The sequence below is a fragment of the Paenibacillus sp. P2(2022) genome (assembly GCF_029522175.1).
GTDB classification, from domain to species: Bacteria; Bacillota; Bacilli; order Paenibacillales; family Paenibacillaceae; genus Paenibacillus; species Paenibacillus polymyxa.
Genome location: NZ_JAKWFI010000006.1, coordinates 1 through 57,671, shown reverse-complemented (window position 1 = coordinate 57,671; position 57,671 = coordinate 1). Strand labels below are relative to the sequence as shown.

General features: G+C 45.4%; 60 protein-coding genes and 1 rRNA gene (1 of these 61 running past the window's edge). 46 read left to right on the top strand and 15 right to left on the bottom strand.

All coding sequences use genetic code 11. The features are described from left to right. Together MMB75_RS18955 and MMB75_RS18950 are read right to left on the bottom strand one after the other, a co-directional pair. On the bottom strand, positions 1-335 hold the 5' end (the start) of the coding sequence (locus tag MMB75_RS18955) for an MFS transporter (protein WP_017425969.1). Its footprint begins 898 nt before the window's first position; 335 of the gene's 1,233 nt are visible here — the first part of the coding sequence; the start codon lies at positions 333-335; its stop codon lies beyond the left edge, outside the window. 89 nt (positions 336-424) lie between these two features. Then, positions 425-979 carry a MarR family winged helix-turn-helix transcriptional regulator gene (locus tag MMB75_RS18950; RefSeq protein WP_031462238.1) on the bottom strand — a complete coding sequence of 185 codons (555 nt, stop codon included), beginning with the start codon at positions 977-979 and terminating at the stop codon, positions 425-427. A 359-nt stretch (positions 980-1,338) separates the two neighbouring features. Between MMB75_RS18950 and MMB75_RS18945 the strand changes: the two genes are divergently transcribed. The 4 genes from MMB75_RS18945 to MMB75_RS18935 all read left to right on the top strand — a co-directional run bounded on the left by MMB75_RS18945 (position 1,339) and on the right by MMB75_RS18935 (position 5,050). Then, the gene (locus MMB75_RS18945) at positions 1,339-2,685 is read left to right on the top strand and encodes a cytochrome ubiquinol oxidase subunit I (protein WP_016820302.1); all 1,347 of its coding nucleotides are present in this window, start codon (positions 1,339-1,341) and stop codon (positions 2,683-2,685) included. Further along, positions 2,682-3,713 carry a cytochrome d ubiquinol oxidase subunit II gene (locus MMB75_RS18940; protein WP_016820301.1) on the top strand — a complete coding sequence of 344 codons (1,032 nt, stop codon included), beginning with the start codon at positions 2,682-2,684 and terminating at the stop codon, positions 3,711-3,713. Before MMB75_RS18945 ends, MMB75_RS18940 begins: the two co-directional genes overlap by 4 nt. Before the next feature lie 6 nt (positions 3,714-3,719). After that, complete coding sequence (cydS, locus tag MMB75_RS26265; RefSeq protein WP_014278118.1) at positions 3,720-3,830, top strand: cytochrome bd oxidase small subunit CydS family protein; 111 nt, start codon at positions 3,720-3,722, stop codon at positions 3,828-3,830. Positions 3,831-4,039: 209 nt separating this feature from the next. Then, complete coding sequence (locus tag MMB75_RS18935) at positions 4,040-5,050, top strand: MBL fold metallo-hydrolase (protein WP_016820300.1); 1,011 nt, start codon at positions 4,040-4,042, stop codon at positions 5,048-5,050. Between the two features lie 92 nt (positions 5,051-5,142). Here the strand turns inward: MMB75_RS18935 and isdG are convergent, their stop codons facing one another. Genes isdG through MMB75_RS18915 form a run of 4 tightly spaced genes read right to left on the bottom strand, consistent with a single transcriptional unit; the run spans position 5,143 to position 8,268 of the window. Next, the gene (gene isdG, locus MMB75_RS18930; RefSeq protein WP_016820299.1) at positions 5,143-5,493 is read right to left on the bottom strand and encodes a heme oxygenase; all 351 of its coding nucleotides are present in this window, start codon (positions 5,491-5,493) and stop codon (positions 5,143-5,145) included. Position 5,494: 1 nt separating this feature from the next. Next, positions 5,495-6,286: an ABC transporter ATP-binding protein gene (locus MMB75_RS18925; RefSeq protein WP_016820298.1), complete on the bottom strand. Its 792-nt coding sequence runs from the start codon at positions 6,284-6,286 to the stop codon at positions 5,495-5,497. Beyond that, the gene (locus MMB75_RS18920) at positions 6,283-7,281 is read right to left on the bottom strand and encodes a FecCD family ABC transporter permease (protein WP_025365838.1); all 999 of its coding nucleotides are present in this window, start codon (positions 7,279-7,281) and stop codon (positions 6,283-6,285) included. The genes MMB75_RS18925 and MMB75_RS18920 overlap by 4 nt, the downstream gene beginning before the upstream one ends. 9 nt (positions 7,282-7,290) lie before the next feature. After that, positions 7,291-8,268 (bottom strand): ABC transporter substrate-binding protein, encoded by a 978-nt coding sequence (locus MMB75_RS18915; protein WP_016820296.1) that lies wholly within the window; start codon positions 8,266-8,268, stop codon positions 7,291-7,293. Between the two features lie 399 nt (positions 8,269-8,667). Here MMB75_RS18915 and isdC point away from each other — a divergent pair, with 399 nt between their 5' ends. From isdC to MMB75_RS18875, 8 genes are all read left to right on the top strand, one after another. Then, on the top strand, positions 8,668-9,183 hold the full coding sequence (gene isdC, locus MMB75_RS18910; RefSeq protein ID WP_016820295.1) for a heme uptake protein IsdC: 516 nt from the start codon (positions 8,668-8,670) through the stop codon (positions 9,181-9,183). 72 nt (positions 9,184-9,255) lie between these two features. After that, complete coding sequence (locus MMB75_RS18905; protein ID WP_016820294.1) at positions 9,256-9,723, top strand: NEAT domain-containing protein; 468 nt, start codon at positions 9,256-9,258, stop codon at positions 9,721-9,723. A 31-nt stretch (positions 9,724-9,754) separates the two neighbouring features. After that, positions 9,755-10,252: an NEAT domain-containing protein gene (locus tag MMB75_RS18900; RefSeq protein ID WP_016820293.1), complete on the top strand. Its 498-nt coding sequence runs from the start codon at positions 9,755-9,757 to the stop codon at positions 10,250-10,252. Between the two features lie 99 nt (positions 10,253-10,351). Further along, entirely contained in the window at positions 10,352-14,719 is a 4,368-nt protein-coding gene (locus MMB75_RS18895) for an NEAT domain-containing protein (RefSeq protein WP_029514357.1), read from the top strand. A 181-nt stretch (positions 14,720-14,900) separates the two neighbouring features. Continuing rightward, positions 14,901-15,860, top strand: coding sequence for a heme ABC transporter substrate-binding protein IsdE (gene isdE / locus MMB75_RS18890; RefSeq protein WP_039276222.1), 960 nt, complete (start codon positions 14,901-14,903; stop codon positions 15,858-15,860). Between the two features lie 14 nt (positions 15,861-15,874). Continuing rightward, positions 15,875-16,858, top strand: coding sequence for a FecCD family ABC transporter permease (locus MMB75_RS18885; RefSeq protein ID WP_016820291.1), 984 nt, complete (start codon positions 15,875-15,877; stop codon positions 16,856-16,858). Then, entirely contained in the window at positions 16,848-17,681 is an 834-nt protein-coding gene (locus MMB75_RS18880; RefSeq protein WP_016820290.1) for an ABC transporter ATP-binding protein, read from the top strand. Before MMB75_RS18885 ends, MMB75_RS18880 begins: the two co-directional genes overlap by 11 nt. A gap of 214 nt (positions 17,682-17,895) precedes the next feature. Next, positions 17,896-19,524 (top strand): ABC-F family ATP-binding cassette domain-containing protein, encoded by a 1,629-nt coding sequence (locus MMB75_RS18875; RefSeq protein ID WP_016820289.1) that lies wholly within the window; start codon positions 17,896-17,898, stop codon positions 19,522-19,524. 181 nt (positions 19,525-19,705) lie between these two features. Here MMB75_RS18875 and MMB75_RS18870 read toward each other — a convergent pair whose 3' ends face one another. Next, positions 19,706-19,891 carry a hypothetical protein gene (locus MMB75_RS18870; protein ID WP_016820288.1) on the bottom strand — a complete coding sequence of 62 codons (186 nt, stop codon included), beginning with the start codon at positions 19,889-19,891 and terminating at the stop codon, positions 19,706-19,708. Between the two features lie 509 nt (positions 19,892-20,400). Here MMB75_RS18870 and MMB75_RS18865 point away from each other — a divergent pair. Further along, the gene (locus MMB75_RS18865; RefSeq protein WP_045245019.1) at positions 20,401-21,270 is read left to right on the top strand and encodes a cation diffusion facilitator family transporter; all 870 of its coding nucleotides are present in this window, start codon (positions 20,401-20,403) and stop codon (positions 21,268-21,270) included. A 188-nt stretch (positions 21,271-21,458) separates the two neighbouring features. Continuing rightward, positions 21,459-22,646, top strand: a complete 1,188-nt coding sequence (locus MMB75_RS18860) for a C40 family peptidase (RefSeq protein WP_025365829.1) — start codon at positions 21,459-21,461, stop codon at positions 22,644-22,646. Positions 22,647-22,775: 129 nt separating this feature from the next. On the opposite strand, the gene MMB75_RS18855 is transcribed toward MMB75_RS18860, so the two are convergent. Then, a complete protein-coding gene (locus MMB75_RS18855; protein WP_013373051.1) occupies positions 22,776-22,943 on the bottom strand; it encodes a DUF1328 domain-containing protein in 168 nt (55 codons plus the stop codon). Between the two features lie 261 nt (positions 22,944-23,204). Between MMB75_RS18855 and MMB75_RS18850 the strand changes: the two genes are divergently transcribed. The 11 genes from MMB75_RS18850 to MMB75_RS18800 all read left to right on the top strand — a co-directional run bounded on the left by MMB75_RS18850 (position 23,205) and on the right by MMB75_RS18800 (position 35,247). After that, on the top strand, positions 23,205-23,726 hold the full coding sequence (locus MMB75_RS18850; RefSeq protein ID WP_016820285.1) for a DUF948 domain-containing protein: 522 nt from the start codon (positions 23,205-23,207) through the stop codon (positions 23,724-23,726). Positions 23,727-23,776: 50 nt separating this feature from the next. After that, positions 23,777-24,295: a hypothetical protein gene (locus tag MMB75_RS18845; protein ID WP_016820284.1), complete on the top strand. Its 519-nt coding sequence runs from the start codon at positions 23,777-23,779 to the stop codon at positions 24,293-24,295. A 96-nt stretch (positions 24,296-24,391) separates the two neighbouring features. Then, on the top strand, positions 24,392-24,733 hold the full coding sequence (locus tag MMB75_RS18840) for a YflT domain-containing protein (protein WP_013373048.1): 342 nt from the start codon (positions 24,392-24,394) through the stop codon (positions 24,731-24,733). A gap of 234 nt (positions 24,734-24,967) precedes the next feature. Continuing rightward, positions 24,968-26,149 (top strand): PP2C family protein-serine/threonine phosphatase, encoded by a 1,182-nt coding sequence (locus MMB75_RS18835; RefSeq protein ID WP_016820282.1) that lies wholly within the window; start codon positions 24,968-24,970, stop codon positions 26,147-26,149. Then, positions 26,133-29,849 carry a response regulator gene (locus MMB75_RS18830; protein WP_045245020.1) on the top strand — a complete coding sequence of 1,239 codons (3,717 nt, stop codon included), beginning with the start codon at positions 26,133-26,135 and terminating at the stop codon, positions 29,847-29,849. The genes MMB75_RS18835 and MMB75_RS18830 overlap by 17 nt, the downstream gene beginning before the upstream one ends. Before the next feature lie 80 nt (positions 29,850-29,929). Continuing rightward, positions 29,930-30,799, top strand: a complete 870-nt coding sequence (locus MMB75_RS18825; RefSeq protein ID WP_016820280.1) for a CheR family methyltransferase — start codon at positions 29,930-29,932, stop codon at positions 30,797-30,799. Positions 30,800-30,818: 19 nt separating this feature from the next. Beyond that, on the top strand, positions 30,819-32,489 hold the full coding sequence (locus MMB75_RS18820) for a response regulator (protein ID WP_025365827.1): 1,671 nt from the start codon (positions 30,819-30,821) through the stop codon (positions 32,487-32,489). Between the two features lie 100 nt (positions 32,490-32,589). Then, complete coding sequence (locus MMB75_RS18815) at positions 32,590-32,928, top strand: STAS domain-containing protein (RefSeq protein ID WP_013373043.1); 339 nt, start codon at positions 32,590-32,592, stop codon at positions 32,926-32,928. A gap of 18 nt (positions 32,929-32,946) precedes the next feature. Beyond that, on the top strand, positions 32,947-33,399 hold the full coding sequence (gene rsbW, locus MMB75_RS18810; RefSeq protein WP_016820278.1) for an anti-sigma B factor RsbW: 453 nt from the start codon (positions 32,947-32,949) through the stop codon (positions 33,397-33,399). Then, complete coding sequence (locus MMB75_RS18805) at positions 33,396-34,169, top strand: sigma-70 family RNA polymerase sigma factor (RefSeq protein ID WP_013373041.1); 774 nt, start codon at positions 33,396-33,398, stop codon at positions 34,167-34,169. Before rsbW ends, MMB75_RS18805 begins: the two co-directional genes overlap by 4 nt. A gap of 118 nt (positions 34,170-34,287) precedes the next feature. Then, positions 34,288-35,247, top strand: coding sequence for a magnesium transporter CorA family protein (locus tag MMB75_RS18800; RefSeq protein ID WP_016820277.1), 960 nt, complete (start codon positions 34,288-34,290; stop codon positions 35,245-35,247). 114 nt (positions 35,248-35,361) lie between these two features. Here the strand turns inward: MMB75_RS18800 and MMB75_RS18795 are convergent, their stop codons facing one another. The 4 genes from MMB75_RS18795 to MMB75_RS18780 all read right to left on the bottom strand — a co-directional run bounded on the left by MMB75_RS18795 (position 35,362) and on the right by MMB75_RS18780 (position 37,482). Beyond that, positions 35,362-35,832, bottom strand: coding sequence for a DUF5665 domain-containing protein (locus MMB75_RS18795; RefSeq protein ID WP_019688599.1), 471 nt, complete (start codon positions 35,830-35,832; stop codon positions 35,362-35,364). Between the two features lie 95 nt (positions 35,833-35,927). Beyond that, the gene (locus MMB75_RS18790) at positions 35,928-36,329 is read right to left on the bottom strand and encodes a YtxH domain-containing protein (protein WP_016820275.1); all 402 of its coding nucleotides are present in this window, start codon (positions 36,327-36,329) and stop codon (positions 35,928-35,930) included. Positions 36,330-36,371: 42 nt separating this feature from the next. After that, on the bottom strand, positions 36,372-36,629 hold the full coding sequence (locus MMB75_RS18785; protein WP_016820274.1) for a GlsB/YeaQ/YmgE family stress response membrane protein: 258 nt from the start codon (positions 36,627-36,629) through the stop codon (positions 36,372-36,374). A gap of 139 nt (positions 36,630-36,768) precedes the next feature. Beyond that, a complete protein-coding gene (locus MMB75_RS18780) occupies positions 36,769-37,482 on the bottom strand; it encodes a phosphatase PAP2 family protein (RefSeq protein ID WP_045245021.1) in 714 nt (237 codons plus the stop codon). 231 nt (positions 37,483-37,713) lie between these two features. Here MMB75_RS18780 and MMB75_RS18775 point away from each other — a divergent pair, with 231 nt between their 5' ends. Next, positions 37,714-38,433, top strand: coding sequence for a pirin family protein (locus MMB75_RS18775; protein WP_031462229.1), 720 nt, complete (start codon positions 37,714-37,716; stop codon positions 38,431-38,433). Positions 38,434-38,591: 158 nt separating this feature from the next. On the opposite strand, the gene MMB75_RS18770 is transcribed toward MMB75_RS18775, so the two are convergent. After that, a complete protein-coding gene (locus tag MMB75_RS18770; protein WP_013373034.1) occupies positions 38,592-38,819 on the bottom strand; it encodes a DUF1128 domain-containing protein in 228 nt (75 codons plus the stop codon). 120 nt (positions 38,820-38,939) lie between these two features. Between MMB75_RS18770 and yyaC the strand changes: the two genes are divergently transcribed. Beyond that, positions 38,940-39,530, top strand: a complete 591-nt coding sequence (gene yyaC / locus MMB75_RS18765) for a spore protease YyaC (protein ID WP_031462228.1) — start codon at positions 38,940-38,942, stop codon at positions 39,528-39,530. 88 nt (positions 39,531-39,618) lie between these two features. Next, a complete protein-coding gene (locus MMB75_RS18760) occupies positions 39,619-40,413 on the top strand; it encodes an alpha/beta fold hydrolase (RefSeq protein ID WP_017425945.1) in 795 nt (264 codons plus the stop codon). 100 nt (positions 40,414-40,513) lie between these two features. Here the strand turns inward: MMB75_RS18760 and MMB75_RS18755 are convergent, their stop codons facing one another. After that, complete coding sequence (locus MMB75_RS18755; protein WP_016820269.1) at positions 40,514-41,080, bottom strand: pyridoxamine 5'-phosphate oxidase family protein; 567 nt, start codon at positions 41,078-41,080, stop codon at positions 40,514-40,516. Between the two features lie 393 nt (positions 41,081-41,473). Between MMB75_RS18755 and MMB75_RS18750 the strand changes: the two genes are divergently transcribed. Then, positions 41,474-42,130: a DUF6483 family protein gene (locus tag MMB75_RS18750; RefSeq protein ID WP_019688594.1), complete on the top strand. Its 657-nt coding sequence runs from the start codon at positions 41,474-41,476 to the stop codon at positions 42,128-42,130. Next, the gene (locus MMB75_RS18745; protein WP_019688593.1) at positions 42,117-43,331 is read left to right on the top strand and encodes a class I SAM-dependent methyltransferase; all 1,215 of its coding nucleotides are present in this window, start codon (positions 42,117-42,119) and stop codon (positions 43,329-43,331) included. Before MMB75_RS18750 ends, MMB75_RS18745 begins: the two co-directional genes overlap by 14 nt. 80 nt (positions 43,332-43,411) lie before the next feature. Here the strand turns inward: MMB75_RS18745 and MMB75_RS18740 are convergent, their stop codons facing one another. Further along, complete coding sequence (locus MMB75_RS18740) at positions 43,412-43,735, bottom strand: hypothetical protein (RefSeq protein ID WP_017425943.1); 324 nt, start codon at positions 43,733-43,735, stop codon at positions 43,412-43,414. 145 nt (positions 43,736-43,880) lie between these two features. Between MMB75_RS18740 and uptA the strand changes: the two genes are divergently transcribed. From uptA to MMB75_RS18660, 16 genes are all read left to right on the top strand, one after another. Then, the gene (uptA, locus tag MMB75_RS18735) at positions 43,881-44,495 is read left to right on the top strand and encodes an undecaprenyl phosphate transporter UptA (RefSeq protein WP_013373027.1); all 615 of its coding nucleotides are present in this window, start codon (positions 43,881-43,883) and stop codon (positions 44,493-44,495) included. A 1-nt stretch (position 44,496) separates the two neighbouring features. Continuing rightward, the gene (locus tag MMB75_RS18730; protein WP_016820264.1) at positions 44,497-45,066 is read left to right on the top strand and encodes a thioredoxin family protein; all 570 of its coding nucleotides are present in this window, start codon (positions 44,497-44,499) and stop codon (positions 45,064-45,066) included. Positions 45,067-45,069: 3 nt separating this feature from the next. Beyond that, entirely contained in the window at positions 45,070-45,699 is a 630-nt protein-coding gene (locus tag MMB75_RS18725; RefSeq protein WP_045245023.1) for an MBL fold metallo-hydrolase, read from the top strand. A 244-nt stretch (positions 45,700-45,943) separates the two neighbouring features. Continuing rightward, positions 45,944-46,153, top strand: coding sequence for a hypothetical protein (locus MMB75_RS18720; RefSeq protein WP_045245024.1), 210 nt, complete (start codon positions 45,944-45,946; stop codon positions 46,151-46,153). Positions 46,154-46,233: 80 nt separating this feature from the next. Further along, on the top strand, positions 46,234-46,620 hold the full coding sequence (locus MMB75_RS18715; RefSeq protein ID WP_016324719.1) for a hypothetical protein: 387 nt from the start codon (positions 46,234-46,236) through the stop codon (positions 46,618-46,620). Positions 46,621-46,913: 293 nt separating this feature from the next. After that, positions 46,914-47,201: an Asp-tRNA(Asn)/Glu-tRNA(Gln) amidotransferase subunit GatC gene (gene gatC, locus MMB75_RS18710; RefSeq protein ID WP_016820261.1), complete on the top strand. Its 288-nt coding sequence runs from the start codon at positions 46,914-46,916 to the stop codon at positions 47,199-47,201. 27 nt (positions 47,202-47,228) lie between these two features. Beyond that, positions 47,229-48,686: an Asp-tRNA(Asn)/Glu-tRNA(Gln) amidotransferase subunit GatA gene (gatA, locus tag MMB75_RS18705; RefSeq protein WP_039276213.1), complete on the top strand. Its 1,458-nt coding sequence runs from the start codon at positions 47,229-47,231 to the stop codon at positions 48,684-48,686. A 26-nt stretch (positions 48,687-48,712) separates the two neighbouring features. Next, positions 48,713-50,158 carry an Asp-tRNA(Asn)/Glu-tRNA(Gln) amidotransferase subunit GatB gene (gene gatB / locus MMB75_RS18700; RefSeq protein WP_016820259.1) on the top strand — a complete coding sequence of 482 codons (1,446 nt, stop codon included), beginning with the start codon at positions 48,713-48,715 and terminating at the stop codon, positions 50,156-50,158. Between the two features lie 134 nt (positions 50,159-50,292). Then, positions 50,293-50,754, top strand: coding sequence for a GNAT family N-acetyltransferase (locus tag MMB75_RS18695; protein WP_017425940.1), 462 nt, complete (start codon positions 50,293-50,295; stop codon positions 50,752-50,754). A gap of 59 nt (positions 50,755-50,813) precedes the next feature. After that, a complete protein-coding gene (locus MMB75_RS18690) occupies positions 50,814-51,527 on the top strand; it encodes an MgtC/SapB family protein (RefSeq protein WP_016820257.1) in 714 nt (237 codons plus the stop codon). Between the two features lie 83 nt (positions 51,528-51,610). Beyond that, positions 51,611-52,255 carry a hypothetical protein gene (locus tag MMB75_RS18685; RefSeq protein ID WP_025365819.1) on the top strand — a complete coding sequence of 215 codons (645 nt, stop codon included), beginning with the start codon at positions 51,611-51,613 and terminating at the stop codon, positions 52,253-52,255. A 7-nt stretch (positions 52,256-52,262) separates the two neighbouring features. Beyond that, positions 52,263-53,666, top strand: coding sequence for a DUF4097 family beta strand repeat-containing protein (locus tag MMB75_RS18680; RefSeq protein ID WP_031462223.1), 1,404 nt, complete (start codon positions 52,263-52,265; stop codon positions 53,664-53,666). 108 nt (positions 53,667-53,774) lie between these two features. Beyond that, positions 53,775-54,206 (top strand): Fur family transcriptional regulator, encoded by a 432-nt coding sequence (locus tag MMB75_RS18675; RefSeq protein WP_013373015.1) that lies wholly within the window; start codon positions 53,775-53,777, stop codon positions 54,204-54,206. A 186-nt stretch (positions 54,207-54,392) separates the two neighbouring features. Next, a complete protein-coding gene (locus MMB75_RS18670; RefSeq protein ID WP_045245025.1) occupies positions 54,393-56,111 on the top strand; it encodes a glycosyl hydrolase family 18 protein in 1,719 nt (572 codons plus the stop codon). A gap of 56 nt (positions 56,112-56,167) precedes the next feature. Further along, on the top strand, positions 56,168-57,103 hold the full coding sequence (locus tag MMB75_RS18665) for a nucleotidyltransferase-like protein (protein WP_016820253.1): 936 nt from the start codon (positions 56,168-56,170) through the stop codon (positions 57,101-57,103). 454 nt (positions 57,104-57,557) lie between these two features. Continuing rightward, positions 57,558-57,671 (top strand): 16S ribosomal RNA (locus MMB75_RS18660); the annotation flags it as partial.

Genomic DNA, 57,671 nt, shown 5'->3' with positions numbered 1-57,671 from the left:
ACAGAATACTGACTGGTTAAGCTGAGGGATAACGAAAGGATCGTCAATGCGAGCAATCCAGCGACGATAATCTGCTTGCGTCCAAAGCGATCAGACAATCCTCCATAAATAAGACATCCCGCTGCAAAGCCTAAGGAAAAGATACTTCCCGGCAGAGCTGCTTCAGCTAGCGTTTTTCCAAATACTTTAGCAAAGAGAGGGACCAAAGGGATCGTCACATACAGGCTGGACATGACGACAACCGCTGACCAGCATAGGATTACAGTCATCCATGCATAAGGGAGAGCAACATTTTCCTTCTGGATAAGGGTATCTTTTGTTCGTAGTTTACTCATCAATAGAACACTCCTTCATCATCAAATAAGTAATTTGAAATACAAACAATTAAATATATTAGATAACCTAATTATATGTTCAAAAAAAATTACCTGCCCACCCCCAGTTTGTCTTCCATATGATGATGGATTTTTTCTATAATCCGTGAAAAAACGATCTGCTCCTCGGGCTCCAAAATACTCGCTAGGGAAGCACAGGAAGACCAAAATACAGGGAGCACTTGCTGTACAAGGTGAGAACCCGCTTCTGTAATGCGTACATGAATTTTGCGCCGATCTGTAGAACTATGTTCTCTGATAATCCAGCCTCGTTGCTCTGTCCAATCCAGGAGGGATGTTACAGATGCACGTCGGATGCCTAGACGGTCAGCAATCATAGAGGGGCTCATCTGAGACTGGGATTGGTGCAATCTCAATAGCAACAATAAATCTAGCTTACTCTCTGTCAGGCCGTAAGCAGCTAGATCCAAATCTACCGCGTCGAGCACATTATCACCTGTCCATAGCAAGAAGAGACCAATACGGGCAAGTCGCCGGTCTGTTTCTGCAAGGGCAGTTTGATCCATTAACTCTAGATAAGGTTCTGGGCCCAGACGAGGAAGAGATTGCTGGATGAAGTCCCGCTTACTTTGTTTTGGCGGCATAAGTTCACTCTTTTCATATAATTAGGTTATCTAACTATATATCAATATAACGTATTGTCATGAATAAAACAATATCTAGAAAGAAATACTGCTACATTCAATACAGAAGCAGGGTTAAAAATCAGCTGAATGAACCAAACTGTAAATAGGTTACCAAAATGCGCCAAAAGATAAGTGAAGGAGGCGTTCCTATGTTCCGCAAGCAGGAAAGAACGCTCATTATTGTATGTATAGTAATTGCGGCCATTATGCTATATGCCGTAATTAAAAGCATAGCTCGCTTGACTCCCTAGTTGGTAATCAAGAGTGAATTCGAAGTTTTCCCTATTAAAAATGTGAAATGAAGGAGTGAAACCCATTTGTCTTCACTGGACCCTGTATTGCTAAGCCGGATGCTGACCGGAATTACCCTGTTTGTTCATATCGTATTTGCATCCATCGGCGTTGGCGTACCCTTAATGATTGCACTTGCAGAATGGCGCGGGCTGCGAACTGGTGATCCGCATTATACACTGCTGGCACGGCGGTGGGCTCGGGGGTTTGTCATTACTGTCGCCGTGGGCGTCGTGACAGGCACCTCCATTGGTCTACAGCTCAGTTTGCTGTGGCCTACCTTTATGCGGGTGGCTGGACAAGCGATTGCGCTACCCCTGTTTTTAGAGACGTTTGCTTTCTTTATCGAAGCAATATTCCTAGGCATCTATTTGTATACCTGGGATCGGTTTAAAAGTAAATATTTTCACTTGATGCTGCTCATCCCGGTAGCGATTGCCTCGTCTGCCTCAGCGGTTTTTATTACGACTGTGAACTCGTTCATGAACCAACCTCAAGGCTTTACACTCAAAAATGGAGTCATGACCAATATTCATCCCATCGAGGCTATGCTAAACCCGGCCACGCCGACCAAAGTGTCCCATGTACTGGCTTCCTCGTATACATTGAGCGCAGGGGTGCTGATGGGGTTGGCTGCTTACAGCATGCTGCGGGGGCGTAATCACCCTTATTTTAAAAAGGCGCTGAAGCTGACGGCCACCTGTACCATTGTATTTGCCATCAGCACAGTGCTGATTGGAGACGCATCCGGCAAATTTCTGGCCAAATATCAGCCGGAGAAGCTGGCTGCCGCCGAATGGCATTTTGATACGATGACGCACGCCCCCTTTGTATATGGCGGCTTTATGGACGAAAACGGTGAAATCAAATATGCCCTGAAAGTGCCTTATGCACTTAGTATCCTGGCAGGTAATTTGCCTAGTACGGAGGTTAAGGGGTTAAATGACTATCCGGTGGAGGAGCGTCCGCCGCTGTCTATTCATTATATGTTTGACCTCAAGATCACCACTGGAGTGCTGATTCTCGTCATCCCACTGCTGTATCTGATCCGTAAGCGTTTGCCAGGTCGCAAACCCTACCCCAAATGGCTGCTGCTAGCGCTCATTCTGGTCGGACCGATGGCGATGGTAGCTATTGAGCTGGGCTGGATGTTTGCAGAGGTCGGCAGACAGCCGTGGATTTTACGCGGATATATGAAGGTGTCCGAAGCAGCAACCACTTCTACAAGTGTTGGGTGGATGCTGGTGTTGTTTGTTATTTTGTATCTGGTGCTGTGCTTCTCGGCCATCAAGGTACTCAGCAAGCTATTCCGTAATAAGGATGCCGTGGAAGAGATAAGACAGCTGGGCCTGGAAGGGGCTGAAGGCAAGTGAGCTATGAAATTGTAGGTATCGCTATATTGTGGACCTTCCTGTTTGGATATTTGCTTGTGGCGTCCATTGATTTTGGTGCAGGCTTTTTCAGCTTTTACAGCGTGCTGACAGGCCACCAGAATAAAATCCACAATATCATTCAACGATATCTGTCTCCGGTATGGGAGGTAACGAACGTATTTCTCATCTTTTTTGTGGTGGGATTAAACGGGTTCTTCCCGGATGCGGCTTATTACTATGGTACGGCGTTACTCGTTCCCGGCAGTATTGCGATTGTGCTGCTCGCGATCCGGGGAGTATATTATGCTTACAATACCTATGGGCATTCGGGTAAAAATAATATCGTCTACATGGCATTGTACGGTGCGACTGGGCTGCTGATTCCCGCAGCACTGTCGACGGTCCTCGCTATTTCAGAAGGTGGCATTATTGTAGAGAACAGCACAGGTGTTCATCTGCAATGGGGCCAGCTATTAAGCAACCCTTACACGTGGGCAGTTATTATTCTGGCGCTGGTGAGTGTATTGTATATATCGGCGATGTTTTTGTCCTTTTATGCCAAAAGGGCAGGGGACAAGATAGCTTTTGAAATCGTACGAGGGTACGCGTTACTCTGGAGTGCTCCTACGATTTTGGCGAGTTTGTTCGCATTTTTCCAGATTAACAAACAAAATCCAGACCATTTTGCCAATATGCTTAGTATGGCCTGGATGTTTGTCGCATCCTTCATATGCTTTGTGGGAGCAGTGTATCTGGTCTGGCAGCGGCGGCATTTGGGTATCTCCTTCATCCTGGTGATGCTGCAATTTGCATTTGCCTGGTATGGCTATGGCCGCTCACATCTTCCGTATGTTCTGTATCCCTACATTAATGTATATAACAGCTTTACGAACTCTACGATGGCGTATGCATTGATTACGGCGTTTGTTGCGGGTCTGCTGGTGCTGATTCCTTCGCTGATCCTGATATTGAGATTGTTTCTGTTCGATGCAAAGTATGTACGAGGACAAGCGGGAAAGAAGGGGTGAGTTAGAGTGGTTGCTTTCGAGCATTTTACGATCATGTATGAGTCGCCGATCATTATCGTGGTGGCGATTGTGTTTTTGTTTATTTATTCGGCACGCTTTAAAAATCCACAGGACTGACAATAACATGTGGAGCAGGCCTTCTGATAGATCCGGGAGGTCTGTTTTTGCTGTATTATCGCAGAATTTCCTTTACAGATGTGATTGAATTATACTTTACATAGTTCAGGATGTTGCATCATTTCATGATCACATTTGAGTGACAATATATAGTTAAATTGAACCGTTGTGTTTTTTGGAGAACGGGTCTGTCAGGGAGGGGCTGCATCATGCCTAAAGTGCGTTTTAACAATATGGATCATGTAAATACCGATAAAACCATCAAGCAATTCAGACAATGGCGGCAGGAGCGACGCAGCAAAATAAAGGATTACACGTTCGTTGTGCCCAACCATCTCCCGGAGCTGGAGTTTCTGCATAGTAATCGGGAAATGGCGACGGCGACCTGGGTGGGCCATTCCACCTTTTTCATTCAGTACCTTGGGCTGAATATGGTCACCGATCCGGTGTGGGCAGAGCGTATGGCTTTTGATAAAAGATTGGCTCCGCCCGGCATTCGCATTCAGGATGTGCCACCGCTGGATATCATTCTGCTGTCACATTCGCATTATGATCATTTACATTTGGCATCGTTGCGGAAGTTATATCGTGCAGATACATTGATGCTCGTCCCCTCGGGGTTAAAGTCGAAAATGATCCGCAGAGGCTTTCGCAACTGCCATGAGCTGCAATGGTGGGAGCATTTTACGGTAGGTGGAGTGCGGATTACATTTGTTCCGGCACAGCACTGGACACGGCGTACGCCGTTTGATACCAATACTTCACATTGGGGTGGATACGTTTTGCAAAGTGAGCAGCAGGTGATCGGTTCTGCCACGTCTGTTGCAGGCTCAGATGCTCACGCAGAATCAGATTCAGCGGAGGCACCTACGTTGTATTTTGTGGGAGACACGGGATATTTCCGTGGGTTTAAGGAGATTGGCGAGCGCTTTGCTATTGATCTGACCTTTATGCCGATTGGTGCGTATGAACCGGAATGGTTCATGACCTCACAGCATGTGACACCGGAGGAGGCGTTGCAGGGCTTTGTGGATTGCGGCGCAGATCAGATGATCCCGATGCACTATGGAGCCTTTAAGCTGGCGGACGATACGCCGAGAGAGGCGCTGGATCGTCTTGAAGTGGAGCGAGAGCGCTTGGGGATTGCAAAGGAACGCATCCATGTACTGGGGCACGGAGAGACGCTGAAAATTGGGCGCCGTTGCTCAACTAGAATCTGAAGGGTTCAGTAACGTATATAAAATAAGCGACTCGGTGGACAATGAATTTGCCTGCCGAGCCGCTTTTTCTAGTTTTAGGCTACCGTCCAGAATTAAACGGCTTCGATATCACTCGCCAAAGAGGAATCATTGTTCGAGATGGGATGACGAACGATTTTAACCTCATAAAATGTAATTTTGTTTTCAATAATATAGTCTGGAATTTGACGGTGGTTGTGGGATTCGCGGAACGCTTCACTTTTCGTCCAGCCTTGGAAGTTCTCTTTTTCCTGCCAGCGTGTGCTAATCGTTACTTCCTCATAATCCTTCGTGTTTTCCGTCAGCAGCACTTCCAGACCGAGGAAGCCTTCCATTTTTTCAACCTGTCCTTCTTTGTTAAATCTTTCGATGAGCAGGTGGGCATTGCCCGGTGTAATTTTAGATGTATTTGTAACGATAACCATATTAAATTCCTCCTGAATGATGTGGTATGGTCGGTATAATAACCGGATAGCCATCCTCAAATTTGATGGTAGCGTTCATTTCATAAATGTCGCGAAGAAAAGCAGACGTCAAAATCTGACGGGGTTCGCCAGCGACGGCGATTCGTCCCTTTTTAAGCGCAATCATATGATGACAATAGGCCGCAGCTTGCTGCAAATCATGCAGTACCATAACAATCGTCAAGCCGGACTCGTGATTGATACGCCGCAGCATATCCATAACTTCAAATTGATGGGCGATATCCAGAAAAGTGGTTGGTTCATCGAGTAAAAGAATACCCGTTTGTTGGGCCAAGGCCATTGCAATTCGCGCTTTTTGTTGTTCACCTCCCGATAGAGTATGGAACATCCGATCTGCATAGGGCTTGATGCCTGTGATTCCCATGACATGGTCGATAATATGCTGGTCTTGCCTGGTAGGACTTGTCCTCAAACCCTTGGTATGAGGGGATCTTCCGTAAGCGACCAGCTCACGGACTGTTAATAACGGCAGCATGTCCTTCATTTGCGGCAGCATGGTAATCGTCTGGGCAAAATCACGCCGTTTATATTCCTCTACGGGCCTGCCCAGTACGGAAACCTTGCCCTGATCCTGCTTGAGCAGCCGGGTCAAAATCCGCAAAAGCGTAGACTTGCCTGAGCCGTTGGGACCGACAATGGCAGTGAGTTGTCCGGCGGGCAAGGTAATGTTCACATCGTCCAGCTGGAAATACCCGCGTTGTAAGGAAAGATGCTTACCCTGAATGGCTGTCATCCGAAATTCCCCCGTTTCTTGAGCAGGATTAAGAAGAACGGTGCCCCAATGACGGCCAGCAAAATACCGACAGGCAGCTCAATCGGATCAAACCAAGAGCGTGCCACTGTATCGGCTAGGACAACCAGTGTCCCACCGCCCACAATGGAAAGGGGGAGGAGGAAACGATAATCTTCCCCGATGAGCAGCCTTATAACATGGGGAACGACCAGTCCTACGAACCCGATCAGCCCGGCTACACTGACCGCCGTGCCGGCGAGCAGGGCAGAGAGCAAGATAATGAGCATCCGTTGAAGCTCTACCCGCTGGCCCAGCAGCTGTGCTGAATCATCACCCAATAGCAACAAATTCGCAGGCTTAATGGCAAACAAAGAGGCGATTAAGCCAATGATAGCGTAAGGAGCCATGAACTCCAGATGATGCCAGCTTCGTCCATTTAACCCGCCGGATAGCCAAGGAAGTACAGCCTGTACGCGGTCGCTGTACATGACCATTACTCCGTTGGTGAGCGCGCCCAGCAACGCGTTGATTGCAACACCAGCCAGTACAATTTTGACAGGGGAAGCCCCTCGGTCCCAAGCCAGCAGGTAAATGACGATCGCACTCAGAAAGGCTCCCAAAAAGGCGGTTACCGGAAGAAGGTAACTAAGCTGTGGAAGCATCACCATCGTAATGACGGCTGCAAGCCCACCTCCAGCCGATACACCAATAATGCCTGGGTCAGCCAATGGATTTTTCATGACGCCTTGAAGAAGTGCTCCTGAAGCTGCGAGACAAGCGCCTACCAGTAAACCCACCAACACTCTGGGTAGTCGGAGATCCATTAGGATCGTGCGATATGTGGATTCATCATTATGTAGCAAAACCTGATTGATTTCTTGAAGTGGAATCGACACCGAACCGTAGGCCAGACCGTACACAGAGACAGCTAGCAGTAAGATCGGAAGGGTAATCCAGGCGATGGTGCGTCTTCTGGTGCGCTGTAGTTTGTTCATCGTCATCGCCTATTTCGCCGGATACAGCTTTTGGTGCATCAAATCCAGCGCTTTAGTGATCCGTGTCCCCGGATTCGTCCCGAACAAATCTGAAGGTAAAACTTCGACCTGATTGTTTTGGACTGCCCTGATTCCGTTCCAAGCTGCATTTTCCTGCATTTCCTTTATAAATGCGGCTTTAACCTCTTCCGTATTACCATGGGTCATGATGAAAATGTAATCAGGGTCAGCTTGTACGATGCGTTCTGTGTTCAACTGCGCATATTGCGGGAAATTTTGCAGGCCCGGAAAATCAGCGGCGATATTGGAGCCACCTGCAACTTCCAAAATATTTCCGCCTAGAGAATTCGGCAGCGCCGCCATGTACGTGGCCGGGGCTCCGTAAACCAGCAACACCTTCGGTTTGGAGGTAGAGGCTGTTTCTTTTTGCAGCTTGACTACCTGTTGGTCAATTTGTTGGTTCAGCTTTACGGCCCCGGCCTGCTTTTGCAGTAATTGTCCGAACAGCGTAATTTGTGACTGGATATCCTGAACTGAATTGGCCCCAGTCAGCAGTAGTTGTGAACCGACTCCTTCAATAGCTGGAATGTCTTTTTCATTCATAGGATAATTGCCTAGCACGACATCCGGTTTGAGCATCGTGATTTTCTCTAGATCCACTTCATGGGTGGAGCCTATTTGCTGAACGTTTTCAGCAGCAGGTACGACGGAAGGTCCATTGGAGTTGGGTCTGCCCACGGCTGTCCCGCCTAATGCGTAAATAATATCCAGATCGCCATTGCTGAGCGCAACGATATGTTGAGGGATCTTTTGAAACGCCAACGTCCGTTTTGAAAAGTCAGTAACTTGAATCGTCGCGCCGCTTGTTGTGCTTGAAGCGGTAGATACGGAAGCGCTGGCTGGTTTCTGATCTGCGGAGGTACCATTACTACATCCGGTAACTGCCAATAAAAGCGCTGCGGACGACCACAACACATAAGATTTCATGTTATTCCTCCTGCAATTTTCAAGTTAAACAATAATGATAATCATTTTCATTTATGTATAAGAGAATGATAATGAATATCACTGAGTATTGTCAATTGAAAAAAGCAATTTTTTAAATAAATTTTGAACTAAAAACAAAAGAGAGTCATTCGAATTATAGAAGAAGGAACTACAAATTTTTATTAAAAAATAGCATATATCAAGGGATTACGTACACACAAATACATATTGACATTTTCGAAAAGTGTAAGATATATTGGTGATGGGTTTACTTGATTTTGCGAAATTATGGAATAGAGAGGTGGGGAGACAAGCTCGAAAAGAGCTATTTTTTTTAAATTATCAATTGAGAATGATAATCAATTAGTTATATTCTCGTGGGGAGGGACTGCTGTCAAAATGAAGAAGGGGTATTCTGCAATTATTGCTGTGTTTCTGCTGGTGAGTGTGCTGAGCTTTTGGCCAACTTCGTCATCTGTAGGAGCCGCTGCGGCTTCTCCGAAATTGGCGGATGGTACATACACGCTCAAATACAATATTCTCAAGGCAGAAAATGATTCGGTATCCATGGCTAATGATTATTTTGAAAAACCAGCTAAGTTGTATGTAAAGAAGGGTCAAATGACCATGCAAATTAAGCTGAATCATAGCGAATGGACAACCGGGTTTAAAGTGGATTACAAAGGTAAAATCATCGATACCAAGGTCATCCAAAAGGATGCCAAAGCCGATACTCGCACCGTGCAATTTCCCATTGTGAGTGTCAACAGCCCGTTGATCTCTAAAATCCATGTTACTGTCCCTGCTTACAATTACGATCATGACTATACGATCCGCTTCGCTTTTGATTCCAAAAGCATCAAAAAAGTTGCAGCCGTCCAGTCAGCGAAATCAGCCAAATCTTCCAAAAAGTAAATTGAAGCCATCTTTATCGTTCATAAAATCAACATAAATTCAAGCATAAAAAATTGAGGAGTGTGTGTAGATATGAATATGGTAATGAATCGCTTTGAGCAATTTTCTTTCAAGAAGGCATTCGTAGCACTGATCATGACAGCACTTGTTTTTGCACTGATGGCTCCACTTTCTGCTAAAGCATCAGCAGCCGACGGCACGTATAACGTAGATTATACCGTTCTGAAGGATCAAACCAATGAAACTTCTCGATTGGACAGCTATCTGACGAAGCCTGCTCAGGTTACGGTAGCTAATGGCAAAAATGTTGTTCGTCTGACTGTGAAAAGCAGCAATCTGATTACGGCGTTCAAAGTAGAGCAAAATGGCGTATTGCAAGATGCGACTGTAGTAAGCACAAATACGGCAAACAACACTCGTGTCGTGGAATTCGAAGTGGCTGACCTGAATGCCAAAGTAAATGCTTACGCTGAAATTACCATCTCAGTGATTGGCTACACAGGCAAGTACGATGTACAACTGCAATTCGACGAAATCTAATCCAAAATAAAACGTAAAAGGAGATTAAAACATGAACATGATTATGAATCGTATGGAGAAATTGTCTCTAAAAAAAGTAATGCTCACTGTATTGATGGCTGCGCTTGTTTTTGTGGTACTAGCCCCATTCTCAGCTAATCAAGCGAACGCGGCTTTGCCTAATGGAACGTATCAATTGCCTTATACCGTTTATAAAGATGGAACCACTGAGCCTTCTTACATGGATACCAATGGTTATGTAAAAAAACCAGCCACACTGATTGTTACGAATGGTCAATACAAAGTGCGAGTAGCTATTACTAAAAGTGCTTGGGTTACTGAATTCAAAACGCAACAAAACGGCCAGTATGTGAATGCGACTGTGGTAAGTACATCAGGTGATACAAGAATAGTAGAGTTTCCTGTAAGTAATTTTGCTCAAAAATTAAACGTTAAGTTGCATGTAAGTGTACCAAAAGAATACACTGGCGGCATTCCTTACGATCACGACTATGTTGTTCAATTCCAATTCGACGACAGTGATATCTAAGGGTTTCTTTTTGAGATAATGATTTTGAACTGAATGCTCATTTGGAGCTTAGTTCCAAAGCTCCAAATGAGTATATTTTAAGTAGGGGGATACATCACCTTGAAAAGCCGATTGAACAAATATATTACGACATTCGCTGCTATTCTAATGTTGTTTTCTTTATTTTCACCATACGCAGGAGCAACACCCGAGGATGAATCCACTTCGTCGAATTTGCCCGACTCAAGCACTACAGTGACTAGTGCTACGTATGCTACTTATGAGTATCCGGTAGAACTGCCCGGTCCATATGTTGAGCCTACGAATGCTATAACAACAACTGAAGCGACTTATGCAGATGGAGAATACCTGATTGATTATAAGCCTTTGCGCAAGACAGTCAGTGGAAGCACCAAGGATTCGAGTTTTAAAACAAATTATACCTACCCTGGAGATTTGATTATTAAAGATGGAAAATACCATTTTTCATTTAAATTTGCAGAGGCTCAAGGGCTTTCGAAATTTCTAGTTGAACAAAACGGGGAAACGGTTCCCGCCAAAATAGAAGTAGATTCCGGAAAAGCTTCGGGAACGGTAAGCTTCGATGTTTATGATTTTCATCAAAATGTAAATACGGAGTTTGGATTTAACAGCAGTTCTCCATGGTATGTAGATACCGATCCGGACCGTTCAGTGAAGGAATGGATTGAGTTTGATCCTTCCAGTTTGAGACTTAAAAACTCAACCGAGAATCCAACGGTTCCACCAGTGACACCGCCGGTAACGCCTCCTGGCACAGGAGAAAAATTAACTGATTTGGACTTTACCCTCTTGAAAGATGGAACAGAGGAAAAGTCCATGATGGATGGGTATACGGAGAAGCCAGGCTCGCTAATTGAGCGTGGAGGCAAACAATATGCCCAGTTTACGTTAAAGAATAGTAAGCAAATTGATGGCTTTAAGGTAGAGCAAAATGGAGTGTTAACTGACACCTCTATTGTAAGTGAAGACCAGAATGCGAATACACGAGTTATCGAGTTTGAAGTAAAAGAACTACCAGCCAAGCTGAATGCATGGGTGAGCATCAACTGGCCTGAGTTGGGCTACGTGCATACTTATAATGTAGATCTGCAGTTGGCTTCTGTACCTGTACCAACAACTTTGGCGGATGGAACGTATGCTATTAACTTTAATACCTTGCATGCAACCAAAGATCAGCCATCAACCATGGCCCAATATCTGTTGTCTCCAGCGACTTTAACGGTAGCAAAAGGACAAAAGGAAGTTTCCTTCACCATTAAAGACAGCACTACCGTAACAGAGTTCAAGACAGAACAAAACGGGACATTAACGGATGCAGACATTGTAAGCGAGGACAAGACAGCCAACACGCGTGTTGTGAAATTCAAGGTTGCTGATTTGGACGCAATTTTGAATGCACAGGTCCATGTGAGCACGACTTATCCAGGTGGGGTTTATGAGATGGACCATAAACTTCGTCTTCAGTTCGATAAAAATAGTATCACAGAAAATGGAAGCTCTCCAGAAACGACATCCAATCTGGACTTCACTCTTTTGAAGGATGGAACGAATGAAGTTTCTATGATGGATGGGTATACGGGGAAACCAGGCACCTTGATTGAACGTAATGGCAAGAAGTATCTTCGTTTCACCTTGAAAAACAGTAAACAAATTGATGGTTTTAAGGTAGAACAAAACGGAGTATTAACTAATGTTGCTACAGTAAGTGAAGACAAAACTGCGAATACACGAGTTATCGAATTCGAGGTTAAAGAAATACCTGCTAAGTTAAGCGCATGGGTAAGTATCAACTGGCCTGAACTGGGCTACGTGCATACCTATAATGTAGATCTTCAATTGGCTTCTGCACCTACATCACCTAGCTTGGCAGATGGAACGTATGCTATTAACTTTAATACCCTGCATGCAACCAAAGATCAGCCATCCGCAATGGCGCAATATCTGTTATCTCCAGCGACTTTAACGGTAGCAAAAGGACAAAAAGAGGTTTCCTTTACCATTAAAGACAGCACTACCGTAACAGAGTTCAAGACAGAACAAAACGGGACATTAACGGATGCAAATATTGTAAGCGAGGACAAGACAGCCAATACACGTGTTGTTAAATTCAAAGTAGCCGATTTGGACGCGATTTTGAATGCACAGGTCCATGTAAGCACGACCTACCCAGGTGGGGTTTATGAGATGGATCATAAGCTTCGACTTCAATTTGACAAAAACAGCATTACGAATGCTCCAACCCCGGTTGATCCTGGGACGCCAGGTACACCAGGCACGCCTGGAAAGAATTTAGCTGATGGAACGTATTCAATCAATTTCGATGCGTTGCATGCAACCAAAGATCAAAAATCGGCCATGGCGCAATATTTATTGTCTCCGGCTACGCTGACGGTATCGAAGGGCAAGTATGAAGCCTCCTTTACGATTAAAGACAGCACCACCGTGACAGAGTTCAAAACAGAACAAAACGGGACGTTGACAGATGCAGATATCGTTAGTGAGGATAAGAATGCGAATACACGTGTTGTGAAATTCAAGGTGGCCGATTTGGACGCTATTCTGAATGCACAGGTGCATGTGAGCACGACCTATCCAGGTGGGGTTTATGAGATGGATCATAAGCTTCGTCTTCAATTTGATCGCAGCAGCATTACAGCTAAAGGACCGGATAACGGAACCACAACTCCAGTGGAAAATGGCAGATACAGCATTGATTTCTCCGTACTCAAAAACGGAAGCAATGAAATATCTGTGATGGATGGATATATGCAAAAGCCAGCCACACTGTTAAAACAGTCTGGTAAAAATATCATTCAAATTAAAATGGACAAGAGCAGTTGGATTAAAACGTTTAAAGTAAATGGTTCTGAAGCTCAGGTGGTTGAACAATCCACCTCTGCAGACACAAGAACAGTACAATTTGAAGTACCTAATCTGTCAGATAAAGTTACAGTGAACACGCATGTCATCGTACCTGGATTAGATTTGGGTGGCATCCCTTATGACCACGTATATGATGTGCAGTTCCAATTCGAGCCTGCTACCATTCGTAGCTTTGTTGAGCCTACCTCTTCAGGTGCGGCTGATCCTATCGTTAAATTGGATTTTGACAAGCTTGCCAATGGGAAATATGCATTGAAATTCACCATTGTGCTGCCAGATGGCATCACAGGATCTGAATCTCCGGCTCAACGCTTCATCACTAATGAACCAGCGCAATTGGTCGTGGAAGGCGACAAACGGTTTGTAGGTCTGAAGCTGCAAAACAGCAATGAAGTTAAGGCGCTGCGCATTTGGGATAACGCAAGTGGAGGTTATCAGGATGCAGAAGTGACCCGGGAAGATGCAGCAAGTAATACGAAGGACGTTCGTTTCAGTGTAAGTGACTTTAAGAACAACGTAAAAGGTCAACTGGTTGTCTACGAAGCTCCTAAAGTGGCAAGTAGCGCTCCGATGGTTTTCAAGGCGGAGGATCGAGTAGAAAAGGTATATGATTTTGAATTTAAATTCGATACCAGTAATGTATCTTATCACAACGAAACAAAAGCAGACGAAGTAGAACAGGGGAAAAATAACTTAGCCGATGGAGAGTACACGGCGAACTTCCGTGTGCTTGCAAACGGAACGGACAAGGATTCTTTGGTGGCTCCATTTGTACAGAGTCTGGCCAAGTTGATTGTGAAAAATGGTAAGGTTCAGGCTCATGTAACCGTAACAGACAATCAGGCTTTGAAATTATTCCAAACGGACTTTGAGGGCCGCTACGCGAATCCGACGATTGTGGGTACCGACACAAAAGGTGATACACACACAATTGCCTTCGAAGTACCCGATCTGGATAAAAAGCTGAGTGTGTACACACAGGTATATCTGCCTGAGAAATACATTTTTAATGAGAAATTCGGCGGACAGATTCAATTTGACCGTGCATCGCTCAAAGGTGAGGGAGTTAATGCAGCTACAACTGCAACCGCTACTGAATCGGCAGCAGCTTCTACGGACAAAGCAACAGAAACGACCACCTCGGTAGCTGAAGCAAAACCAGCAGTTGAGCAACCAGTTCAACCTGCTTCCGAGAAGCAATACACGATCAATTACAACGTATTTAAAGACAAAACGAATGAAGCGTCCGTTATGGATGGTTATCTCGATAAGCCAGCCACATTGATTGAAAAGGGAGACAAGCGCTATATCCAAATCACTTTGAAAAACAGCTCTTGGATGCCGACTCTACAAGTGGAGCAAAACGGTACCCTAAAAGATGTGGAAGTGATCTCGACATCCGGTGATACACGTATCGTTCAATTTGAGGTAGGGGACTTGTCTCAGAAAATCAGTGCTTACACACACGTTATTGTGCCTGGTTTGGTCCTTGGCGGAGTACCGTATGATCACTGGTATACGGTTCAGTTCCAATTTGATGAAGCAAGCCTAAAGGTGAAATAATCTCAGGTTATGACATCAATGAAGCCTAAATAACAGCAAAGTTTGTATGCGAGCAAGTCTTGGTGCCCCGGCATCAAGACTTGTCAGCATTTACATACCCGAGGAATTTGCAAAAATCTACCCGAAAAAATTGGGACTCACGCTGTTGCTCTATATTTTGAATTGAGGTGATTGGATTTTCATGAAACAGTATGCAGCTTTGGCTCAAAGGAAAGCGTTTGGTTTCTATATGTTAATCGGCATCATGATCTTGTTGCTGGCCGGATGTTCCGGGGGAGCACAGAACGGACAGAACCATAGCGATGGTTCGACTTCAACAGCAGCGTCAGTTGCAAGCGGAAAGTCGTCTGATGATAAAACAGCAACTCCACGTATAGTGGCGACTACAGTAGCCATTTCTGAAATTACGGATGCGCTGGGCTTGGATTTGGCTGGCAAGCCGACAAGCACCAAAGTATTGCCTGATCGTTACAAGGATGTCCCTGATGTGGGAAATCCGATGAGTCCTGATATGGAAAAAGTAATGTCCTTGAAACCTACAGATGTGCTTTCGGTGACCACACTCAAATATGATTTGGAGCCTAAGTTTAAGGACCTAAACATTAATGCTGAGTTTTTGAATTTTGAAAGCCTTGCGAATATGCAAAAGGAAATTCAAAAGCTGGGAGACCGATTTGATAAAGCTGAAAAGGCGAAAGAGATTAATGGGGCCTTGGATGCCAAAGTTACTGAGATTCAGCAAAAAATTAAAGGCAAGAAGTCTCCTAAAGTACTAATTCTACTGGGTGTTCCGGGAAGCTATCTGGTGGCTACCGAACATTCCTATATTGGGGATCTGGTTAAAATTGCAGGCGGGACAAATGTGGTTCAAGGTGAGAAGGTGGAGTTCATAGCCCACAATACCGAAGCCTTGCAGCAATCCAATCCTGATATCATTTTGCGCGCTGCACACGGGATGCCGGATGAGGTCGTAAAAATGTTCGATGAAGAGTTCAAAACTAACGATATCTGGAAGCATTTCAACGCTGTGAAAAAAGGGCATGTTTATGATTTGCCTGAACCGTTGTTTGGCACCACAGGGAATTTAGCGGCAAGCTCTGCGCTGGATGAGCTGATGAAAATGCTGTATCCTTCGAATTAAAGGAAGCTGATGACATGTCCAAAAAATTATGGAGCCTTATTGTTGTAATTGTCTTACTCGTCGGTGTCATGCTGTACTCAGCGATGACAGGCAGCCTCAAGGTGAATTTGAGTCAGTTGGTGGCCGGATTGTGGACAGGCACAGATGATCAGGTGAATGTGGTCAAGGATCTTAGACTACCGAGAATTATCGTAGCTGTGATGGCGGGTGCAGCCCTTGCAGTGGCGGGCGTTTTGCTGCAAGCCGTCATGAAAAACCCGCTGGCAGATTCCGGGGTGATCGGCATTTCTTCGGGAGCGGCCTTGGTCTCGCTGATCGCGGTGACCCTCTTTCCGGCGCTTTATTTCTGGATGCCGTTCTTTTCATTTATCGGCGGTGCGTTGGCCTGCCTAATGGTCTACGGATTTTCATGGAAATCTGGCTTGCATCCCATTCGACTTATTCTGATTGGGGTGGCAGTAAACGCCATCTTTTCCGGCCTAGGTCAGTCGTTTAACTATCGGGGCAGTTATGCGGTCACCAGCATTAACCAGGTCACCACCTCAACCTTGTCTATGAAAAAATGGGTAGATGTCGAGGTGATTGTGACTTATGGCGGAATTGGTTTAATTTTGGCCATGCTTGTCTTCTCTTGGTGTAATTTCTTGTCCCTTCAAGATAAAACGGCTAAAAATTTGGGCCTTAACGTGACACGTGCACGACTTTTAATTTCTGTGATAGCAGTGCTGCTTGCAGCAACGGCTACAGCTATAGCAGGAGTAATTGCTTTTATCGGCCTGCTCGTTCCGCATTGTGCCCGCTATCTGGTTGGCTCGGATCATAAGTGGCTGATTCCGTTTTCTGCCTTATGCGGCGGTTTGCTGCTGTTGCTTGCGGATACGCTGGGGCGAACGGTGCTTGCTCCCAATGAAATTCCGGCCTCTATTATTATGGCAGTCATTGGCGGACCATTCCTGATATTCCTGATCAGAAAGGCGGATCGCACCTATGGACATTAAAAATATAACCTTCTCCTATGATCGGAAAACAGATCGTCTACATGCGATCAATGCTGTTATTGAACGGGGACGAATTACTACGATTATTGGGCCCAATGGATGCGGCAAATCGACACTGCTCAGTGTGATGTCCAACAATGCCGTTCCTCGCAAGGGCCAGGTGGTTCTGGATGGCAAGGAGATAGCCCACTACAAGCCCAAGGAACTGGCCCGTCAATTGGCGGTAGTTCATCAGCAGAACGAAGCGCCCTCTGACCTGACAGTAGAAAAACTCGTCAGCTTCGGAAGACTGCCTCATAAGAGCATGTTCACATCCAGCCGGGACGAGGACGAGGAAGCAGTCGAATGGGCTATAGCCTGCACCAATCTGGAGGGACGCAGGACACATACACTGGATCAGCTCTCAGGAGGAGAACGGCAGCGTGTGTGGATTGCAATGGCCTTGGCACAGCGAACGCCGATTTTATTTTTAGATGAGCCGACCACCTATCTGGATATGTATTACCAGCTTGAGATTTTGGAGCTTATTCGGCAGCTCAATCAGGAGCACGGACTGACCATCGTGATGGTGCTGCATGATATTAATCAGGCTATTCGGTATAGTGATGTGATGATCGCTATGAAAGAAGGACGCATAATAGCGAATGGTTCGCCTATAGAGGTCGTTACATCCGAACTGATTCAGGCAGTCTATGGTGTGAAGGTAGTCATAAGACAGGACGAGGAGGCGGGCATGTATCTTATTCCGATTGGCGTCGGAGATTCCGAACATTTACACGCACAGAGAGAGTGTAAGGTATCTGTCCTTGAGTTATCTCATTGAATTTAAAAGATAAAAATGGTTCTGATCCAGGTGTTTGTCAGGTGACAATCGTGAGGACAGAAGCATTTTTTTATTTTATTTATAAGATATTGGATGAGATTCAGGGGCAGTTCTGCTTAGACTACGGTTCGAATCCGATCTTTTGTGTGTTATACTATTGCCGTCGGTAATTTTGTGTTTAGCACTTTACTAATGATAAGGATGGTATGCTTATATGATCAGTACAAGCGGCGTAACGCTTCGTTATGGTAAACGCCCACTTTTTGAAGACGTAAATATCAAATTTACTCCTGGGAACTGCTATGGCCTGATTGGGGCGAATGGCGCGGGTAAATCCACCTTTTTGAAAATTCTTTCCGGTGAAATTGAAGCCAATTCAGGTGAGGTTCACATGACACCGGGCGAACGGATGGCTGTCCTCAAGCAGAACCATTATGAATACGATGAATTTCCGGTTCTGGAAACCGTTATTATGGGTCATACGCGTTTGTATGAAATCATGAAGGAAAAGGATGCACTGTACGCCAAAGCGGAGTTTTCCGAAGCAGACGGTTTACGTGCTGGTGAATTGGAAGGCGAATTTGCAGAGCTGAACGGTTGGGATGCCGAGCCGGATGCGGCTGCATTGTTGATAGGTCTGGGGATTCCGCGTGATCTTCATGACAAAAAAATGGCTGAAATGAGCGGCAATGACAAAGTGCGCGTTCTGTTGGCACAAGCGTTGTTTGGTCGTCCGAACAATTTGCTGCTTGATGAGCCTACCAACCATTTGGATCTCGAATCCATTCAGTGGCTGGAGAACTTCCTGATGGACTATGAAGGCACTGTCATTGTTGTATCCCATGATCGTCACTTTCTGAACAAGGTATGTACGCATATTGCGGATATTGATTTTGGTAAAATCCAGATGTATGTCGGCAACTATGACTTCTGGTACGAGTCCAGCCAGCTTGCACTTACACTGGCTCGCGATGCGAACAAGAAAAAGGAAGAAAAAATCAAAGAACTGCAAGCCTTTATTCAGCGCTTTTCTGCGAATGCTTCCAAGTCCAAACAGGCAACTTCGCGTAAAAAGCAACTGGATAAAATTACGCTGGACGACATCCGTCCATCGAACCGTAAATATCCGTTCATTAACTTCAAGCCTGAGCGTGAAGCGGGCAAACAATTGCTGACTGTAGATAGTCTCAGTAAAACCGTGGAAGGTGAGCAAGTACTGAACGAGTTCAGTCTGGTCGTGAACAAAGGCGATAAAATTGCGTTTGTAGGTCCGAACGGTCTCCCTAAAACAACGCTCTTCCAGATCTTGATGAACGAACTGGAAGCGGATAATGGTGAATTTTCCTGGGGGATTACAACGAGCCAAGCGTATTTCCCGAAAGATAACTCCACTTATTTTGAAGGTGTGGATCTGAATCTGGTGGACTGGTTGCGTCAATATTCCAAGGATCAGGATGAAACGTTCCTACGCGGCTTCTTGGGACGTATGCTTTTCTCAGGCGAAGAAGCGCTTAAGAAAGCAAGTGTGCTGTCTGGGGGAGAAAAGGTTCGCTGTATGCTGGCAAAAATGATGCTGAACGGTGCTAACGTACTGCTTCTGGAAGAACCGACCAACCACTTGGACTTGGAATCTATCACAGCGCTGAACAATGGTCTGATCGATTTTGACGGGACTATTTTGTTCACTTCTCATGACCATCAGTTCATTCAAACCATCGCGAATCGCATCGTGGAAATTACACCAAACGGCGTAATCGACCGTACGATGAGCTATGATGAATACTTGGAAAATGAAGAAATCGCTCAATTGCGTGAACGCATGTATCCGGTAGAAATCGGCTAACATCCGAACTGCTAATTTCAGCAAATAGATAAACGAAAGAGGAGCTCCATCAGGCCATTGCCTTGGCCGGGAGACTCCTCTTTTTTCGTTTTGTGCCATGACCCTTAGCTTGCTTGGTTCCGAGAGTGAGTCAAGATAGATCCCGCCTGATCTCGGTCCCCTATATAGCCTAGAGGGTGTCTTATGATCCGCCTGTACGACGGCGTTGGTTGTTCGGCTTCTTCGTATTTTGGCTTTTCAGTGTTTTGGTGGAACCGCCTTGAAAGCCGCCCTGCTGTGAAGCGCCGGACTGCTGTTTTTTTTGTGCCAGCTTTTCGCGAATGGCATCTGCGAGATTAATTTTACGTGGTTCCTTAGCATCGCTCATGAATAAATTCCTCCTGTTGCCGCCAGATTCATGTCAATCATGCTGGATTGAAGAAAAACGCGGCTGTGTCCTCATTTTATACGTTTTTAAAAGAAGGGACAAGGGCAACAATGATAACACATCGCTGGAGTGAGGCAAGAGGAGAAATGTCTGTTTTTTGCATGAAGGAAAAATTGTTTTGTGTAACCTACAGGGATGGGGCCTGGCAATACTTTTTCATTGTTCCTACAGCGATGTAGAGTGGAAAGACTGTTTCTCTAGACCCACACAAAGTTCGTCTGTTATCCTAAAAATAACAGTTAACCACAGGCAAATTGTTATTTTTAAGGCAGCTGTGCTGCTTGTTTGAGGGGTAGTGTAAGGGCAGCTATGCTGCTTGTTTGAGGGGTAGTGTAAGGGCAGTTGTGCTGCTTGTTTAAGAGGGAGTGTAAGGGCAGCTATGCTGCTATTTTTATTTCTGGGCAGATCTTTACGCTGCGAACTATCTATTTGAAGGAGTGTCCTCCGTTGTGGTAAATGTCTATGATGAAATACGAAAAGGTGAGCGAGGGGCGTGGGTAAGCATTGCTGCTTATCTTTTGCTGTCCGCTTTTAAGCTGATTAGCGGATATATATTTGCCTCTAGCGCGTTGCTGGCTGATGGATTCAACAATGTCACCGATATTGTGGTGTCGGTTGCTGTATTAATTGGTCTGAGAATTTCGCAAAAACCACCAGATTCCGACCATGCCTATGGACATTTTCGGGCCGAAACGATTGCGGCGCTGCTGGCGTCCTTTATTATGGCTGTCGTTGGTTTGCAGGTGCTGATTGATGGAATCGGAAGCATTTTCAAGGGAGAAAAGCAAATACCGGATATTACCTCTGCGGGTGTGGCTGTGATTTGCGCAGTGATTATGTTCGGGGTGTACCTGTACAATAACAGGCTCGCTCGGCAAATCAACAACAAGGCGTTGCTGGCTGCGGCCAAGGATAATCTATCAGATGCACTCGTCAGTGTTGGAGCAGCAGTGGGCATTATTGGCGCACAGTTCGGGCTGCCGTGGTTGGATACTGTGGCGGCGATCGTGGTAGGATTCATTATTTGTAAAACGGCGTGGGAGATTTTTAGGGATTCCACACATAGCTTGACTGATGGATTTGATGAGCAAGAACTGAACGACTTACGGAGTACGATTGCTCTTATACCTGGAGTAGAGGGAATTCGAGACGTTAAAGCACGGGTACACGGTAACCATGCGCTGGTGGATGTGGTCATTGAGGTGAATCCGCAACTCAGTCTGATCGAAGGACATCGGATCAGCGATCGGATTGAGGAACGTTTACAAGAGGTTCATAATACAATGCACGTTCATGTCCATGTAGAACCTAAATTATAGATTAATTATTAAATAATTAGTATTAAAAGTGACTTTAGACCTATATCAAAAAAGGTGTACACGCTATCTTTTGTGACGTTTGGATTATATCTCTCTTCCTGCTGCTTTTACTATAATGAAGGCATGTCCGGCTATATTCGTCGGAATTATGCTCTTCAAATTCGTAAAAACAGCCAGGAGGTGCAACATTGAGAAGACGCGTGATGGGAATGCTCATGACGTCAGCCGCGCTGTTGGCAGCAATTCATGTGGCGCCGGGTCAGGTTGACGCAGCGGCATCGACAGCATCCACAGGACAGAAGGCGGTTATTCAGGCGGCTGTAAAGCTTAGATCCGATCCTTCGACTACGGGCGATGTAGTCAGCTTTATGAAGCAGGGAGAGGCCGTAACAGTATTGGAGAAAACGAATAGCTATTGGTATAAGATCAAGACCTCTGATGGAGTAACCGGCTACACAAGCAGCTCCGACAAGTACATAAAAGTTGGCGCTACCAGCGTCGCTGCTGCTGTCACCCCGTCTGCCAGCCGTAAAACGGAAGCCTCAGAGTCAGCTAAAACTGTTTCAGCTTCAGTTAAAAATGTTTCAACTAAAGAGGCTCCGGCTTCAGTGAATAGTTCTGCCGGTCAAACGAAAGCTACGATTCAAACGTCCGTTCGTTTGCGGGCGGAGGCATCCACTTCTTCCGAGGTTCTGGGCTATATGAATACAGGGGATGTCGTTACGATTACCGATTCCAGTAACGCGTATTGGTTTAAGATCACCACTGCTGATGGTACAGTAGGCTATGTCAGCTCATCTCCACAATATATTCGTATTGGTGAGGGGGTTGTTGTGCAGCAGCCTGTGGCATCTTCGGCTGCACCCGCTTCAGATACTACTGCTCTACCTGCGGTAGCGTCTCCTGCTTCGACGGTTAGCTTGCCTTCTGGTGATGCAGCGGCTGCAATCGAACAGGTTATTGACACAGGTATGACTTACCTTGGAACACCTTATGAATATGGTTCTGATCGCAACAGTACGGCTACTTTTGATTGCTCGGCATTTACTCGCCAAATTTTCCGTCAGGCTGTAGGGATCCAGCTCCCGGCAGATTCTCGTTCACAGGGTGAGTGGATCAAGCAGAACAGTCAGCCGAATACAGATATGACTACACTGAAGCGTGGCGATCTGCTCTTTTTTACAAATTATAATGCATCTTCCGGGGCGTACACGTCCTTGGATAATTCCTCCCAAACGATTACGCATGTAGCTGTATACTTGGGAGACAACAAGCTTCTCCATACGTTTTCTGTAGCGGCCGGTGGTGTAAAAGTTACGGATTTCAGCAAGCCTTGGCAGGATCGTTTCCTGTTTGGGGGCAGCGTGATCCAATAAAAACGCCGTTCACTGTTAAAAGCTGCATCAAAAAAGGATGTTCCACATCTCTGTTGACCAGGGTGGGAACATCCTTTTTTGATAAGCATATGATACATATCACGTTTGGGTGTAGCTATCATCCAACGTCTATGAAGCTCGTTTTCTTCCGGTAAAAAGTGAAATAACGAATAAGACCAAAAATAGCACAAATAACATTTTGGCTATTGTAGCTGCTACGGAGACGACGATACCAAAAAAACCTAAAATCCCGGCGATCACAGCAAAAACTAAGAATAAAGCCGACCATTTCAGCATGTTCTGTATCCTCCTTTGATTGTATATAATGTGGCATACTCGCGCCCCGATAGAGCGTGGTAGCAGAGGATGGTGACTTCTACAGATTAAGTGTGGCTGTGCCATCATTATACGTTGTTTTAAACGGTGCGAGGGCCCGTGAATCATAACCTTTGGAGCACAAGAAGATACCAGTCTGGACGTTGTTTCGTGTCCGAATGTAGAGGGTAACTATGCAGTAATCATAAACATCATCGTGAAAGACGAAAGAGAGGTTACGCTATGTTAACACAGGTCAGCATTTTTATTATTGCTATCGCATTTGCCGTACTCGTTATTTACCTTATTAAGACATTGAAAGCAGCTCAAGGTTCTCTAGATAAGGTAACTCAAACCTTGCAGGAAGTACAAAAGACAGTCGATGAACTAAGTTATGAAGTAAAACAAACGGTTCGACATGCAAATGACATCACCGCAGACGTTGATCATAAATTGAAGCAAGTGGAACCTGTGATGGAGTCGGTTAAAAACCTGGGGGAGGTACTCAGCGAAGTGACGCTGGCCGCCAAACAGGCTTCAACAGCGTTAATGACACGCCTTCAGAAGTCACGTAGCACTGCGAGCAGCACTTCCGGAACGGAGAAGGCGATCAAGTCAACGGGATCGAACAGACCTTTGACTGCAACAGAGCGGACGGTTCAGAGCTACAATGCCACTTATGGGGAACCTGCGGGCAAGCCGGCTAAGAACTGGCTGGGTTATGTAGACATCGCTGCTGGGGTGTGGCAGAAAATGCGTCAGTAGTATAGTGCTGAACCGTAAACTATAGGAAATTCATTGAAAGGGTGAGAATTATGATGAAGACATTATTACTAGCCGCTGGTTTGCTCACTCCCTTTTCCGGACAGGATACGGTTCAGCAAACCGTCTCCCCGCAGACAGCGGGGCATATGGTAAGGGCTGTTCAGACGATAACTGATCCACATGCTGTGCCAACTGATTTTCATACCTTAAATGGCATATCTCTGGATGATACTCGTGCGGATGTATTGAAAAAACTGGGCAAGCCACTTCGAATTAAGAAGGATAAGCTGCTGCTTTCTACAGAATATCAATACCCGGATGTCACCGTAGGTATGCGTGAGGACGTCGTCTCCTATGTGCATGTAGATCCTGCTGCCGGTCGAATCAAAGTGAATGATAAGTGGCTGCCACTGCAACGGAAAACGCTGGATCAAGAGCTAGGCGGCTCGCAATTTACGGCAGAAGACGGAGAGGTGTATGTGCGCGGGCAGCGGGCGATCAAAGTATTTACGGATAAGACGTCTGACAAGCCAAAGTATGTTGAGTTTTTTGATGAAACGGAGTGGTAATCGATTTTTTCGAGGCGTGACATCATATGGAAGTTTCAAATGGATGAATGAAGTGTAATAGTCAGAGAAGTCAATCCTTAAAGGAGCGTGAGAAACATGAATCAGACCAATCATAAATCTTATGCCAAGGTGGTAGAGAACGGTGTACAAGCCGTTGAAGCTGTGAATGAGTTGCGTAACACGGGCTATCGTTATGAGGATGTGTTCGTGCTCGCTCATGATCAGGATCGGACGGATCGTATCGCAGATACGGTAGCTGCCAAGGAAATCGGGATTAAAGAAGAGGGCGTTTTTGACTCCTTAGCGAATTTGTTCCGTTCTCGTGGCGATGAGCTTCGTGCTAAAATCACTTCCTTAGGTTTTACCGATACGGAAGCAGATTTTTATGAAAAAGAATTGGATCAGGGTAAAGTGCTGGTTATTGCGAAAAAAGCGTGATTTTCCAGCTCATCATAGGATTAAGCAAACTTAGATTTGAAAAAGAGGATGTTGGCCGCAGCCCAAGTGTTTCGCGGGTCCTCCAAAAACATAGATAAGGAATGGGGTTTTAGCCTCATTCCTTATCTATGTTTTTGGAATGCCTGCTTACGGAAACGCTATTTCTAATTAACAAGGGTGTTGCCCCATAAGCAGGTATAGTATAATACATGGGTTACAGATAAGGAGAGAGCAATGAGAATTCTAATTGTTGATGATAATCCAACGAATGTCATTATTATTCGTGAAATACTAAAAAAAGAAAATTATCGCGATGTGATCTCTGCCAGCTCGGCCGCAGAAATGCTGGAGCATCTGGGAATCGGCGACCGTACCATTAGTCTTCGCCCCCGTCCTTCGGATATTGATTTGGTGCTGCTCGATATGATGATGCCTGAAATGGATGGCATTGAAGCTTGCAGTATTGTACAGGAATATGAACATTTAAAAGATATTCCGATTATTATGGTCACCGCTGTAGGCGATTCTAAAAAATTGGCCGAAGCTCTGGATGTGGGAGCCGTCGATTATGTCACAAAGCCGATCAACAAGGTAGAGCTAATGGCGCGAATTCGATCTGCCTTGCGTCTTAAGCAGGAAAAAGACTGGCATAAGGACCGGGATCAGCGAATTCAGGATGAATTGAAACTGGCTGCGATGGTACAGCAGGCGGTGCTAAGTCCTGCCATTCAGGACCCTATGCTGCAAGCGAATGCACTGTACCAGCCTTCCTTTGAACTGGCGGGAGATTTATATTCATGGTATCCGCTAGGAGAAGGGAGATATGCCATCATTTTGCTCGATATGATGGGGCATGGCATTTCTTCTTCTTTGTTTTGCATGTTCATTGCGTCTGTACTCAAGGATACGGTGACCACGTATGTGGAGCCGGAGAAGGTCATACAAGAGCTGAATCGTCGTTTTAATCAACTGGACCTGGGCAAGCAGCTGGTACAGTATTATTTTACGGCGATTTATATGGTGATTGATACTCGTTCACGGCGAATTGACTATGTAAATGCAGGGCATCCTCCCGGCTTGCTGTTCAATCAGGACGGTAGCATAACCAAATTAGACCGTGCGTGTAGTCCGGTCGGATTGTTTGATAAAATTGATGCAGAGATGCACACGATTTATTACGAAGGAACTGGGCATATCGCTTTGTATACAGATGGCTTGCTGGAGACGGTAGAAGGTGAATATGAGGAACAATTGGAGTATCTGACTGCCTGTCTGCGCAAGTATGAGGAATGGAATGAAGAAGCGATGCTGGATGCGTTTTTTCGTAACGAGGGGCCGCAGGATCGCGATGATGATAAGTGCCTGATCTGGATTTCATTGAAAGAGGGAGAGAGCTTGCATGAAAATCAGAAATAAACTGCTGATTGGCTTTGGATCGCTTATGGCGATCCTCCTTGTGCTGACGCTAATCAGCTATGACCGGATGGGGAGCTTGAATGAACAGCTGAACCAGGTTTACCAAGAACGATATGTGAAGGTCCGGAAAACAACGGCTATACGCGGACAGGTGAACGATATGGCTAAAGTCATGGCCAACTTGATCTTGAATCCAGGCTCCTCTGTCAGCGAGGCCAAGCGCGAGATGGATGATATTTCTGCTACTGGAACAAAAGTGCTGGCTAGTCTGCAAACGGATTCCGGTACGAGTGAAGAGCAACAGCAGATTGACCGGGTGGCTGTCGCCTGGAAAGATTATCTAAACTATGAAGAGAGACTCGTTTCCTTATTGGAGCAAGATCGTATTGAGGAAGCTAATGCTTTCCGTAATAGCACGGGTCTGCCTGCTCAAGAGGAGGCAATGGACAGCATTAATACCCTAGCTGTTTTCCAAGACCGGGAAATTGATAACGATATGAAGCAGGCCAATCAGGCTTATGAGGAATCTGTGCAGATTACCACAATCCTGATGGCGGCCGGTCTGATGATGGGCTTACTGGTTATTTTGTGGGTGCTTCCTAGCATTGCCAAAGGTCTAAATACCGTTAACCTCATGATGAACGGTTTTGGCAAGGGAAAGTACAGGGCTATCAGCCGCATGAGTGTGGCCTCCAAAGATGAAATCGGAGAGGTTGCTCGTGTGTTTCAACAATTGGCTGGAGACCTGGATGAAAAAAGGAAATTCGAGCATTCCGTCCTTCAAACGCAGAAGGACCAAACTTGGCTTAATGCCAATACTGCTCGATTGACTGAGCTGTTTCGCGGTGTGAATTCACTGGAGCAGGTTGCTCAGATGTTCATTAGTGAGTTTACACCCATTTTGGGGGGCAGCTATGGAGCCATCTACCTGCAAGGAAAAGAGGTAGAAGACAACCGGTTCAAGTTATACGGCTCCTATGCAAAGGTGACTGGCGAAGGCTCGATCAGAGACGCTATCCAGGTGGGCGAAGGTTTGCTTGGACAGTGTGTTCTGGATCGTAAGCCAATCTTGATCACAGAGGCACCTGAAGGATACTTGTCCATTGGCTCCGCCTTAGGAGAAAGTAAGCCAGTTGGAATTATGATTTTCCCTATTATGTTCGATGATGAATGCATTGGTGCCGTGGAAATAGCGTCACTGGATCGCTTCAGTGATCTGGAAACGAAGCTGTTTGCTCAGTTAGTGGAGAGTTTGGGAATCATTTTGAACAATATCAAGGGACGGATGCGGGTTGAGCAACTATTGCGCGAATCACAAGCACTTACCGAGGAATTGCAATGCCAGTCCGAAGAGTTGCAAACTCAGCAAGAAGAGCTCAAGCGTTCTAACGAGAATTTGGAGCAGCAAACAGAGGAGCTTAAGCGTTCCGAGGAATTATTACAGCGTCAACAGGAAGAATTGGAGCATTTTAATACTGAACTGATTGCTAAAACGAGAGCACTGGAAGAACAGGTTCGAGAAGTGGAAGAAAAGAACGATGAGATCGAACGTGCACGAGCCCAGTTGGAGCAACAGGCGATGCAGCTTGGGATCACAAGCAAATACAAATCCGAGTTTTTGGCCAATATGTCGCATGAATTGCGTACTCCGCTAAATAGCTTGCTTATTCTTTCTCAGCTGCTGTCTGAGAACAAGGAAGGCAATCTCAAGCCCAAACAAGTTGAATATGCACAAACCATTTATATGTCGGGCGCGGATTTGTTGAAAATGATTGATGAAATTCTGGATTTATCCAAAGTGGATGCTGGAAAAATGGATATTAACCATGAAACGGTCCATTTGAAGGAACTGGAGCTGTTTGTAGAACAGAATTTTGCTCCAGTCGCAGCCAAACGAGAGCTTCAACTGCATACCGAAATCGAAGAGAATTTGCCAGATGCTATTATAAGTGACGGTTATCGTCTCAAACAAATTTTACGTAACTTACTGTCCAATGCGTTCAAGTTCACCACGGAAGGTTCTATAAGTTTCAAGGTATCTCGGGTAAATGGAGAGCAGCTTCCGGGTATGCTAAATCCACGAAAATCCTATCTGGCTCTATCTGTGCGTGATACCGGCATCGGGATTGCTTCAGATAAGACAGATCTGATCTTCGAAGCCTTCCAGCAGGTAGACGGTACGACTAGCCGAAAATACGGGGGAACAGGGCTGGGGCTGTCGATCAGCCGTGAGCTTTCCAAATTGTTGGGCGGTGCCATTACAGTCGAATCCGAGCAGGGACAGGGCAGTTGCTTTACACTGTATTTGCCGGAACAAACGCCTACCGAAAAGAATAAGGATTCTCATTCGAGAGAGGCGCTTAACAGTGCAGATGTGCCTCCGGCTTTTGAAGGCGCCGCTGCTTCAGCGGAAGCAGATCTTCCAATGATTATGCCAGCTGAACGCTTACCTGTGTATCAGATACCTGCGAAGAGCGGAGCGGAGGACATACATCCGGGTGACGACCGAAACGAGATTACCCCGCAGGATAAAGTGCTGCTGATTATTGAGGATGATATTAATTTTGCTAATATTTTGTACGACATGGCCCGTAGTCGGGGCTTTAAGGCGTTGATTGCTCTCAAAGGAGACGATGGGCTGAACATGGCTCATACCTATTTGCCCGACGCTATTATATTAGATATTCAGTTACCTGTGATGGATGGCTGGTCCATTTTGGGCGAGCTGAAAGGCAATTCGTCGACACGTCATATTCCAGTACATGTTATCTCAGTCATAGATGATGTGAAGCAGGGCTTGATGATGGGCGCAATTGCTTATCTCAAAAAGCCTTCCTCGAAGGAGAGTCTGGATAAGGCATTTTCACATATAAAGTCGTATACGGACCAAATGGTAAAACGCCTCCTTGTAGTCGAGGATGACGATAATCAACGCAAATCCATTATTGAGCTCATCGACCATGATGATGTGGCCATTACAGCGGTATCGACTGGTAAAGAAGCACTAAACGAGCTGGCCACCCAGCGGTATGACTGCATGGTACTGGACCTGATGTTGAGTGACATGACAGGCTTTGAATTGCTCGACCGCATTCGGGAAAATGAGCAGCTCACCGATCTGCCGATCATTATTTATACAGGCAAAGATCTGGATAGTAAGGAAGAAACACAACTTCGAAAATATGCAGAGTCCATTATTATTAAGGATGTCAAATCACCGGAACGACTTTTGGATGAGACTACGTTGTTCCTGCATCGGGTGGAGGCAAATCTTCCTGAGGACAAACGTAAAATTCTGCAGAAGCTTTATAACAAGGAAGAGCTGTTTGAAGGCAAAAAAATATTGTTGGTAGACGATGATATTCGTAATGTATTTGCTCTGTCCAGTGTGCTGGAAAGCTATCGTATGGAGGTTACCTTTGCTGAAAATGGAAGGGAAGCACTGGAACTGCTCGAACAGACACCTGATTTTGATCTGGTGCTGATGGATATGATGATGCCGGAAATGGATGGATATGAAGCGATGCGACGTATCCGGTTAATGCCACAATTCGAGAAGCTGCCTATTATTGCCCTGACAGCCAAGGCGATGAAAGATGATCGTTCCAAGTGTATTGAGGCAGGCGCTTCCGATTATGTAAAAAAACCGATTCAAACCGAACAGCTTTTATCATTAATGCGAGTGTGGTTGTATTCGTAACCCAAAAAAATGGGTAATATAAAACGACACATGATTGAGAGCGGTGCAGGCAAAACCTATTTAGGAATTGGAGAGAGATTATGACATCGAAGGATATGGCGGATAATGCTGCTAATGAAGTGAAATCGAATGACAATGAGCGGGAAATGATTGAGATTGAGCTGTTGCTGGAAGGTATACATCGGCTGTACGGCTACGATTTTCGTAATTACGCTCTGCCTTCGATCAAGCGGCGTATTTATTATCATGCGCAGTCCGAGAATGTAAGTACGATATCAGGACTTCAGGAGAAGGTGCTGCATGATCGCAGTGCCTTCGATAGACTGGTACAGAGTCTTTCTATTCCGGTGACCGAGATGTTTCGCGATCCGGAGCTGTTTCTAATTTTTAGGCAAAAAATTATTCCTATTTTACGAACGTATCCGTATATCCGAATCTGGCATGCAGGTTGCTCCACAGGTGAGGAAGTATACTCTATGGCAATCTTGCTGCATGAGGAAGGCTTATATGATAAGGCCCGTATTTATGCGACGGATATGAATAACCTGTCTTTACAGCAAGCGAAAGAAGGCGTATATGGGATCGACCGAATGAAGCTGTATACCAAAAATTATTTGGAATCTGGGGGCACACAATCGTTCTCTGAATATTATACAGCCAAGTATGATTCGGTGATGTTTCATCCCTTTTTACGAAAAAATATCATTTTTGCTGAGCACAATTTAGCGACAGACCGGTCTTTTAACGAGTTCAATGTGATTTTTTGCCGGAATGTTATGATCTACTTCAACGATGAACTTCGCAACCATGTACATGGGTTGTTTTATGATAGCTTGAGTCATTTTGGTGTGTTGGTGCTTGGGGCCAAGGAATCCATACATTTCACCGATTATAGTGATTCCTACGAGCCGCTGGACCGGGTAGAGAAAATATACCGGAAGATTAAATAGAGATGCTTAGGAGGATTCCATGGGGCTTCATGAACCGATTCATATATTGCTGGTAGATGACAGACCTGAGAACCTGCTCGCTCTTGAGGCAGTGCTGGAGAGTGAACAATATAATCTGGTAAAGGCCACATCAGGGGAAGAAGCGTTGCGATGTCTATTAAAAGACGAATTTGCACTTGTTGTCCTCGATGTGCAAATGCCGGGTATGGATGGAATTGAGACCGCAAAGCTAATCAAGGCCAGAGAGAAGACGAAGGATATTCCGATTATCTTCATTTCAGCTAACAGCAAGGAAGCGGAGCATTTGTTTGCGGGATATTCAGCGGGCGGTATTGATTATATGGTGAAGCCGTTCATCCCTCAAATTCTCAAGTCCAAAATTGAAGGCTTCGTACAAATGTATCTGACAAACAAGCGCTTGAAAACACAGTCCATGCTGCTTCATCAGAAGACGCAGGAGCTGGAAAAGATGAACAGCGAACTGATTGCCGCCAAGGAGGCGGCAGAGATTGCTGCCAATGCCAAAACTGAATTTTTGGCAATGATGAGCCATGAGATTCGCACACCTATGAACGGTGTCATTGGTATGATTGATCTGCTGATGGAGACAGAGCTGCAAAACGATCAACAGGAATATGCCGATATCATCCGCCGCAGTGCAGACGCGCTGGTCGCGGTCATTAATGATATTCTGGACTTTACCAAGCTGGAGTCAGGCAAGATGGAGGTTGAGGAATATCCATTTGATTTGGTTTCCTGTATCAAGGAAGTTTTCAGCCTGTTTACGGTAGAAGTGAACCGCAAGAATTTGGAGCTGGTTTATTTTCTCGATGAACAGTTGCCTCCCGTGTTATATGGAGATATGGGCAGATTGCGTCAAGTACTGATTAACTTGGTGTCCAATGCCGTCAAATTTACAGACCAGGGCGGGGTATATGTCTTCGCATCGGTTAAAGAGCGTAGCGACAATGGGCTTACGGTTGAGTTTTCTGTAAAGGATACAGGGATTGGTATTGATCCTGCCAAGGTTGGAAGGCTATTTCACCCTTTTTCCCAACTGGATTCTTCAATGACACGCAAATATGGTGGAACAGGTCTAGGACTCGCTATTTGCAAAACCTTAGTGAATATGATGGGCGGAGATATCCGTGTGGATACGAGTGGAGAACAGGGTGTGACGTTTCATTTTACAATGAAGCTTGGCTTTGCCAAGGAAAATGAACTGGAGGGGGAGTCCAGCCACGATTGGGAAATTCCACAACAGGAGCCCCCAACCCGTAGACCTGTACTGGTTGTGGATGACCATCCCATCAACCAGAAGCTGATGGTCAATATACTGGATAAGCTTGGCTTGGCTTCAGACGTGGCAGCAGATGGGCAACAGGCGCTTGATATGGTCACTGCGAATCAGGATTACGACTATATCTTTATGGACTTGCAGATGCCTGTAATGGACGGCCTGGAGTGTACGGGTAGAGTACGTGAACAGTTGGCGGGGAGATCTCAACCTGCGATTATCGCTATGACGGCTAACGTCATGGAGGGAATTCAGCCCCGATGTATTGAGGCTGGAATGAACGATTACATTAGTAAGCCCGTTAAAATCAGCAGTGTAAAACAGGCGTTGCTCCGGCATTCTCCAGACCATTTTCCAATGCAGCCAGGTAAAGATCGAATCAATGAAGCTTAGCTGGTGTTATTTGACAGGTGTATAAAAAGTTATAACGTGATTCAAACGCTCGTATATTGGGTTAGTATGTAGGGAAATCTTTTTTTGGGAGAGTAGGCCTATGAATACAAATAAAAATGAGAAGTTCAATGCGATCACAGAAACAGCTGATGGTGTAAATACCGTTTATCTGAGTGGAGAATTAGACCTTTCGGTAGCACCTGATTTCCGTCTGGTCATGGAGCCTTTAGTGGGGGAATCCAGCCAGGATTTGATTGTTAACTTGAGAGACCTTAAATACATTGACAGCACAGGCATTGGTATTTTGCTATCCATTTTAAAAGCAAGGCATGGGATGGAGTCCCGGTTTACGGTTCAAGAGGTACCGCCTCAGATTCAAAAACTGTTTGATATGACCGGTATTGCCAAATTCTTTGCCCCCCAGGAGAATTCCCAATAGGAAAGGAAAGAAAAAGAAATGAATGCTCAAATTCAAAAAGTAGTTCTTAATTTGCCGGCCACAGCTGACTTTGTTGATATTGTAAGATTAAATTTATATGGTATTGCCGCTAAAATGGGATTCTCTTATGAGGATATCGAAGACATGAAAGTGGCTGTATCGGAAGCCTGTAATAACTCTGTCCTTTATGCATATGGTCATGAGGGAGGAGTCGTGGAAGTAACATTCGAATTTGACGAAGCTTCGTTGTCCATTCGTGTCAAAGATGAAGGGGAGAGCTTTGAACGTGTGGAGGACCCGTCTCGTATCGCATCCTTGCATGACAAGGAGTTAAATGATGCGCAAATTGGCGGATTAGGCTTTTATCTCATGCAGGCGCTTATGGACGATGTTCAAATCTTGAATGAGACAGGAAAAGGTACCGAAGTGGTGTTGGTAAAGCGTCTGACCAGAAGTGAGGAAAGAGTATGAATGAAAAGGTAACTCCCCCGGAGTCGATGGATGAAGCCGTTGGTCTAATCTGGGAGTACCAGCAAACCAAAGATAACGAAATTGCTACCGTGCTGATCCGCAAGTATGAGCCTATGGTCAAGATGGCTGCCGGGAAGATATCCCGTAACCGCCCGGACTTATACGAGGATTTATATCAGACCGGTCAGATGGCTTTGATACGTCTGCTCCAGCAATACGATATCAGCTTGGGTATCCCATTTGAGCCGTACGCTATGAAAAGTATGCTGGGACATATGAAGAATTATTTACGCGATAAATCCTGGTACATACAGGTCCCTCGCCGTATCAAGGAAAAGGGAGCGCTTGTTCAACATGCGATTGATGAGCTGACCGTCAAATTAGAACGCTCACCCAATGTGAACGAGATTGCGGAGTATTTGGACCTTACCGTTGAGGAAACGATCGAGGTGCTTGCAGGTCGCGAATGCTACCACTATGTTTCACTGGACTCGCCATTATCCCAGGAAGAGAGTGCAGCTACGTTAGGTGAGCTTATTAGCTCAGATGCTAACGATTTTGACACGGTGGAAAAACGGATGGATCTTCAGCAGGCCTTAAGCCAACTGAAAGAGCAGGAACAGAAAGTGCTTCTTCTGGCATTTCAGGATGGTCAATCTCAACGTGCGATTGCGCAGACGTTGGGCGTATCGCAGATGAGCGTTTCCCGTATTCAGAAGCGGGCAACAGAAAAGTTGAAGCAGATTATGTCTAATTCCTCTATTTCATGACAAGATCGCTGAATTCATGGCTTATAATATTTGACGTCCCATCGTAAGGACACGTTATTCCAATTAGGGAAGCGTGTCCTTTTTATAAAGCGGAAAAAACAAAGAAAGGATGGAATCCATGACAGCATTTGAACAGATTTCTACCTTTCGTGGAGGATGGGAATGGTGGGACATCTGTGCTGCGGACTGGCAGGATTCGGTCATACAGCACTTGAAGGAGAAGCTCCCAGAGGCCGCAGAGTGGCTGGATAAGGTAGAGGACATTCCATCCAGCTTTATTTCTGTACGCTTTCCAGATGGTAATCAGCCGTTGATGTGCGGATCGTTGATCTACTCCGTTCAAGAGGAGATCGACAGTCAGCGCAATTGCAACAAGTTTTATTTTCTAGTTCTAAACCAGAAGCTAGTGACCTTAAATTTGGACCAAAATACCCGCGAAATTATGCATACCCCAGAACGCCAAACCATGCTGCAACAGTGTGAGGATGCGGCTGATGGCATGTTCGTATTGGCGAGAGCTGTGCTTCATTATTTTCATACGGGAATGGATAAGTTTGAGATCAACCTGAGAAGACTGGAAGAGGACATGGAGAAAAGGAACGCACGTACGCTGATGGATTCTATATTGAATGCGCGTTTCGAGCTGTTGTATTGGAGCAATATGTTCATCCCTTTTTCAGAGCTGGTCACGGCTTCCCGCGAAGCCTATCTGGATAAGCTGGAGGAAAATCGCTTTTTTAAGCAGTTACTGTACCGTGTCACTCGGATGGAGGGACTATTCCGCCATTATGAGAAGGAAATCGACACACTAATCTCCATTGATGACGCCATTTCCGCATTTAGGGGCAATGAGATTACGAAGACACTCACGATCGTGACCGCTGTATTTACGCCGGCCACTGTAGTAGGCGCTATCTGGGGCATGAACTTTGAAAATCTGCCTTGGATCAAAACAGGCTGGGGTTTTACCTTCGTGATTATGGCTACTCTGTTAAGTATGGCGGGGATGTACGGCTGGCTGATGATGAAGGGATGGACAGGAGATTTATTAAAAACAAACAAGCGTAACAAATTGTAGCGGCTGCTTACGGCAGTTACAATGTGCATTCAAAAAACGATCCATCACAACCGGAGGCATTTTAGGAGCTCATTACCGGTTCGATGGATCGTTTTTATATGAGATAGAAGACAATCACTTAGTACCTTGGCTCATTTTGATATATCCTAACAACTCGGCGATAAAATCTCCGATGACTGGAAGATTTAACTGCACCAGGAAGCTAAGCAACCAAGCGAGTAAGGCGAGTACGACCACTGTACCCAGTGTAAGGCCAAGACCCCTTGAAATCCCAGCCGTCAGATTACTAATAATTCTTCTTTTCGTACTGGAGTAGTTCTCTATAATATCTTTGAATTCTGCTTTTTCTAATGTATCTGCGATTTGATCTAGACGTTTGTTAAGCCGCTTGACCTCATGGCGTAGCTCAAAAGGATGTTCATCCACATCAAAATCTCTTTCAGGATCATGCTTTTTAACATGAGTAGGTGAGGTCTGCTTGGATGAAACCTCGTCTGGTTGATCTTGTGTCTGTAGGGGGTGAAAGGTTCTCTTGTTGTTCCGAGCAAGATCATCTCCATAGGAGCTTGGTTTGTTCATTGTCATCCCAGCCTTTCTATCATTTAAAAACAGCCAGCTTCTTGCATGCTGGCTGTTCAGTGTTTGGAGCTCATTTTGGTTGTGATCGGAACGTATTCGTATTAGGAATTTGCATTTAATTGCTTCTGAGTGTCCTTGGCTGCCTGAGCAGTTGCATCCATAACTTCTTTATCTGCTTTAGCCGCTTCATTAGCAACATCAGCAGAGGCTTTAGTTACGCTGGATACGATGTTGTCTTTGCTCTCGGCCACCGTTTTGGCTACATCTGCTGTTTTGGTAGAAACGGTTTTGGCCAAATCCGTCGCTTTACTGCTGACTACGGATGCAACATCCTTGGTTTTGTCGGAGACAACAGTCATTTTTTCGGACAGATCGCTACGCAAATCACGGCCTGGCTTTGGAGCGAACAGCAGGGCTGCCGCAGCACCAATCAAACCTCCAATGAATAAACCCTTTGCAAAACCTGAAGTGCTTGCCATATTTTGATTGTCAATGTTACTCATGATATATCACTCCTTTTATAGAATAAAAAATATATATAAATGTTAGGTAGCCCTTCTTAATAGCCTGGACACAAGTCCGAGCAAGAACACGAACAATGCGGTTCCAAGTATGGCTGGAATGACTGCAAAATCTCCGATGACTGGACCCCAGTCTCCTAGAATCATGGCACCGAGCCAAGCTCCTACAAAGCCAGCAATCATAGAGCCTGCAATGCCGCCAGGCATTTCATGACCAGCCAGTGCATCGCCAATCAATCCGATAATAATAGCCATTACAATACTTAGGACAATTCCCCACACAAGGATCGCCTCCTTTATCCTGAGTTCACACAACGATAATGTTTTTGATGAATGCTGAGCTTTCGTTATTTCTTCGCCTTGCTTACTTCGTATATAAACGTTGTGACCCTGAGTGAAACAAAAAACCATCTTAAAGCGCTTATGGTCGGGGAGGAAATGAAGGGAAGGAACGCCACAGACGCGCTCGCCAATAGACCACGGGAACGGTAAATACCAGCCAGATCATACCTGCAATATAGCCACCTACAATGTCGGTAGGAAAATGAACTCCTAAATATACACGGCTGAGGCCAATCAAGATAATGAGCAATGCACCAAGAACACACGGAAGGAAGAATGTACGCTTATGAACCTTTCGTTCTATAGCCCAAATGGCAAATATCATTCCGTAAAATCCCATGGAAATCATCGCATGACCGCTGGGAAAACTGTAACCTCCTGCTTCAACCAAATGTTGAAGAGACGGACGTTCCCGTTGTAAAAATTCTTTTATGATCGTATTTAGCACCCACATCGCCGTAAAGCTGCTTAGGATGGCAAAGGAATACGCTTTTGAGCGGAGATAGACCCAGCACAAGATTGCGGTACCGATTGCTATCAGTAATGATATGCGGAATGAGCCTAACGATGTAATGAATATAGCGACGGGGAGTAGTCGGTAATGAGCAGCAGCCGTGTTCGGAAAAACAATATCTTGAATGCGCTCATCCCAATATAGAAAAGGAGCTGTGCCAATCCATCTTACTGAATAGGCAATGAGAAGTAAGACAGCGATCATGATCATAGATGCAGACAGACTGCGACGCAAAAAGCTTGGTAAGAATCGGAATCGTTGAGGTTCTTGGGATAGCATATGTAGTAAATCGCCTCCTTATGGCTGTGATAGATTCATTTTGTGTACTATTAACTTAACGAATAATGAACTGGAGAGCAAAATCAGACAGAGACAATAGGCTGATTGACGCATATAAGTGCGGGGTAAAGGGATCGTATTACAGCGTTTGTAATGCCAGGGCCGGAAGTGGATTAGGAATCACGAAGTAAGGGCTACTTTACGGAACTGGAATCCATGGAGGTGTTAAGGATGATTAAAATAGTGACATCAGCAGAAAGACATACCTCAAATAAGGGATGGATTCATAGTGAGTTTAGCTTTTCGTTTGCAGATTATGAAGATCCGAGCAATGCCCATTTTGGATGTATGCTAGCCCATAATGATAATGAGCTTAAACCGCAGCAAGGGTTCAAAAGACATCCGCATCATGATTTGGAAATCGTCACCTATGTAATTGAAGGCCTTCTGCATCATAGCGACAGCTTGGGCCACGAACAGGATCTGAAAAGCGGCTCGATTCAGGTTATGAGTGCGGGCACCGGGATTGAACATGAGGAGCGAAATCCTGGGGATGAAAAACCGGTTCGTTTTTTGCAAATGTGGTTTCTACCCGAGAGTCCTGGCCTTCAGCCTTCTTATCAGGTACAGAGATTCAAGCACAGTGAACGCCTAAATCGACTTCAGCCCGTAGTGTCTGGTTCAGAGGTGGAGGGAGCCCTATCGATTGCACAGGATATAAATCTGTATCTGAGCAGATTGGAAAAGGGACAGCAGCTTGAGTATCCGCAGCAAGAGGAGCGCCGCACTCACATTTATATTATTAGCGGTCATGTCGAAGTTACGTGTCAGGATGGGGAATTTCAGTTAAAACCTGGCGATGCTGCGCGAATTCAAAAAAGCTGTACATTAAAGATACTAGCTACAGGGAATGAGGAAGTATCTGAACTGGTATTAGTAGATTTGCCTTGAAGCTTCCATGGGTAAAGGAAGAAGTGGATGAAAATACGTATATGCATCAAAAAAATAAAGCTCGTATCCCTTGCGCGTCTGTTAAGACGACCGGAGATACGAGCTTTATTTATGGTGACACACTTAAAATAGCCAAGCTGTCTGTCCTACAAGCTGATTTACGAGGACTTACGCAATCTACCCAGTTCGGAGACAATGGCTTCAACCTCTGAAATGCTGAGGTTAGGCTTGCTGATTACCATATCGTAGACATCATGGATGTCCTCGTATTGCTCTAGCGAGAAAGCGGAAGCCTGCATAGCAGCACCACTCGCCATACGAAGCTTGGTTTTAATGCCTTCAATCATATACTCAATGTTGGCATGAGACGGTACAGACAAATCCATCGTTAATGTTCCATCCTTTCATAACAGGGGAAGTTGCCTGTATTGTATCATGTTTTTGTTGTAGAATGTACTGATAGCCAGATTACCGATATACAACTGAATGAAGGAGGATGGACAAAGTTGTCTTTGTATAATCGAGCTTCTACATCTGGTCGCTCGCCCTTAGAACCTAATGTAGAGAAAACAGATCGCTACGGACTCGCACCGTTTTTCCGAGAAATTCAACATCAGCACGCTATAGATAAGTTGACTTTTGTATGTATCGGTACAGATCGCTCGTCGGGTGACTCACTCGGGCCACTGGTAGGCACCATGCTCAAGGAGCAAGGCTTTCCGCATGTGATTGGCACCATGACAGAGCCTTGTGATGCGGATCATCTGGTTTCATACTTGGAGTGTATTCCCCAAGATCATCATGTGATCGCCATAGATGCTTGTCTTGGACAGCATGGCTCAACCGGAATGTTCCTTGTTGCCCGTGAACCGCTAACCCCTGCGCGATCGGTCGGGCTGTCTCTGCCGTCCGTTGGGCATTATAGCGTTGCAGCGATTGTGAATGAGCGCAGTCCCAAACCGTACTGGACACTCCAGATGACGTCGCTTCACCTGGTCATGACGATGGCTGCATATATTGCAGATGCAGCGGCTTGTGAATTTGGTTTAAAAACAGCTTCGCAAGATTTTCCAGCGGGCTACCGTTTCAGATATTGATGGTCTGCTTAATAATATACATCAGCATGTTCTACTCACTAATATATTCAGAACCAATAGATTATATACAGAGAAGGAAGGGTTCCACATGGAAAAGGTATTATGCGAAGGAACGACGATCTGCTATGCCGAACAAGGAAAAGGAGATCCGATCATTCTGTTGCACGGATTTTGCGGAAGCTCCTCCTATTGGGATGAGGTTGTTCCCTTGCTATCCCCAAGCTATCGTTGTATTGTTCCAGACTTGCGTGGACACGGACGCAGCGATGCTCCACTCGGAGCCTATACGATTGATCAAATGGCAGACGATGTGCTTAAACTTCAGGAACAATTGGACATTCCTCAGGCTGCATGGTTTGGTCACTCCCTAGGAGGCTACTTAGCCCTTTCCGCGGCCCAGAGACATGCAGAGCGTCTTACGGCCTTTGGATTGATTCATTCGACGGCTTATGCAGATACGGACGAAGGTAAAGAAAAGCGGAACAAGGCTGTATCCACCATTCAAACGGAAGGAATTACAACCTTTGTAGATGGGCTCGTACCAGGGTTGTTTGCTCCTGAACATGTGGAGTCGATGCCAAACCAACTACTCAAAGTCAAAGAAATTGGTTACAAAACACCTCCACAAGGAGCCGTAGGAGCATCACTGGCTATGCGCGAGCGCCCGGACCGTCGGGATGTGCTGTCGGCTTCTGCATTGCCAGCTCTTTTAGTAGCAGGGGAGCAGGATCAGGCGGTTCCTCCAGCCCGGACGTTTACAACAGATCGGGCCGGAGTAACTCAGGTTACCCTACCGCAGTCTGGACATATGAGCTTGTTCGAAGCACCACAGTTATTAGCGAATGCCATCTTGTCATTTTTGGACCAGAACTTGAAAAAGTAGAGTAGGGTAAGTCTAAAAACCGGAACCTTCTGATGTGGTAACAGAAGAGATCCGGTTTTTTGCTGACTTGTTGCTTCGTATCGGTTGATGTGTAAAATGCCTAAGTCATATTGTTTTTGTTCAAGGCAAACGCTGTCGGCAAACCGTCAATACTTTCTAAATTTTTTTCGTATGCATACTTTTTAAGTGCTTCTTCGCCCATCTGAATCGCTACGTCCTTCAGCTTTTCCCGTTCGCTCGTGTAAGTCATGAAGGGAACTGCAAAACCACATGAATGTTGCACCATATGAACATCTACAACAATGATTTGTCTTGCTCCAGGCAGTGGATTGAAGAGAGGATACAGCTCATTCCAACGCTTTGTGTTGGGCAGCACGACTGTGCCAGTACCAAAGAGCCTTAATACACAGGGCTCGCCTTCAAATGCACAGAACATGATGGTTACCCGTCCGTTCTCTATAATGTGTGCGCTTGTCTCGTTGCCACTTCCCGACAAGTCGAGATAGGCTACCTTATGATCTGACAATATACGAAAAGAATTATATCCCTTGGGGGAAATATTCACATGCCCCGTCTCAGATACAGGTGCTGATCCTACAAAGAAAATATGCTGTCGCTGTATGAACTCCTTATATTCCGGTAGTATCGAACTAAATTGTTTTCCCATACTTCAACATCCTTCCTGTAATTAATGCACAATTGTTTCTTAAGAAAATAAATATTATATTTTATTTTGTGATTTAATGCATTACAACGATTATTTTTGTTTCTTATGAAACAAAAATAACATGAGACTAACGGAGAATCAATATTAAATTTTCGAATACTTGTATTTGAAGTTGATTACATGACCGGCTACAAAACATTGTGCTACCCAAATGTTACGTGTCATACGTGATTTTCTGAGTGCCGGATCATTGATGCTATAAATGATTTGTAATTGTACTAAATAGAATTACGCCATGATGGCGGCATTTGGCTTTTAGACAAGGATGTCTTACAATCAGAAGGGACAGGGTTGCTGGTTCTCTAGGCATCAGGATGAAAGGAAGGGAACGGCTTGCTTAGAAAAGATTATTTGCTTAGTATGATGGAAGAATTGACATCAGCAGTAGCATCAGTGCTCGGTCTGAGGCGTGAAAATAAACACGTCGAAGCGCTAAAACAGCTAGATGACCTACTCAACAAGCAGTTTCGCCTTCGTTCAGATTTGCTCAGACGATTGCCGCCAGAACAAATTATTGAGCTTTTCCGAATGGGCCCTGGGATGGAAGCGGATGAGCTTCAGCAAGTGGCTCGCATTCTGGAAGAAGAAGCTGTTATATACATGGAGACCAGCAGAATAGACGAGGGCATACGAATTTTAATGAAATCTCTTCATTTATATTTGTACAGCGATCTGAATGGCGCAAATCGTGATCTACAGGTCCTGCCTGAACGAATAGCGTGTATCGTACAACTGGTTCATGAATATGAGCTTTCTCCTGAAACCAGCAAGCTACTGGCTGTTCATTATGAGCGGGAAAACAGACTGGACCAGGCCGCCGATGTCTGGTTTGGATTGGCATGGGAGCAGCCAGAGCTGGGATCGGAAGCAGAGGCATTTTACAGTCAGTTACTGGATAAGGCCGATGCAGAGCTAGAGCGGGGTGGAATTTCACGCCGGGAAATCATCGAGGGTTTGTCCGAGATCACCCAATTACATGAAAGAAAGTGAGATGTACCTTTTGGATTCACTGCGCGAACTTGTATACCAATTGACCACGGGAGGCTCCCTCATAACAGCAACGCTGAGTCAGCTGCGCAAACGTGAGGATGCTTCTTTTACTAAAGTGCAAATCAAACCTGTGGAATTGAAAAACAAACTGCATTACCAGTTTGCCTTTCATTACAGCAACAAAGTCATTCATGAAAATCTGACCCCTGATGAAGCTAATGAGCGCATGACTGCCTTGTTTGAGGACACATTCCGCCAAGGACTTCTATGTGCCAAGGATGCAGACTATCAGGTGCTGATCAGTAAAAAATATAAAGTATCCATTCTGACAAAGTCACCGAGCAAAAGTAAAGCCGATTTGTCTCATAATCGTAAAAAGCAATATGTGCTTGAGGAAGGAGAACGTATTCCTTTCCTGATTGAGCTGGGGATTATGAATGAGGACGGTAAGGTACTGGCCCGCAAATACGATAAATTCCGTCAAATCAACCGTTTTCTCGAAATGGTGCAGGATGTATTGCCCAGCCTTCCGGTAGGCCGTCCATTGACGATTGTGGATTTTGGCTGTGGCAAGTCTTATTTGACCTTTGCCTTGTATCACTATTTGGCGGTACAGCAAAAACGACCTTTGCAGATTGTCGGTTTGGACTTAAAGGCAGATGTTATTGAAACCTGTAATGTTCTGGCGCAAAAGCTGCAATATCGACAGTTGGAGTTTCTGGTCGGAGATATCGCAGACTACAATGAATTGGAGCAGGTGGATATGGTCGTTACCTTGCATGCATGCGATACAGCAACAGATGCAGCGCTGGAAAAGGCTGTCCGCTGGGGAGCGTCTGTCATTTTATCAGTTCCGTGCTGCCAGCATGAGCTGTTTAGCCAACTGGAAAACCCGGTCTTGGAGCCTTTGCTCTCCCATGGCATTTTAAAGGAGCGTTTTTCTGCACTGGCAACGGATGGAATCCGGGCCAAGCTGCTGGATATGATGGGATATCGGACACAGCTCTTGGAATTTATCGACATGGAGCATACCCCAAAAAATATTCTGATTCGTGCTGTCAAAGGCCAAGCGGGAGAACGGTCCGTTCTGTGGCGTGAGTACACAGCATTTCGGGATTTTATACATGCTGATCCTTATTTGGAACGTGCTTGTGCGGATTTGCTTCCCGAAGGAGCGGGGCAGAAGCAGACACACAGCTAAGAATATAGTGAAAGTGGAGCCACTGCGGGGTGGCTCCACTTTTTTGTAAATTACAGTTCATGGTTGCTATACGCAAACCTCTACCCGCCATAGGCACTTCTAAAAGCGGTGCACAAAACATCGCGATCCACCTTCCACAATGCCGCGAGCTCCTCGCTGACATCTTCGTCCCACCAGTCGCACAGTAGTTTGCGATTGCTATGGTTTTCCGCAATCCAGATGAGGTGGCCGACGACCTTGCGGCAATATAGCTCCTCGCCCTGCTTGACCAGATCAGGAGCAATGTGAACAGGCAGACGTTTGCAGGTTCGGTACAGCTCTTTGCAGCATGCGCGGCGGATCCCGCGAGCCGTGGGCAAACGGGATTGTGAATTGTCATGTTTGGGGAATTTGCCGGGAGGCATATTGTACCCCCTCCTCTCTCTCACAACTTATGCGGGCAGAGGAGCCGGGGTCACTGACCTCCCTATTTGAGCGAAGTGGCGGCGTGTTCTGCCGCTGTGATACACTAATGAAAATAGAGAAACAGGCAGGGAGTGGGAAGAAAAAATGGACCATATATCTAGTATCATTAATTATTTGTTTGAGATCATTCGTAGTCTTGGGTATTTTGGTATTATGCTAGGCTTGATGGTGGAGGTCATTCCAAGTGAAATTGTCCTCGCTTACGGCGGCTTTTTAGTGTCCTCAGGTCATATTAATTTTTTTGGCGCAGTCGTGTTCGGAACGATTGGCGGGGTGCTGGCCCAACTGTTCATTTACTGGATTGGACGCTATGGTGGCAGACCCGTATTAGATAAGTATGGGAAATACATACTCATCAAAAAAAGCCATGTTGACCACGCTGAAGCCTGGTTCAATAAATATGGCACGGGGGTCATTTTTACAGCTCGCTTCATCCCTGTTGTTCGTCACGCGATCTCAATCCCTGCCGGGTTGGCTCGAATGAACGTATGGCGCTTTATTATTTTGACGACGCTAGCGATTATACCTTGGTCTGTTTTGTTTATATATTTAGGTATGCTGCTGGGAGACAAGTGGGAGCAAATTGACGAAGTGGCAGCACCTTACATCAAACCCATTTTGCTAGTTGCTCTTGCGCTCTTGATCATTTATTTTGTTATCAAATGGATTGTAGCCAAAAACAAAAAAGGAAGTGTATAACATGAGCCGTACTAACGTATCGCAATATTTCGGCAAGGGCTTGAGTCCTGAACAATTTATGGAGGGCATGGAAAAGAACAAAGAAGCCTTCCGCTCCGGATACGATCAGTTTGTGTGGAGCCGCGAAGAGGATCGGGAGTTTTTTGAAAGCCTGAACCATCGTGATGATCTGCGTGTGCTTATATTGGCTGCCGACTGGTGTGGGGATGTAGTACGCAATGTGCCAGTTGTGTTCCGTGCGCTGGAGAATAGCGGTATCCCAACCGAAGTATTGATTCTGGAAAATCATCAGGCGCTGATGGACGACTTCCTGACGATGGGCGGACGTGCTGTGCCGATTGTGATTTTTGCGGATACTGGGGGTCACGTACTAGGTCACTGGGGACCACGTCCTGCACATGTCCAACAAATTATGATCGAATTCAAACGTGAAAATCCAGATCGGGAAGCCGATGACTATCAAGAAAAAATCGCAGTTGCTCGCAAAGAAATGGCTGCAAAATATGGGGAGGGAACCGAGGTTCATCCTGTGATTGTTCAGGAATTGCGCGAGCTGATCTCGGGATTTTAAATTATGACCTTATCCATTCGCAGCTTTAATCTGGGTCCGCTTCAAACGAATGCTTATTTGCTTCAAGGGGATGATCCACAGCGCGCCGTTATTATTGATCCAGGAATGAATCCGGGACCTTTGCTGAGAGCGATTGAATCCCTGAGCATTGAAGCTATCCTGCTGACCCATGCCCATTTTGACCATATTGGAGGAGTGGAGGAGATTCGCAATGCGAAAGGATGCCCGGTGTATCTGCACGCCTTGGAGCAAGACTGGCTCACATCTCCTAAGCTGAATGGCTCCCTGATGTGGCCAGAGGCTTCTCCACCGATCTCGACAGGACCTGCCGAATATGATTTGGCGGAAGGTCAGCAATTAAATCTAATTGGGCACACGTTCAAGGTGTTCCATACACCGGGGCATTCACCCGGAAGTGTTAGCTTCTTGTGTGGCAAAGATCTTTTCTCCGGGGATGTGCTATTCCGTCAGGGCGTCGGACGCACAGATCTGACGGGTGGTCGGGAACGGGACTTGTACGATTCCATTCAAAATAAATTGTTTCCGCTCGGAGATGACGTTACGGTCTATTGTGGTCACGGACCCAAAACATCCATTGGTTATGAGAAAGCCAACAATCCGTATATCCGGTAAATTTGATAAACGTTAATTAATTGAGGCAAAATCAAAGAAGTGACAGGTTTTGCCTCAATTCGACAACAAAATATAAATTATGTATAGACAAAGGTTTTTATTTTTGTTAACATAAATTTATTGAAGTTACATACTAAACTCGCGAAGCACGCAAGCTGTGGATGAATCCCGGTTTGCGTTCTTTTTTTTGCCCATTAAGAGGATAAAGAGGCATGAAGCCGTCAGATCACAAGGGGGAGCAAGAATGAAAAGAAAACATATATATGAGGTACACCGTGAGAAAGAAGGTAGTTTCCGTCTTCCCAAAATAGCAGATATTGAAGATGTTGTGGTAGGTTCCGAACCGAAGATCATAACTTGGAAAAAGGTGAAACGGCAGGGCGGAACCCTTACGCAAAACTGGCATATACGGCTTAATGAGCATAGATTTGGACGTGGAGACGGTCGATTATGAAGATACATAGATGATATAGACAAGCTACCTTTTTTTTAGTAGACTTAGCAGATAAGTTCAGACAAACGGGGGGGCTAACGATGCATCATTTAGGAGCTAGAATTATGATCGTCGCGGATGCTTTTGAGCAGAATCTTCCTGTGGGCGAACATGGTTATATCATTGCTTACGACCGTAATGCGGACAATGCTTTTGACTATGTCATTCGCGTACCGAAGGTGAATCGCAATTTTTTCGTACCATCCGGGGACATTGAGCTGGAAGAAAGTATTCTCAAGCTGGAAGCCGAGCGGATTGAGCGTGAAGCGCTGATAGATTACGCCCTTGCTACTCATAATGAGAAGCTGTTCAGACATGTGATGAACGGTGGTCATGATTCAGTAGAGACTGAGGAAGAAGAAACCGCGGCAGAATTGTTGTCACAGGCTGATTTTATTAAACAAGTTAATTTGCGTGCTTGGATATAGGAATCGGCTGTTGCCGACTCTTTTTAACAATATATAATGGGCACGATTTCAGCTGCTATAGTTTTCTTGAAAGAGCACCGAGAGGTGCTTTTTTTATATTCTTTTAGTAACATTTACCTCATTGATGTACAGTCTGCTTCTCTACCGCGTCAAAGATTGAATTGTATAGGGTTCTATCCTATAATTAAAAACGTTATTTCAAAGTTCGGTGTAACATTTTTGATACCAGGATTTTGCAAAATCCGATTCCAGTCGCTTATTGGATTTTTATATATACATGAGGAGGGTTTTGAATGAACATTTCCAAGGAAGATGTCCGTCACGTAGCCAGGCTGTCCCGATTGAATTTGACCGAGACTGAGGAAGAAACTATGACAGGGCAATTAAACGCCATTCTCCATTATGCGGAGAAGCTGAATGAGCTGGATACGGAGCAGGTAAAACCGACCACTCATGTGCTGCACGTCAGCAATGTCATGCGAGACGACGAAGTTCGCGAAAGTTTGACGCATGAGCAAGTGATGCGTAATGCACCTGAAGAAGAAGATGGACAGTTTAAAGTTCCTGCTGTTCTGGAATAGATTTCACATTTGAAAGGAGGATGCAAATTGAGCTTGTTTAATAACACATTGCCGGAAATACATAATAAGCTGCATCAAAAGGAAATTTCCGTGAGTGATCTAGTGGGGCACGCTCTGGAGACAATTGATGCGCGGGAAGAGAAGATCAGGGCCTATATTACTGTCGACGAGGAACGGGCTCGGGCATCCGCACGTCAGCTGGATGATCAGCTGGTTTCGGGAGAGGAACGAGGGTTGTTGTTTGGTCTGCCGGTCGGTATTAAGGATAATATCGTGACGGAAGGGCTGCGCACAACATGTGGCAGTCAGTTTTTGAAAAATTTTGATCCCGTGTACGATGCCACAGTTGTCGGTAAGTTACGCGCAGCACAAACGGTAACACTGGGTAAAATGAACATGGACGAATTCGCCATGGGTGGTTCGAACGAGAACTCCAGCTTTTTCCCTGCACGTAATCCTTGGGATTTAGAACGTGTTCCCGGCGGTTCCAGTGGCGGCTCGGCTGCAGCTGTTGCGGCAGGTGAAGCTTATTTCACGCTCGGTTCCGATACAGGTGGCTCCATTCGCCAGCCCGCTTCTTATTGCGGCGTAGTTGGCTTAAAACCAACCTATGGTCTGGTATCCCGTTTTGGACTGGTGGCTTTTGCTTCGTCTTTAGACCAAATCGGTCCGATTACAAAAAATGTTCAGGATTCAGCCTATGTCCTGCAAGCCATTGCAGGTTATGACCAGAAGGACTCCACTTCTGCGAAGGTAGACATTCCTGATTATTTGAACGCTTTAACCGGAGATGTGAAGGGACTTCGTATCGCTGTGCCTAAAGAGTATCTTGGTGAAGGCGTAGATCCACAGGTCAAGGAAAAGGTGCTTGATGCACTGAAAACACTGGAAGGATTGGGCGCTGTATGGGAAGAGGTATCTCTTCCGCACACGGAATATGCAGTTGCAACGTACTACCTACTGGCTTCATCTGAAGCATCGTCCAATCTGGCCCGCTTTGACGGCGTGCGCTATGGTGTACGCGCTGACAATCCGGATAACCTGCTCGATCTGTACCATCAGTCCCGTACGCAAGGGTTTGGTCCTGAGGTGAAGCGTCGGATTATGCTCGGTACCTATGCACTCAGCTCCGGGTACTACGATGCTTATTATTTGAAAGCTCAAAAAGTGCGCACACTGATCAAACAGGATTTTGATCGTGTATTTGAACAATATGATGTGATTATCGGGCCTACTGCACCGACTACCGCGTTCAAAATCGGTTCCCAAGTAGACGACCCATTGACAATGTATTTGAACGATATTTTGACGATTCCAGTGAGTTTGGCTGGCGTGCCGGCGATCAGTATTCCTTGTGGTCTTGCAGATGGAATGCCAGTCGGACTACAAATTATCGGGAAAGCCTTTGACGAGTCTTCTGTACTGCGCGTAGCGCATGCATTCGAACAAAATACTGAATTTCACAAGCAGCGTCCGCAGCTGTAATTTGCCAAAAAGGAGGGAACCTATTCATGTCTACAACTACATCTAAGTATGAGACGGTCATTGGACTTGAAGTCCATGTGGAATTGCATACGAAGTCCAAAATATTTTGTGGATGCTCGACATCCTTCGGAGCACCGCCAAACTCCCATACATGTCCGGTCTGTCTAGGACATCCGGGGGTATTGCCGGTATTGAACCGTCAAGCCGTTGATTATGCTATGAAAGCGGCAATGGCGCTCAATTGCACCATCGCTGATGTCAGCAAATTTGACCGCAAAAACTATTTCTACCCCGATTCACCGAAGGCTTACCAAATTTCGCAATATGACCAACCGATCGGTGAGCATGGCTGGATTGATATTGAAGTGAACGGTGAAACCAAGCGTATCGGCATTACCCGGTTGCATCTGGAAGAGGATGCGGGGAAATTAACCCACGTTGATGGTGGCTATGCTTCTTTGGTTGATTTTAACCGGGTCGGCACACCATTGGTTGAAATCGTTTCGGAGCCGGATATATCTTCGCCGGAAGAAGCCAAGGCTTATCTGGAAAAAATACGTGCCATTATGCAGTATTGTGACGTATCCGATGTGAAGATGGAGGAAGGCTCGCTTCGTTGCGATGCGAATATCAGTCTTCGTCCGCATGGACAAAAAGAGCTGGGAACCAAAGCGGAACTGAAAAACATGAACTCCTTCCGTGGCGTACAGCGCGGACTGGAATATGAGCAGTTCCGGCAAGAACAGACGCTGGACGAAGGTGGAACGATCGTACAGGAAACACGTCGCTGGGATGAGGCACAGGGTAAAACCTTGTCCATGCGTGGTAAGGAGCAGGCGCACGACTATCGTTATTTCCCAGACCCGGATCTCGTTACACTGCATATTGATGAGGAGTGGAAAGAGCGTATCCGTGCTTCGATTCCTGAATTACCCGACCAGCGTAAAGCACGTTACACTTCGGAATATGGATTACCTGAGTATGATGCACAGGTAATTACGTCCTCCAAGCCATTGGCTGATTTGTTCGAGGATAGTCTTCAGTACACCAAGGATGCCAAAGCCGTATCCAACTGGATTATGGGGGATTTACTCGGCTATTTGAACAGTGCCAATGTAGAATTGTCGCAGGTTAAATTGACAGGTCGGGGCTTGGGTGAAATGATCGGACTACTGGAGAAGGGTACGATCAATAGTAAAATTGCCAAAACGGTCTTCAAGGAAATGCTGGAAAGTGATAAACTGCCACAGCAAATTGTTGAAGAAAAAGGGCTTGTGCAAATCAGTGATGAAGGTGCAATTCTGACAATTGTCGAACAAGTTGTAGCAGCCAACCCGCAATCGGTCGAGGATTACAAAGCTGGCAAGCAAAAGGCCATCGGCTTCTTGGTCGGTCAAGTGATGAAGGAGAGCAAGGGCAAAGCTAACCCTGGCCTCGCTAATAAGTTGCTGACAGAAGTGTTGAACCGTTAATGGCATAGTTATGACAGGGGCTTGTCTTTTAGGGACAGGCCCCTTTTGCATAGGTGCAAAGACACGAATGGGGCATCAAACACGTATTAGAAGCGTGATGACATATGATGAGTTTCCTTAGGAGGGCAAACAGCATGGTTACCCTATGTTCATTGGAAGATGATAATATTGTCAGTCAGATATGGCGTCTTCAGCATGTCGCTTATAGACTGGAAGCTGAACTGATTGGATTTGATGAGATTCCTCCACTGATGGATACATTGGAGACGCTGAGAAGCTGCGGGGAGTCTTTTTATGGGTGGCTGGAGGATGATGAACTGCTAGGAGCACTAGCTGTGCAGTCTGAGTCATCTGGTTCGCTTACCCTTACACGTATGATGGTTCATCCAGATCATTTTCGCAAAGGGATTGCGGACTCCTTAATGAAGCATGTTTTGAATGAATATCGGAATGTCCCCCTGTTTATCGTCACCACTGGAACTTTAAACACTCCTGCGGTGACGCTTTATCGAAAACATGGTTTTCGCCCCGTTTCCGCGGCAGAAGTGGCCCCAGGCGTGGAATTAACCACCTACCATTTGCATAACGTGGAATAATACTCACAAACCGCGTGCCCGGACAGGGAAGCACGACATAACCGGGAGGAGAGACTCGAATGAATAATCCGTGGATTATAGATGATTCACATATCATTTTACGGCTATTACTGTCCATGCTTCTCGGTGGATTCATTGGCTTTGAGCGAGAACGTTCCAATCATGCTGCTGGTTTGCGGACTCACATTATGGTCAGTCTTGGATCGGCGCTGATTATGCTACTCTCCATTTACGGCTTTGCTGATTTTATTAAAGAAGCTAATGTGCGTATAGATCCAGCTCGTTTGGCTACGGCGGTGATTACTGGCGTAGGCTTTTTGGGCGCAGGTACGATTATGTTCACAGGTAAATCCATTACTGGACTCACAACGGCGGCTTCCATTTGGGTCGTAGCTGCCATTGGCCTTGGGGTCGGAGCAGGCTTCTATTTACCCTCTATAGCGGCAACTGTGCTCGTATTTTTAAATTTATGGGTGTTCAACAAATTAGAACTTCGGTATATGCGTGGACGCAAGCCTCATCTTATTACACTGTACGGATTGTCCTCTCACGGATTGCTCGATCAAATTTCGACTTATTTAGAGCAGGAAAAAGTGGAAATACGTAAAATCATGATTAAAGAACATGAAAATGTTCCATTTCATGAATTGCACCCGGATCGTCAGAGTATGGAGGTTTCCCTGGAGGTGCTGGCCCGACATGACTTTAATCCGGTGCGTATTGCAGCTGATTTACGACAATGGGAAGATATAGCTGCCGTCTCCGTTGAGTGATCATAACCCTTTTTTTTACAGTTACTATCAAATCTGATTGGGGTACTATGTAACCATCAAAGTATTTTACAGCGGAGCTACGTATGGAATTCAAAGGGGAGGATGGCATGAACTCGGAACAACCGTTACCGTCGGGAGAGTCCGGACAGGCTGAACAGCCACATGGACAGAAACAGCGGGGGCGTCTGCAATACGCTAAATTTCGCAAAGTAATTGCCATTATCATGGCAGCACTGATACCTGGAATGGGACATCTTTTTTTAGGACTATTTATTAGGGGGCTTACATTTATTGTATTGCTCCTGCTAGATATTTTTGCGATGCTGTATGTTTCCTCCGATGGATTGAGGATTAACATCCCATTACTAATTTTGCTGGGCTTGTTCATACCCGTTTTATATTTTTATAATGTATATGATGTCTTACAGTCAGCGGATTACATGGTTCGTTATCGGCGCAAGCCAGATCAATATGCACGAATGGATGCTAGAGGTCAGCAAAGTAGTCCATTTTATGCGTGGGAAAGAGGCTTTGCTTTTGCTGTGCTATTGGTGGCAGGCGGTGGACTTATGATTCTGTTCCGCATGAAACCTCGCTGGTTAAGCATTTTCTTTGAAGATTATGGGTTCCTGACGCTGGCCATTATATTAATGATAATCGGTTTATTCCTTTTTCTAAGGGAAGCCTTTCTATCCTTTAAACGTAAAAAGTTGAAAGAAAGAGGGTGAAGCAGGCGTGCACCGCAAAATAAGAGTCGGCCGCTACACCTCTTCGCTTCTGTTGATGGCTGTAGGCATTTTGCTGATTGTAGATGTGCTTCAGAACACGGAATATATGCTCCAGCTCCTTGTGTGGTGGCCTGTAATCTTTGTGCTTTGGGGTCTGGAGTATTTGATTTTTTTTGGCGTGTATTATCGCAAAGAGGGCAAGCCTGACAACGGACGACGTTTCAGACCTGACTTGAAGGGGATTCTGTCCGCTTTGGTAGTGGCTGCTTCGGTTTTTATCGTGACCCAGCAAAACCATTATATGTACCTGTGGAACCGGGTTAGTCTCAATCTGACATCGGCGTCTATGGATTTTAGCCAGGCTAAAGAGAATCGGTATGATATGGGCGGTGTGCTGGTACCTGTAACTATGCAGACATCCGATTTAGTAGTTGATTCAGTGAATGGGGATATAACACTGATCAGAAGGCCGGTGTCCAATATTGAGGTACGCGGGACTCTATGGGTGGATCAAGCGCCTGCTGCCGAAGCGGACAAGATTGCTCAAGCTTCTTCACTGACTTCTACCGACGGCAAGACCATCCAGATTCGTCCGGAGGTACAGTCATACGGAGCATCAAGTAAACGTCAGCCTCGAATGAACATGTTGATCACCGTGCCAGAGGATCGGCGCTTCAATATGCAGATTAGAACCTCCAACGGGAATATTACCTTGAATGGAGTAGACGCTATCGACAGCATCCGGCTTGAGAGTGGTAATGGGAATCTCACAGTTAATGACGCTATCGGCAATGTCAAAGGAGGCACCCTGAACGGTCAGATTAAATTGCATCGGATTTCTGGAGATGTGGATGTACGCACGAACCGTGGCGATATGCAGGCAGGGGATATTGAAGGGGCCTTGTCACTCCACACTATGGTAGGTGACATTCAGGTCGCTCGTTCGGAAGGGGATATTACCGTTGATACTCAAAATGGTGACATGAATGTGCTGGATTCTACAGCCAAGCTGAATGCAAATTCGCTTAATGGCGCTATCAAAGTGCATAGCGAGAGGGTGGGCGGAGATTGGAAAATATACAGTGCTGTCGGTGATATCGTATTGGATCTTCCATCAAATGGAGATTTTCAGTTAGAGGGTTCAAGCAGTTATGGTAATCTTCAGTCTGATTTTCCATTTAAGATAGACAGTAAAAGCATTTCAGGTCAAAACGGGGATGGCAAATATGTGATTAACGTAGAGGGGAACAGCAATTTAACCATTAAAAAGTTACTGATGCCGTCATTACCCGACTTGGATGATTCCGGAGGATCGACTGCTCCCGATGCAACTGTAAGTTCTCCGGGTGAACCTGAAGTTCCTGCGACCGATACTTCTGTACGGACATCCGGCGACAATACGGCGCGTTGACAAGATTCTTGAGTAGACCGTACAATGTGAGTAGCTTTAGAAGTGAATTGTAAATAGATGCGTGGTAATTGATAGGATTGCAAGTAAGGGATAAGGCGGTGGACATATATGGCAGCACGCGTCCAGCATGCTTTGGAACTTCTGAAGAAGACAGGTGTACGCATAACACCCCAGCGCCATGCCATATTAAACTATTTAATGGAATCTATGGGGCATCCGACTGCAGATGAAATATATCGTGCGCTTGAGTCCAAGTTTCCAAGTATGAGTGTGGCTACGGTTTATAATAACTTAAAGATGTTTATAGAAGCGGGTATGGTACATGAGTTGACCTATGGAGATAACGCCAGTCGTTATGATGCCAATATTTCGGAGCACTATCACATCATTTGTGAAAAATGCGGAAAGATTGAAGATTTCAGTTATCCGTATTTGGCAGATGTGGAACGCCATGCCGCGTTGGAAACAGGCTTCGAGGTGCATGGACATCGTATGGAGTTACACGGAGTATGCAAAGCTTGTAGTAACAAACAATCGTAGCGAAACAAGGGATAAAAGTTTTTAGTGCGGTATGTATATATTGTAATGGATTGGAAACGTGAGGAATTCCCCATAAGTGGGGATTTACCGCGTTTTTTTGTTTAAATCACTTTGTTTTTTGTCTCAGGTAATCTGTTAAAGTTACAAAATACAGAAATCAAAATTTCTTACAATGGAGGTTCAATATTGGCCAGAAATCATTCCAGACGCCGCCGTAAACGTTCTCGATTCAAAGGAGCGGCAAGCCTGCTATTATTCGCAGCGATTATATGCGCAATTACTGTCGTATGGTATGGTAATCCTCTTCACGAGAAACCCGATTGGCAGGGGAGTGTCCGACCTATTTTTATGAAGGGCAAGTTGACCGGATATGAAGCTCAAAGCTCCGGCAAGAACATGCTGATGCCGCTTAAATTGATACAAGGTCAAATTGACCCTGCCATTCGTTATGAGGATGACAGCCAAACCGTCATTATGGCAACGAGACAAAGCTTGCTCCATATGAATGTTGCAAAGACACAAGGCGAACTGAATGGTAAAACATATGCACTTAGCGCCGCCCCTCAGATAATCAGTGGAGAGGTGTATATCCCCATTGAGGCTGTACGTGAAGTATATGGTATATCCATCCACGAAGACCCTGTAACAGGGGCTGTCATTCTGATGAAAGCCGGAGAGAAAGTCAGGCTAGGTAGTGTAGAAAAGAAAGATGGGCAACAGGATGCTAGAATTGCTTTACGCAAAGAAGCCTCTAGTCTATCTTTTATTTTGGCAGATGTATCACAGCAGACGAAAGTACGCATCTGGTCTCAACAGGGCGATTGGTATTTTGTGCAGTTAGACAATGGTTATGCAGGATACATGAAGTCAGACTGTATCTCTGAAGGAGAAGAACTTGTGATACCTTCGGTTAAGGACGATTTGTCAATCTCGGAGAAGCATTGGCAGGGTAAACCTGTGAATCTCGCTTGGGAAGCCGTCTATAATCGTAAGCCTGATCCTTCCAAATTTGACCCTATGCCTGGAGTAAATGTGGTGAGCCCTACATGGTTCAGCGTCGTTGATCATGAGGGTACTGTAGAAAGCAAAGCGGACCCGGCATATGTCAGCTGGGCGCATCGTAAGGGCATGGAGGTATGGGGCTTGTTGAGCAACAGCTTTAACCCCGAAATAACAACAGAGGCACTATCTACCTTTGAACGTCGAAAATCGATTGTAGATCAGATGATCTCACTTGCCCAAGAAAATGATCTGGATGGTATTAATATTGACTTTGAAAATGTCCATACGAAGGATGGCCCCAATGTCACCCAATTTTTGCGGGAACTTAAACCGTTGGCCCGGGAACATGATTTGATACTGTCCATTGATGTTACGCCTAAATCTCAAAGTGAGATGTGGTCTGTTTTCTTGGATCGAAAGGCATTGGGTGCTATAACAGATTATCTCATGGTAATGGCGTATGATGAGCATTGGGCGGCTAGTCCAAAAGCTGGTTCCGTCGCCTCATTACCATGGACAGAAGCATCAATTCAGCGGATTGTTCAGGAAGACGAAGTGCCGCCTCAAAAAGTGGTTTTAGGTATTCCGTTATATACCCGCGTTTGGTCCGAGACTCCCAAAGAAGGGAAAATTAAGGTCACCTCCAAATCAATTGGTATGGAGTCAGCAGCGGATATCGTAGCCCAATTTAAGTTGAAGCCCAAATTTAGAGCTTCTGAAGGTCAGAATTATGTCGAATATACCGAAGACGGTGTTGTCAAAAAGATTTGGCTAGAGGATCAGATATCCCTGAAGGCAAGAGTAGAACTTGCCAAATCACTGAACCTGGGCGGAATTGGTGTGTGGAGTCGGAGCTTTGCAGATGAAGACGCTTGGATAACACTGAAAGAAATAATTAAGTAAGATAAAAAATTATACAATTGAAGAAGGAAGTTTCTTATTTATGTAGAAATGATCACATGTATCCAAATATCCAATTTAGCGGTTATAGCCGCCTTGCAGGTATGGAGGGTGAAGTGCAGCTAACCAAATTAAACCTGATGCATGATGAATTGTTGCAGGAAGATTCAATAGGTGTTATTTCGTACAGAAAGCCGGGAGAATATTTTCACGGTTCGATGTTGTATGACTTTGATGAACTCATTCTAATTATTGGAGAAGGCCGGGAGCCAGTTCAATCTATACAACACTTATTTATTAATGGACTAAAATGCCAAGTGTTGTACACAACGCTTAGTTGTCTGAAGGGTTGGATTATCGCAGGTGAACAAGCCAACATTATAGATTATGTGCTAGAAGGTCGTATGGTCTGGGGACGGGATGACAGGGTACGTCTTTTAAGACAGGAAATTATTGAATTTAACGATCCACTGCGGGAGCAGAAGCGATTTCATGAGTTCTCCCGCTTTCTGGTCAATTACGTTCAGGGTAAGAAAGCAGTGCGAGAAGGGCGGATCATTGACGCTTATCAAAGTGTTCTGAAGGCACTGGATCATTGGGCGTCTATTGAACTCATTGAACGTGGGATTTATCCAAAGGTTCACTTATGGGTTCAGATGCAGCCGCTGGATCGAACAATTGAGAAGCTGTATAACGAGCTCACATTAAGTACGGAGACTCTGGAGCAACGGGTTGAACTGGTACTACTCGCTTGTGAATTTTCAGTCATGTCAAAAATGGAGGAGTGCTCCTCTCCGCTATTCCGTATATTAGGCAGCAGACGGGAACCTTGGTCTATAGATGAACTTATGAATCATCCTGAGCTCAAGAATCTACAATTAGATCTTACCGTCGTGCTCCGTAAACTGGTTTATCGTTCGCTTATTAGAGAATCAGCCGTCGGGGAATTTAGGGATCGCGGACAAAATCGTGAACTGCGCTACTCCCTTCTTTGATGAGCGGAGGTTATTTTATCAGGAAGAAAGGTCGATAAATGATCTTTTCTTCCTTTTTTCTTATGTGATTTAGAATTTACAGGAGATTAAAAGATATAAATGATTATTTTAGCTTGACGAGTATGTAAATTATGTGCTAAGTTATAACTCGCCCCATTAAGCAACACGAATAATTTAGAACTGTCTAAAGCAGGATAAAGGGTGTTGCATCAAGCAAGGAAATAAATTTTTAAAAAAATGCTTGACGAAAAATGAGGTTATGTGTTACATTATTTAAGTCGCCGCTGAGACGCGGTGGTGAAACAAAGTGAGTGAAAATAAAGTTTGATCTTTGAAAACTGAACAACGAGTGAGTACGGATTTTATTTATAAAGTCCAAAAAAAAGAGATATTTTATCTCGTCAGTTTCAAAATGAGCTAATCGCTCTTTCGATAAACCAGCTTCGGTTGGTCTTTAATGGAGAGTTTGATCCTGGCTCAGGACGAACGCTGGCGGCGTGCCTAATACATGCAAGTCGAGCGGGGTTAGTTAGAAGCTTGCTTCTAACTAACCTAGCGGCGGACGGGT

What these genes read in the sequence shown, in the direction of transcription:
- MMB75_RS18780 (WP_045245021.1), bottom strand. Translation starts at nt 37,482, where the DNA reads ATGCTATCCCAAGAACCTCAACGATTCCGATTCTTACCAAGCTTTTTG.
- MMB75_RS18760 (WP_017425945.1), top strand. Translation starts at nt 39,619, where the DNA reads ATGGAAAAGGTATTATGCGAAGGAACGACGATCTGCTATGCCGAACAA.
- MMB75_RS18825 (WP_016820280.1), top strand. Translation starts at nt 29,930, where the DNA reads ATGACATCGAAGGATATGGCGGATAATGCTGCTAATGAAGTGAAATCG.
- gatC (WP_016820261.1), top strand. Translation starts at nt 46,914, where the DNA reads ATGAACATTTCCAAGGAAGATGTCCGTCACGTAGCCAGGCTGTCCCGA.
- MMB75_RS18870 (WP_016820288.1), bottom strand. Translation starts at nt 19,891, where the DNA reads ATGAGCGATGCTAAGGAACCACGTAAAATTAATCTCGCAGATGCCATT.
- MMB75_RS18875 (WP_016820289.1), top strand. Translation starts at nt 17,896, where the DNA reads ATGATCAGTACAAGCGGCGTAACGCTTCGTTATGGTAAACGCCCACTT.
- uptA (WP_013373027.1), top strand. Translation starts at nt 43,881, where the DNA reads ATGGACCATATATCTAGTATCATTAATTATTTGTTTGAGATCATTCGT.
- rsbW (WP_016820278.1), top strand. Translation starts at nt 32,947, where the DNA reads ATGAATGCTCAAATTCAAAAAGTAGTTCTTAATTTGCCGGCCACAGCT.
- MMB75_RS18850 (WP_016820285.1), top strand. Translation starts at nt 23,205, where the DNA reads ATGTTAACACAGGTCAGCATTTTTATTATTGCTATCGCATTTGCCGTA.
- isdG (WP_016820299.1), bottom strand. Translation starts at nt 5,493, where the DNA reads ATGGTTATCGTTACAAATACATCTAAAATTACACCGGGCAATGCCCAC.
- MMB75_RS18800 (WP_016820277.1), top strand. Translation starts at nt 34,288, where the DNA reads ATGACAGCATTTGAACAGATTTCTACCTTTCGTGGAGGATGGGAATGG.
- MMB75_RS18950 (WP_031462238.1), bottom strand. Translation starts at nt 979, where the DNA reads ATGCCGCCAAAACAAAGTAAGCGGGACTTCATCCAGCAATCTCTTCCT.
- MMB75_RS18835 (WP_016820282.1), top strand. Translation starts at nt 24,968, where the DNA reads ATGAGAATTCTAATTGTTGATGATAATCCAACGAATGTCATTATTATT.
- MMB75_RS18745 (WP_019688593.1), top strand. Translation starts at nt 42,117, where the DNA reads ATGAAAGAAAGTGAGATGTACCTTTTGGATTCACTGCGCGAACTTGTA.
- MMB75_RS18755 (WP_016820269.1), bottom strand. Translation starts at nt 41,080, where the DNA reads ATGGGAAAACAATTTAGTTCGATACTACCGGAATATAAGGAGTTCATA.
- MMB75_RS18840 (WP_013373048.1), top strand. Translation starts at nt 24,392, where the DNA reads ATGAATCAGACCAATCATAAATCTTATGCCAAGGTGGTAGAGAACGGT.
- MMB75_RS18805 (WP_013373041.1), top strand. Translation starts at nt 33,396, where the DNA reads ATGAATGAAAAGGTAACTCCCCCGGAGTCGATGGATGAAGCCGTTGGT.
- MMB75_RS18915 (WP_016820296.1), bottom strand. Translation starts at nt 8,268, where the DNA reads ATGAAATCTTATGTGTTGTGGTCGTCCGCAGCGCTTTTATTGGCAGTT.
- MMB75_RS18720 (WP_045245024.1), top strand. Translation starts at nt 45,944, where the DNA reads ATGAAAAGAAAACATATATATGAGGTACACCGTGAGAAAGAAGGTAGT.
- MMB75_RS18880 (WP_016820290.1), top strand. Translation starts at nt 16,848, where the DNA reads ATGGACATTAAAAATATAACCTTCTCCTATGATCGGAAAACAGATCGT.
- MMB75_RS18845 (WP_016820284.1), top strand. Translation starts at nt 23,777, where the DNA reads ATGATGAAGACATTATTACTAGCCGCTGGTTTGCTCACTCCCTTTTCC.
- MMB75_RS18920 (WP_025365838.1), bottom strand. Translation starts at nt 7,281, where the DNA reads ATGAACAAACTACAGCGCACCAGAAGACGCACCATCGCCTGGATTACC.
- MMB75_RS18715 (WP_016324719.1), top strand. Translation starts at nt 46,234, where the DNA reads ATGCATCATTTAGGAGCTAGAATTATGATCGTCGCGGATGCTTTTGAG.
- isdE (WP_039276222.1), top strand. Translation starts at nt 14,901, where the DNA reads ATGAAACAGTATGCAGCTTTGGCTCAAAGGAAAGCGTTTGGTTTCTAT.
- MMB75_RS18815 (WP_013373043.1), top strand. Translation starts at nt 32,590, where the DNA reads ATGAATACAAATAAAAATGAGAAGTTCAATGCGATCACAGAAACAGCT.
- MMB75_RS18730 (WP_016820264.1), top strand. Translation starts at nt 44,497, where the DNA reads ATGAGCCGTACTAACGTATCGCAATATTTCGGCAAGGGCTTGAGTCCT.
- MMB75_RS18725 (WP_045245023.1), top strand. Translation starts at nt 45,070, where the DNA reads ATGACCTTATCCATTCGCAGCTTTAATCTGGGTCCGCTTCAAACGAAT.
- isdC (WP_016820295.1), top strand. Translation starts at nt 8,668, where the DNA reads ATGAAGAAGGGGTATTCTGCAATTATTGCTGTGTTTCTGCTGGTGAGT.
- MMB75_RS18885 (WP_016820291.1), top strand. Translation starts at nt 15,875, where the DNA reads ATGTCCAAAAAATTATGGAGCCTTATTGTTGTAATTGTCTTACTCGTC.
- MMB75_RS18905 (WP_016820294.1), top strand. Translation starts at nt 9,256, where the DNA reads ATGAATATGGTAATGAATCGCTTTGAGCAATTTTCTTTCAAGAAGGCA.
- MMB75_RS18855 (WP_013373051.1), bottom strand. Translation starts at nt 22,943, where the DNA reads ATGCTGAAATGGTCGGCTTTATTCTTAGTTTTTGCTGTGATCGCCGGG.
- MMB75_RS18690 (WP_016820257.1), top strand. Translation starts at nt 50,814, where the DNA reads ATGAATAATCCGTGGATTATAGATGATTCACATATCATTTTACGGCTA.
- MMB75_RS18665 (WP_016820253.1), top strand. Translation starts at nt 56,168, where the DNA reads ATGTATCCAAATATCCAATTTAGCGGTTATAGCCGCCTTGCAGGTATG.
- MMB75_RS18740 (WP_017425943.1), bottom strand. Translation starts at nt 43,735, where the DNA reads ATGCCTCCCGGCAAATTCCCCAAACATGACAATTCACAATCCCGTTTG.
- MMB75_RS18830 (WP_045245020.1), top strand. Translation starts at nt 26,133, where the DNA reads ATGAAAATCAGAAATAAACTGCTGATTGGCTTTGGATCGCTTATGGCG.
- gatB (WP_016820259.1), top strand. Translation starts at nt 48,713, where the DNA reads ATGTCTACAACTACATCTAAGTATGAGACGGTCATTGGACTTGAAGTC.
- MMB75_RS18685 (WP_025365819.1), top strand. Translation starts at nt 51,611, where the DNA reads ATGGAATTCAAAGGGGAGGATGGCATGAACTCGGAACAACCGTTACCG.
- MMB75_RS18790 (WP_016820275.1), bottom strand. Translation starts at nt 36,329, where the DNA reads ATGAGTAACATTGACAATCAAAATATGGCAAGCACTTCAGGTTTTGCA.
- MMB75_RS18695 (WP_017425940.1), top strand. Translation starts at nt 50,293, where the DNA reads ATGGTTACCCTATGTTCATTGGAAGATGATAATATTGTCAGTCAGATA.
- MMB75_RS18770 (WP_013373034.1), bottom strand. Translation starts at nt 38,819, where the DNA reads ATGGATTTGTCTGTACCGTCTCATGCCAACATTGAGTATATGATTGAA.
- MMB75_RS18775 (WP_031462229.1), top strand. Translation starts at nt 37,714, where the DNA reads ATGATTAAAATAGTGACATCAGCAGAAAGACATACCTCAAATAAGGGA.
- MMB75_RS18925 (WP_016820298.1), bottom strand. Translation starts at nt 6,286, where the DNA reads ATGACAGCCATTCAGGGTAAGCATCTTTCCTTACAACGCGGGTATTTC.
- MMB75_RS18935 (WP_016820300.1), top strand. Translation starts at nt 4,040, where the DNA reads ATGCCTAAAGTGCGTTTTAACAATATGGATCATGTAAATACCGATAAA.
- MMB75_RS18675 (WP_013373015.1), top strand. Translation starts at nt 53,775, where the DNA reads ATGGCAGCACGCGTCCAGCATGCTTTGGAACTTCTGAAGAAGACAGGT.
- MMB75_RS18795 (WP_019688599.1), bottom strand. Translation starts at nt 35,832, where the DNA reads ATGACAATGAACAAACCAAGCTCCTATGGAGATGATCTTGCTCGGAAC.
- MMB75_RS18900 (WP_016820293.1), top strand. Translation starts at nt 9,755, where the DNA reads ATGAACATGATTATGAATCGTATGGAGAAATTGTCTCTAAAAAAAGTA.
- MMB75_RS18820 (WP_025365827.1), top strand. Translation starts at nt 30,819, where the DNA reads ATGGGGCTTCATGAACCGATTCATATATTGCTGGTAGATGACAGACCT.